Below are 56,326 nucleotides of genomic sequence, written 5' to 3'. Positions count from 1 at the left end.
GGGACGCCGAGGCCTATCTGGGCGAGGACGTCACCGACGCCGTGATCACCGTGCCCGCCTACTTCGACGACTCCCAGCGGCAGGCCACCAAGGAGGCCGGGGAGATCGCGGGGCTGAAGGTCCTGCGGATCATCAACGAACCGACGGCCGCGGCCCTCGCGTACGGGCTCGACCGTGGCGAGGAGCAGACGGTCCTGGTCTTCGACCTCGGCGGCGGCACCTTCGACGTCTCCCTGCTGGAGATCGGCGACGGCGTCATCGAGGTCAAGGCCACCAACGGCGACACCCAGCTGGGCGGCGACGACTGGGACCAGAGGATCGTCGACCACCTCGTCAAACGCTTCAAGGGTCAGTACGGCATCGACCTGGGCAAGGACAAGATGGCGCTGCAACGGCTGCGCGAGGCCGCCGAGAAGGCCAAGATCGAGCTGTCGAGCTCCACCGAGACGACCATCAACCTGCCCTACATCACCGCCTCCGCCGAGGGTCCGCTGCACCTCGAGGAGAAGCTGACACGCGCTCAGTTCCAGGAACTCACCGCCGACCTGCTGGACCGCTGCAGGACCCCCTTCCACCAGGCGGTCAAGGACGCGGGTGTGAAGCTCTCCGCGATCGACCACGTCATCCTCGTCGGCGGTTCGACGCGGATGCCCGCCGTCACCGACCTGGTCAGGGAACTCACCGGCAAGGACCCGCACAAGGGCGTGAACCCGGACGAGGTCGTGGCCGTAGGCGCGGCCCTGCAGGCCGGTGTCATCCGCGGCGACGTCAAGGACGTGCTGCTGCTCGACGTCACCCCGCTGTCCCTCGGCATCGAGACCAAGGGCGGCATCATGACCAAGCTCATCGAACGCAACACGACCATTCCCACGCGGCGCTCGGAGATCTTCACCACCGCCGAGGACAACCAGCCCTCGGTCGGCATCCAGGTCTACCAGGGCGAGCGGGAGATCGCCGCGTACAACAAGAAGCTCGGTGTCTTCGACCTGACCGGGCTGCCGCCCGCGCCGCGCGGGGTGCCGCAGATCGAGGTGGCCTTCGACATCGACGCGAACGGGATCATGCACGTCTCCGCGAAGGACCTGGCGACGGGCCGCGAACAGAAGATGACCGTCACCGGAGGCTCCGCGCTTCCCAAGGACGACATCGACCGGATGATGCGGGAGGCGGAGCAGTACGCCGAGGAGGACCGCAAACGGCGGGAGGCCGCCGAGACCCGGAACCAGGCGGAGCAACTCGTCTACCAGACCGAGAAGTTCCTACGGGAGAACGACGAACGGATTCCGGCCGACACCAAGAGCGAGGTGACGGCCGCGGTCACCGAGCTGAAGGGGCTGCTGGAGGGCCAGGCCGACACGGTGGCGCTGCGCGCCGGCGTGGAGAAGCTCGCCGCCGTCAGCCAGAGGATGGGGCAGGCGATGTACGCCCAGGCCCAGCAGTCGTCGGCGGAGGGCGCCCCCGGCCCCGGGCAGGCAGAGGGCGACGAGGAGAGCGTGGTGGACGCGGAGATCGTCGACGACGACAAGGACTCCAAGGGCGGGGCGGCCTGACGTGGCCGCGCCAGGGCCGGGTCAGGGCTTGAGGGCCACCCCCGCGTACACCGGCACGATGCCCTCCGCCTGGGCGGCCACGTCCTCCGGCTCCGGGCGCCACCCGGAGACCGGGATCACCCCGGGACCCAGCAGCTCCAGACCGTCGAAGAAGCGCGAGAACTCGGCGAGCGAGCGGGGGAAGAAGGGCGTGCCGCTCTGCCGGAACAGACCGGCGGCCTTCTCGATCGCCTCGGGGTTCAGATCGGGCGTGACCTGGGAGAGAACCAGGTAGCTCCCCGGGGTGAGCGCGTCGACGTACCGCTTCAGCAGCCCGTACACGTCATCGCCGGAACCGTCGTCGCCGAGGTAGTGGGTGAGCGCGACCAGCGACAGCGCGACCGGCTGCCCGAAGTCCAGGGACTCCCCGGCCAGGTCGAGTATGGCGTCCGGGTCGCGGACGTCCGCGTGGATGTAGTCCGTGGTGCCCTCCTCGGTGCCGTACAGCAGCGCCTCGGCGTGCCGCAGCACGATCGGGTCGTTGTCGGCGTACACCACCCGCGCCTGAGGGGCGACCCCCTGAGCGACCTGGTGGAGGTTGGGCTCGGTGGGGATGCCCGTGCCGATGTCGAGGAACTGGCGCACACCCGCCTCCGCCAGCGTCCGCGTCGCCCGCTGCATGAACCGGCGGTTGGCCCGCGCCCCGCGCCGCACGGTCCCGTCCACGGCGAGAATCTTCCGGCCCAGCTCCTCGTCCACCGGGTAGTTGTCCTTGCCGCCCAGCCACCAGTCGTAGACCCGTGCGGGATGGGGCCGGCTGGTGTCGATGCGGGTGGATCCTGCTTCATGTCCGGTGGTCATGCGGGTGCTCCTGAAGGGCCTGAAGGGATGGACGTGGTAAAGGGGTGCGCCGGAACGGCGTGGTCGGGTAGGTCGGGTCAGAAGGTGTCGCGGTACTCACGCAGGATCGTCCTGGTGCGTTGGGCGGAGGCCGCCTGCGCCGTCATGTGGTCCAGGACCTCCAGATGCATGGCCACCTCGGTGCGCGAGTCGAGGTAGAGGGCACCGGTCAGATACTCGCTGTAGACCATGTCGGGCAGCTCCGGCTCCGCGAATCGGAACAGCACGAATGGCGTGTACGTCCCCGGGTGCGGACCGGAGGCGAACTCGGCGACCTGCAAGGTGATCCGCGGGTTCTCGCTGACCTCCAGCAGCCGGTCGATCTGCTCGCGCATCACCACGGAGCGGATGCTGACGGGGCGCCGCAGCACCGTCTCGTCCATGATCACCCAGAGGTGGGGCGGGTCCTCCCGGGTGAGTAGCTTCTGCCGGGCCAGCCGCAGCGCCACGTGCCGCTCGGTGTCCTGGGGGCTGACCTGACCGACGGTCCCGGCCTTCAGGACGGCACGCGCGTACTCCTCGGTCTGCAGCAGTCCGGGCACGAAGTGCGGCTCGTACGACCGGATGATGCGGGCGGCGCCCTCCAGGCTGACGTGCAGGCTGAACCAGTCGGGCAGCACGTCGTGGTAGCGCTGCCACCAGCCGGGCCGGTTGGCCTCCTCGGCCAGCCGGACAAATGCGGCGATCTCCTCGTCCGGCACGCCGAACGTCGTGAGCAGCACCTGCACGTACGGGATCTTCAGCGCGACCTCGGCGGTCTCCATGCGCCGCACGGTCGCCGGAGCGACGCGCAGCACCCGCGCCGCCTCCTCGCGCTTCAGTCCGGCGGCCTCCCGCAACTCCTGCAGCCGCCGCCCGAGCACCACCTGCCCCACGGTGGGCGCAGCCCGCCGCTCACTCACGCCACGCCTCCCCTGAGCGCCCAAGTATGCGAGCAGTGTGGCATGTTCGAGCAGAAGTCTCATGGGGACGGCGGGTGCGCATGCTTTTGATGGTCAGGGATGGTCAGCCGGCAGACCTCGACGAACGGCAAGCAGTACTCCACCGTGAAAGTCCCGACGACGCACCGCCGCAAGTCGACGAGCCGTCAGGAACCAAATGACTGAAGATATTTGATTGTCGCGGGATCCGCCGGCAGGAAGGTCTCGATGGCCAGTTCCGCGACCGTCACATCCATCGGCGTGTTGAAGGTGGAGATGGACGAGATGAACGACAGCACCCGGCCGTCGTGCTCGATCTGCATCGGAAGCGCGAAGTGGGGTGCGGAGTCCGCCGGTTCGGACTCCGTCCGGTCCGGGACCGGATACGCCGCCACCTCCTCGTACAGCACACGCAGGGCTTCCGAGCGCTGCAGAGCGATCTGACGGTCCATCTGCGCCAGCAGGTGGTCGCGCCACTCGCGAAGGTTGCGGATGCGCGGCGCCAGGCCCTCGGGATGCAGCGTGAGGCGCATCGCGTTCAGGGGCGGGGCGAGCAGCCGGTCCGCGACGCCCTCCAGGAGCATCGCGATGCCCCGGTTCGCCGCCACCACGTCATACGTCGCGTCGACCACCAGCGCCGGATACGGCTCATAGCCCTGGATCAGCCGCTCCACGCCCGCGCGCAGCGCGTCCATCGACGGGTCGTCCAGCGGAGTCTCCGGGTAGTGCGGGGCGTAACCGGCGGCCAGGAGAAGGGAGTTGCGCTCACGCACCGGTACATCCAGGTGTTCCGCGAGCCGCAGCACCATCTCCTCGCTCGGCCGCGACCGGCCCGTCTCGACGAAGCTGATGTGCCGCGCCGACGAACCCGCCCGCAGCGCCAACTCCAGCTGACTGACCCGCCGCCGCTCCCGCCAGCCGCGCAGCAGCGGGCCGATGCCCTGATCGGCAGGGGCCGGTGACGAGGCAGCTGGGCCGGACGCGACAATGGTCATAAGAGGACCGTAGTCGAGGAGTGGTGCATGTACGACCGGCTGAACCCGTCCTGGGAGGCCACGGCGATCTACCGGGCCCGGGTGCGCGGCTGTCTCCTCGGGGGCGCCATCGGTGACGCCCTCGGGTATCCGATCGAGTTCGCCTCGCTGGACGGCATACGGGCCAAGCACGGAGCCCAGGGCATCACCGGACTCGTGATCGACGGCCAGAACGTCGTGGGCCGTGTCACCGACGACACCCAGATGACCCTGTTCACCGTGGAGGGGCTCCGGCAGGCGCATGAGCGCGAGCGGCACAAGGGCATCGGAGGCGCCTGGTCCCGGTTGGTCCGGGACGCCTACGGCCGCTGGCTCGACACCCAGCGTCTGCCCGGCCCGCCCGCGAACGCCCACGGCCTCGCCGCCCAGCCCTGGCTGTACGCGCGCCGCGCCCCCGGCAACGCCTGCCTCTCCGGCCTCGCCCAGGACTTCGTCCCCGATCCGATGGCCGAGCTGGGCCGCCCCGGCCCGGTCAACTCCAACTCCAAGGGGTGCGGCGCGGTGATGCGCTCGGCACCCTTCGGCCTGACCCGGGTGCCCGCGGACACCGCGTTCGCCATGGCCGCGCGCTCCGCCCAGACGACCCACGGCCACCCCACCGGCTACTACGCCGCGGGCGCCTTCGCCGCGATCGTCGCGTATCTCGTCGAGGGCGACTCGCTGGAGGGTGCCGTGCTGCGCGCCCTGCGCCTGCTCGCCCGGCACCCAGGGCACGAGGAGACCACGGCCGCGCTGCGCCGCGCTCTGGACCTGGCGGCCGAGGGCTCGCCGACCCCGGAGAAGGTCGAGACGCTCGGCGCGGGATGGATCGCCGAGGAGGCGCTGGCCATCGCCGTGTACTGCGCGCTGGCCCAGCCGGAGATACGGCACGCGCTGCTCCTGTCCGTCAACCACTCCGGCGACAGCGACTCCACGGGTGCCATCTGCGGAAACCTCCTCGGCGCCCAGCACGGCGACCACCGGCTGCCGCACGAGTGGCTGGAACGCGTCGAGGCGCGCGCCGAGATCACCGTCGTGGCGGACGACCTCGCCGCCGAGTGCGTACGACGCTGAGGGCACGGCCGCGCGTACGGCGCCGTGTGGAGGGGATGTGACAGGGTGGGGCGAACCCCCTCGGTTGTACGGAAGGAGCCAGGTCATGCCCGTCGAACCGCTGTCGCAGAAGGAGATCGAGGACCGGCTGGCGGAGCTGCCCGGCTGGTCGCTGGAGGGCGACCGGATCGCCCGCTCCTACCGGCTCGGCTCGCACTTCGCGGCCACCGCGATGGTCGTGCACATCGCCCAGGTCCAGGAGGAGCTCGACCACCACTCCGACCTCACCCTCGGCTACAACACCGTGTCCCTCACCGTGAACACGCACAGCGTGGGAGGCGCGGTCACCGAGCTCGACTTCAAGCTCGCGCAACGGGTGGAGGAGCTGGCGCCCGTGCACGGCGCGCACTGAGCGGATGCCGCCCATGCTCGACTACGACAGGGAGGCCGAGGAGTACGACGCCACGCGCGGGGGCGAGCCCCGGGCCGCGGCGGCGGCCGAGGCCGTGCTCGAACTGATACCCGAAGGCGCCGGCCGGCTGCTCGACGTGGCCTGCGGCACCGGGACAGTGACCCGGCGGATCGCGGCCGGGCGGCCGGGGCTGCGGGTGACGGGCATGGACCTGGCACAGGGTATGGCGCGCCGGGCCGCCGCCCGGCTGCCCGGCGCCGTGGTCCTCGCCGACAGCCGCCGACTGCCGTTCGGCGACCGGACGTTCGACGCGGTCACGAGCGTGTGGCTGCTCCATCTCGTCGACGGCCCCGGGGACGTACGCGCGGTGATGTCCGAGTGTGCCCGCGTGCTGCGGCCGGGCGGGGTGTACATCACCACCGTCGACAAGGCCGCCGCCCATGACGTGGGCAGCGACATCGACGCCGTCCTCGCCTCGCGCCCGCGCCGGCCCGCCCGTGACGGAGCGGAGGAGGTCGCGGCGCACGCCGCAGCGTGCGGTCTGAACCGGGCCGGACAGACCCGCTTCCCGGGCGTCGGCCAGGGCCGCAGCCCCCGCAGTGCGGCCGCGGACCTGCGGCGCGGCTGGTTCACCACGCTGACGCCCGGCGCCGCGATCGGCGAGCGGATCGCCGCGGGGCTCGAGGCACTGCCGGACCAGGACCGGCCGCGCCCCGATCCGGTGTTCACGTTGCAGGCCTTTCGCAAGGGCTGAGTTCAGGCCGTCGTCGGGCGGCTGAACTCCATGATCCAGTTGGTCACCCAGGTCTCCCCGCCGTCCGTCGAGAACGCCTGTTCCCAGCGGGCCGCGCGCTTGGAGACCCGCGACCACATGAACCGAACCCGCACGTCCTTGCCGTCGTGCGTGTCGTCGCCGTAGAACTCGCCCCGGTCACCCTCGAACCGGCCGACCACCGGCGGGAACAGCTTCCCGCTGCGGCTGGACGACCAGTTCAGCGACCACTGCTCGGTCTCCCGGTCGAACAGCCGCAGGGTCAGGCCCTTCGAGCCCGGATGGGGCATGTCGATCTCGTCGATGTTCGCGGCGCCGTCGAAGAGCGGCCAACAGCGGTGCGTGGCCGGGAACTCCTCCCAGTCGCTGTCCGGGTCGAGGAAGTCGGTGCGGCGGCGGTTGAGGACGTCCCACTCGCCGTGGAAGAAGTCGAAGTCGTGCGGGCTGCTCATGTGCGGTCTCCAGTGGTTCCTTCGGGCAGGGTGTCGGCAAGGTAGGCCTCGATGTCGGGGACTTCGGGTGTGAGCATGTGCCGCACCCAGGCGTCCCGTTCGTGCCGCATCGGCGTCAGCTCCCAGACGCAGCCGATCCATGGCCGGTCGGGGAGGACGAAGTGTCCCGGATCGCGGTCCGGGCAGCCGAGCACCGGCTGGCCCGCCGCGGCGTTGCGGTAGTGCAGGACGTTGTCCCACACCCAGCTGTACGCGTTCAGATAGGCGCCGTCGTCGTTCCCCCGGTGCAGCACGACGAAGGTCGCCGGCGGTGTGCCGTCCGGCTCCGGCAGCAACTCGGGCAGGATCGCGTACGCCGCCTTCTCGACGCCGGGCGCGATGCCCGCCGGGTCCGCCGTGACGTGGTAGCGCTTGATCCTCCGTCCCGCCACCTCGATGGGCGGCGGCACGGTGAGGAGTTTCTCCCTGTAGGCCATGACGCGACGCTAGGCCCGGTCCCCTGACATCCTGTGTCAGTGGGTGGGGGAGCGATGCTGCTGGTAGGAAGGTCGACCTGGGGTGACTGCCCTGGCGAGTTAGTCTGAGTTGGCTTTAGTTGGCTTGAGTTGGCCTCCGTGAGCAAGATGCCTCGGGATCGAAGCTGTCTGGTCCTCGGATGGGAGGGTCCGGGTGCTCGTTCCCGGCTATGCCGAGATGGACGCCAAGGACCAGGAGCGGGTTCAGGCTCTTATGCGGTCCCGGCGTCGGCTGAAGCGGGGCTGAAGGAAAGGGATTTCGGGCTCAACTACCCGCAGCCTGTTCATAGTTGGGGATGCGCGATGACGCACTGTCCGCAAGGTATTGGCTGAAAGTAGCGGCCGGTGTCTCATGGGTTCTGCCGCCTGGGGGTGGAAGTGTCCGAAGGGTCCGCGCTGACTGTTGATGTACGGGGGGCCATGGCGCGGCGGCAGTGGGGGCGATATGCCAGACCAGCAAAGGTCGGCGCGATACCGCTTGGCGCGGCTGGGACAGATCCCGGAGGGCCGACTCGTTCACGTGGAGGCCCACGCGGACGGGCGGAAGATCATCCTCCTTCACCCGCAGCATGCTCGCGCGCGGCTCTGCGCCGAGTTCAACCTTCTAACGCGCCATCATGTCGGTAGCGGATTGTGGCAGGCAGGGCGGACCCCGGACGGTCGGCTGCCCCCTGCCCCAGGACTCCGGTTCGCCGAATCCCGTTGGGAAATCGTTCCTGCACACGAAATGCCACGCGGACGCGTCCTCTTCCCCCTAGGTCCTCGTCGCCACGTACAGCCGGATCGAGCAGGGACACGCCTCACCCAAGTTGGACACCCTGATCCGCATCGCCGACGCAATCGGCGTACTCCTCCGCGACCTCGTGGGCTGACGCTGCTGGGACCCCGCCCTCCCGTCACCGGGCGGCGGACGGGCGGGGTCGTCTTGTGTTGTCAGGCCGCCCGAGCCTGGACAAGCAGCGTGCCCAAAGCGCCGGGGTCGGGGTTGGGGAGAACCTGCGCCTGGACGTCGGTGAAGCCGTGGCGCTTGAGGATGTCGGCCCACTGCTGCGCGGTGTACTGCCACCGGTGCACGGTCAGTTCCGTCTCGCGGCCTTCCAGCCACTTACCCCCCATCTTCTGCGCGCCGTACTGGCCGGCGATCGGCTCACGATGGGAGAACGCGAAGAGGCCGCCAGACGCAAGGCGCTTGGCGACGAGGGGAAAGAGGTCTTCAGGGTCGGTGAACCACACGGCCCCCCACGTCGAGTAGATGACGTCCCACCGGCGTAGGTCGTCGTCGAGGAAGCCGCAGGCTTCGGCGTGGACGAACTCCAGCCCAGGGGCGTCGGCCCAGAAGGCGCGGGCACGGGCGACCTGGACGGGCGAGAAGTCCACGGCAGTGACCTTGACACCCTGCCGGGCCAGGAAGGCCGCGTTCGCACCCTCCGCAGGCCCCAGGTCGAGCGCGGTCTTCGGCGCTCCCAGGATCTCAGCGCCCAGCCCGTTGCCGTCCACGCCGGTCCAGTCGAAGCGATCGGCTGCGGGGCGCGGCTGGGGCCCCTCGCCCCGGTGGGGCTTGTACTTGTCCCAGTATTCGGCTGCGGTCAGGGGGGCGACGCCGGACATACGAATCCTCCGGGGGAGAGACGGGTCCCAGGGGCGTCAAGCTACCCGTGTCGCTCCCGCGCCGTGAGGGAAAGCCAAAAATTGGCACATATGCGAATAAAAAGGAGCCCGGGGCCGCCGTGCGGCGGTCCCGGGCATAGGCGGCCCTCACGGGCCTACGGGGTCAGTGGCAATTGGAGCCGGGCGCGCACGGCCCGCACTTGGCGAAGTCGGCCTCCCATAACTTCCAGTCCACCTCGAACCCGTTGTCGGCGATGATGTGGGCGGTGCGTTCCACGGAGCCGTCGTACTTGAACGCGATCTCCGGGATGTGCTCGAGGAACTTCCCGTCGAAGTGCTCGGCGCAGAACTCGCGGTAGTTGCGGGTGTCGAGGATGAACACGTGGACGGCGATGTCGACGATCCGCCCGCAGCACATCTCCAGGCCCTGGCCCCACTTCTCCATGGCGGTGATGAGGTAGCAGACGGCCGCGTGGAACAGGCGCGTGGCCATCACCTCGTCGAACGGGTAGTCGCGCATGAGCAGCTGGATTTCGCGGTCCCACACCTCGGGCTTGACGTAGGTCCGGGGGTCGCGGGTGACCGTGTAGGTCTCCCGATCGCGGTCGATCGTGGGTGTTGCCATGGTGCCCTCCGATTCTGTCGGATTGCGTGGCGCTACCTGCCCGGCCGCCGGTTGGTGGCCGGGGGTCCCACACCGCCCCGGGGGATCAGGCCGCCCAGGGGGTGCGGGAGTCTTGGCCGCGGCGACCGATGACCCGCCCGCCCCCTGGCACTTGGGGTACGAGGGCGGACGGGCGTTTAACGGTCCCCGTGCGGGAGCCCGTCCGCCCCCTCGTGCCTGGGGGGAGTCCGGGGACGGTCGGACGTTTGGGTGGCGGTCGTCCGCCGGGCGGGGCGGACGACCGCCGTGCCCGCCGCCGAAAGAGGACAACCGGCGGCGAGCCTGCGGCTACCCGAGGCGGGGAGCGCGAAGTGGCCGCAGAACCCCGCTACCGGCGAGATCTGGGGACGGGCCGGTAGCGAGGAGCAGGAGCTCACGAGGATGTGGCCGCCTGGTAGGCGCACCACAGTTCCTCTGCCGTCGTGCACTGCGTGCTGTCCACGGCGCAGGTGGCGCACCCGTGGCCGTGATCTATGTACGCCCGGTACGCCCTCTGGGTCTTGGTGAACTGGCTGTTGCTGGCGATCCGCTGGAAGCGGGCCGGGCCGCTGCCCTCGTCGCGAGGCTGCCACTGAACGCCGCTCACTGCTGCCCCTCGTGCCGCGGGTGCCGCCGGATTTCCATCTCGCAGGTCGTGGCCCGCCGATGGTTCTTCGCCTTCTCCGCTTGTGCGCGCTGCCGGTCGAGGGCTTCGCACACGTCGCAGCCGGGCGTCGGCGCGGGCGGACGCGTGGGGTCGGGCAGGTGCACGGGTCCGCTCATCGTCTTGTTGGTCATGACCAGCGCACCGCCACCCAGGCCCGCCGCAACTGGCGCCCGTTCTTGCAGGGGTTGACGTCGTGCGCGCAGGCGGGGCAGTCGTCGTAGTGGGCGAGGAGTGCCTTGTACGCCACGTAGGAGGGTTTTGCCGCGAAGGCTTTCGCGGCCTTGGCGAGCGCGTGGCGATCCGTTGGGTGAGCGGTGATGCTCATGTCGGCCGCCCCTCTCCGGTGCAGGACAGGGAGGCGTCCTCGATGGCCGCTTGGAGGGCACGCGCATCGGTGAGCCAGTTACCGTCCCCGGGACAGACTCGCCAGTGTGGGCCCGGCGCCTCTGTGTAGCGTGCAGGAGGGATCGTCAGCGTGCCGCCTTCGCCGATCGCTTCGGTATTTTCGACGTTCCAGTTCGCCGCGGTGCCGCGAGGGATGAAGTAGTAGACGGCCTTGTTCGGGTACTCCAGTGCGGCGCCGCACCGGGTGCCCAGGATGGTCATCGCGTCGAGGCCGAGCCGGCACGGTACGCGGACCGCGTCCCAGGCCTGGCCCGCGTCTTGCAGGGTGCACCCTGCCGCGGTCGGTAAGCGTGTGGTCGGCACGATGAGGCTCCTCGGCACCAGAAGCGATCAGGTGCGTTCAAGGGTGGCCCTCTTGTGTGCCGGATCCGAGGACTTCGAGAGGTCTTTCCACTGCCCAGAATGGGACTTTCGTTGGGCCTCTGGGGTGACAGGTAGCCAGCGTGGGGACTTCCAGCGACACTTGCCACAGTGCTCGACATGGAGGTGCAGCAGTGGCACGGCCCGCAGGGAATACCCGCCTCAAGTCCGCCCGGTTGGCGGCTGGTTACGCCTCGCAGCAGGACCTCGCCGACACACTCGGCGTCGGCGTCCGGCAGGTACGCAGGTGGGAGTCCGCAACCCCTCCCTGGCCTCAGCCCGAGGTAGGACAGGCTCTCACCCGAGTCCTCGGACAGGACCTGGAATCACTCGGATTCACCCCACCCCACGGCAGCGACATGGGGCACGGCCGGCGCACAGTCCTCGCTGCCACAGCGGCCGCCGTCGGGCTGGCGGTGGTGCCGACACAGGCCGTAGCAATGCAGCCTGCGACGGTCGCGGCCGACTTCGAGGCCGTCACTCGGGCGCACCGGCACCTGTACTGGTCCGTCGCCCCCGCAACCCTGCACCCGGCCGCCCTCGCCCACGCCACGCTCGGGTGCGCTTTACTGCCGGAGACCGCCGGCCAGACGAAGCTGAAAGTGGCCGCGGCCCTCGCGGAGGCGTGGCTGCTCGCCGGGCGCATCGAGTTCTTCGACCTGTGCGACGCCGCCCGCGCACAGCAGACTCTGCTCCGGGCACTACAGGCCGCAGGCGAAGCCGACAACCCGCTCCTCGGATCGGCGATTCTGGCGCACACCGCTTTCATCCCCGCATGGGCAGGCGACCGCGACGCCGCCGTAGAACGGATGGTCGCCGCCCGCACCTACGCCCGCCGAGGCCCCGCATCCGCCGAGATGCTCGCATGGCTCGACGCGGTCGAAGCCGAATGCGAAACCCGTAGCGGCAACACCCGCACGGCCCTGCACTTGATCGGCCACGCAGAGAGCATCCTCAGCACTGGCGGCGAGCAACCCTCGCCAGAGTGGCTCGACTGGTTCTCCCCGGTCCGACTCGCCGCCTTCAAGGGCAACACCCAACTCAAGGCCGGCCACCTGCCCCAGGCCCGCGAGACGCTGCTCGGCGTCCTCGATGCCCTTGACCCCAGCGAGGAGAAGCAGACCACCGTCGTCCTCGGCGACCTCGCCGCCGTCGAAGCCGCGGCCGGGCAGCCCGAAGAAGCCTGCCGCCACGCGCTGCGCGCCCTCGACCAGCTGGAGCGCACCTGGTACGCGATGGGCATGGACCGGGTACGGGAGGTGCGGCGCGCCCTGGCGCCGCACCAGCACGAGCGGTGTGTGCGTGAACTGGACGACCGCCTGTACGGCTGGTCAACGACGGTCAGCGCCCTGAGCCGTTGAAGTTCGCGATCATCCCGGACAGTTCGAGGAGGCTCTCGACCCTGAAGGTCGGGAGCTTCTCCGCTTCCTCGGTCCGCCACTGGATCGTCGCCCACGGGCCACGGTGCACCAAGGCGGTGTGCATGCCCGCAGCGGTGGCTGGCCGGAGGTCGTTGTCGACTCGGTCGCCGACGTAGAGGATCTCCTCGTTCGTGAAGGGGGTGACCTCGGCGACGCGCACGAAGAACTCGGGGTCCGGCTTGCTCGCGCCCCAGTCGTCTGAGGTGCCGATCAGATCGACGTCGTCCGTGAACAGCTCCCGGAGAAGCTTCCCGGCACGGATCGTCTGGTTGCCCGCGATGCCCAGCCAGAGCCCGTCAGCCCGCAGCTGAGCGAGCGTGGGGCGCACGTCGTCGTACAGGTCCTCTTCACCGAACGTCTCGGGCTGCCCGGCGGCAGCGCGCTTCTCCCGCTCCTCGTACAGGTCGAAGCCGGGTTGGAACTCTTGGAATACCTGGCGGTAGTCGCGGTCCTGGGCGATGACCGCGCCGAACATTGCGTGGAAGGTGTGGCGGGGTACGCCGAGCCAGTCGGCCCACGTACCGTACTCCCGGGTTTCGTCTACCAGGCACTCACCGACGTCGAATACCACTGCGCGAATCATGGCGGCAGCGTAGCCGGGCAAGCAAGGGGGCCCCATCTGCCGGGGCGGCAGGAAGGGGATTGTCAGTGTCGGCCCGTAGCTAGTCGCATGTCCCCCGAACCGAACCGCCCTGGTTCCGTGCGGTCTGCCGACGAGGTGAACCCCGAGATCAGGGACCTCCTCGTGCGCACCGGCGGCTGGTTGTCCGCGGACGACCGCGCCGTGTACGAGCAGCTCGTCGCCGAGTGGGCGGAGGCTGTGCGCGCCGAGGTCGCCAAGGCGGCATGACGAAGCCCCACCCGATCCCGGTGGGGCTTTCGAATACCCGCGGTCGCGGGGAGCAGGTCACTCTGTTCTGCTTATGTGGTCCATCCCCGGGCAGTCGGGGCAGTTCGCCAGGCCGCGACGGCGAATCCACTATGGCACGAGTCGCCGGCGGGCGCCGCCGCTTCCCCGCTTTCAATTTTGGGTACCCAATATTCGGCTTCCAGTGCTACATTTTGGGTACCCAAAACCCGAGGGGGAATCATGAGCAACGCCACGCCCGGCCGCCCCGCCATCGGCCCCAAGGTCCCGATCAACTTCTCGACCGGCCTCCTGAGCGACATCGACCAGGCCGCCGACCTCGCCCGCACGAGCCGGGCCGCCTGGGTCCGCCGCGCCGTCACCCGCGCCCTCCCCGAGGACTTCCAAGGCCCTATCACACCTGACCAGCTCGGCCCCTACCTGCGTGGCTCCTCGATGGGTGAAGACCTCGACAACCCCGACCGTGACGTCCACGTCGACAACGACACCGCCCTCCGCCTCCTGCGAGCAGTCGACGACGGCGCCCTCACCTTCGGTGCCATCACCACCGAGTCCGCGTCCGTCGAGACCGAGAGGTCACGCCGCAACCTGAGCTTCATCACACGCCCCTTCATCGCCCACGGCGAGGAGATCACGGTCTACCAGGTCAGCTACACCACCTTCAGTGCGCGGCAACCGGGCGAGCCCGAGGGCGTGTACCACCGGCAGCGCACCCTCTACCTCGACCACGACGCGGCCAAGGTCTTCTACGAGGACATGCACGACAGCTACATGAAGTGAGGCAGGGGCGCGCAAGAAGGGGTCAGGCGAGGTTCAGCCGAGGCCGAGGCTGCTCAGCGGCGTGGTCCAGTCGCCCGCGATCGTGCCGCCGGTGTTGGAATTGACGTCGAAACGGGGGAAGTTGCGGCCAGATGGGTGATATTGCACGGCTAGGCAGTTCACTATGGGGGCCAGTTGCCAGCCAGACAGCCGACCGTCGTTGCCGACCTCGGCAGTCAGCCGGGTACCGGGCAGGTTGCTCACGGGCACGCCGACGACCTGGGTGATCTCGGCGGTCGCGTAGCGGTCGGGCTCGCCACGCTCCTCGGGCGGGACGTCCGCAACGATCTCGGCCTGGTCGCCGAACAGCAGCAGGACTCGGACGGTGACGCGCTCAGTGGTCATGGAGTCGTCCTCGCGTGAGGGGTCAGCGCTTGATGCGACCTCGTACAGCGAGTGCGGCCAGGGCGAGAAGGGTCGGTTCCAGCAGGCGGGCAGCCATCTCGATGTAGGTGCCGGCGGTGGTCAGATCTTGTCCGCTGGAGCGGAACACCGCTGAGTTGAGAGTGACGTTCAGGGCCTTCTCGAAGCGCTGGCTGGTGAACCTGTTCCCGGTGGGGTTCTGCGGGTCGTTCGAGAGAAGGTGCTGTTCAGTGACCTACCGATCCTTGGCCTTCGATGACATCCTGTGTCAGTGAAGTCCAGCCGACTGGTGTCCATCCTGCTCCTTCTGCAGACCCGCGGCCGGATGACCGCCGCGCAGCTCGCCGAGGAGCTGGAGGTCTCCGTACGCACGGTCTACCGGGACGTCGAGGCGCTGCACGCGGCGGGCGTCCCGCTGTACGGCGACGCCGGGCACGCCGGTGGCTACCGGCTCCTCGACGGCTACCGCACGCGCCTCACCGGCCTGACTGCGGGGGAGGCCGAGGCCCTGTTCCTGTCCGGCGCTCCTGGGCCCGCTGCCGAACTCGGCCTCGGTTCGGTCCTCGCCGCCGCCCAGCTCAAGGTCCGCGCCGCGCTCCCGGCCGAACTGCGCGCCCACGCCGACCGCATCAGCGGCCGCTTCCACCTGGACGCCCCCGGCTGGTACGCGGACGCCGACGAGGCCCCGTACCTGCCCGCCGTCGCGGACGCGGTCTGGAACAGCCGTGTGCTGCACGTCCTCTACCGACGCTGGCGCGAACCCACCGACGTGGAGCGCCGTCTGGAGCCGTACGGACTCGTGCTGAAGGCGGGCCGCTGGTACGTCGTCGCCGGCCCCGGACCGCGCACCTTCCGCGTCGACCAGATCCTTGAACTGGCGGCCTCCGATGAGGAGTTCACCCGCCCCGAGGCCTTCGACCTGGGCATGTACTGGGACGCGTACCAGCGGGACTTCCATGAGCGGCTGCACCGCGCAGAGGCCCTCGTCCGTCTCGCTCCCGGCACCCGTCTGACCGGCGCCGCGGCAGCCGCGGTGGAAGCCGACGGCCGAACGGACAACCACGGTTGGACGGTGGCCACCGTCCCCATCGAGTCCGTCGACCGCGCCCACGACGAGTTCCTGCGCCTGGGCGCGGCGATCGAGGTCCTTCAGCCGCAGGAACTGCGCGCACGCATCGCCGCGACCGTGACCGCACTCGCGCGCACCTACGCGTAGAGAGCGCTTGCCGAAACACCGCAACTCCCGCTGCCCCAGCGGCAACTGAGGGAACGGATACCCGTCTACACCTGGACATCGAGAACATGACCAAGAGCGCCCGACGCACCGTCGAGGAGCCGGGGAAGAACGTCAAGCAGAAGGCCGGTCTGAACCGCTCCATCAGCCAGGAGGCATGGGGCCGGACCGTGACGATGCTGACGTACAAGGCCGCCAGGTACGGCGGCTCCCTGCACAAGTTCCCGCTCCCGGCACCTCCCAGCGCTGCTCGGCCTGCGGCTTCACCACACCGGGCAGCCGGGAGAGCCAGGCCGTGTTCGTGTGCAAGAACCCGGACTGCGGCTGGTCGGGCAACGCCGACCACAACGCCGCCCGGAACGTCTTGCACCTGTAATCACCACCCTGCTGCACGACACGCAGTACCGCACGGCTCTGGCCTGGCAGAATACGGCCTATAACCAGCCGCCCCACCCGACCTTCTTCATCGGGGACGGGATGGCGACGGCACCGAGGCCGGCGGTGTACACGCCGTAGGCGAAGAAAGGGCGCGTGCCCGGCAGGCACGCGCCCTCCGGATCAGCTCACCGAGCAGCTCTGATCGCCCAGTTCGAAGGCCGTGGGCTTTGTGTTCGAGCCCGACCAGCTCCCCGTGAACCCGAAGCCCACGGACGAGCCCGCCGCCACGTCGGCGTTCCAGCTCAGGTTCTTCGTCGTGACCGTGGCGCCGGACTGCGTGGAGTCGGCGTTCCACAGTTGGGTGATCTTCTGCCCGTCCGCGAAGGACCAGCCGAGCGACCAGCCGCTCCAGGCGGTCGAGCCGGTGTTGGTGAGCTGTACGTCGGCCTGGAAGCCGCCCGACCACTGGTTCGTGATCCTGTACGTGACGCTGCAGGCACCCGACGGCGGCGGGGGCGGATCGGTGCCGCCTCCGCCGCTGCCGCCGCCTCCGCTCGTGTCGGAGGTGTCGCCGTAGATCACCCCGCGCCCGTTCGTGGACACGTACACCCGCCCGTACACCCGCGGATCACCCGTGATCGCCGCGCCGGTCCAGCCCCACTGGTGCGCGTCGTCGTTGATGCGTGTCCAGCTCGCGCCCTTGTCCGTCGAGCGGAAGATCCCGCGCACACCACCGATCTTCGCGCTGGTGTAGAGCGTCTGGTACGAGGCTCCTGTCGCCGCCTTGCCGAAGCCGATGGTGTCGGCCTGCTGGACGTTCGACAGCTTGGTGAAGCCGGCGCCGCCGTCCGTCGAGTGCCACAGCCCGTATGCGCCGTCGCTCGCGCCGCCCGCCAGCCAGATGTCGCCCTTCGTGCCGGGCAGTGCCTTGAAGCGCACGCTGTCCCCGCTCGGCAGCCCGGCCGCAGACGACGCGGTGAAGGTGGCTCCGCCGTCCGAACTGACATAGAACTTCCCGGACTTGAAGCCGTAGAAGGTCTTCGGGTCGACGCGGTCCGACTCCACGACCGCGCCCGCCGGGATACCGCTCGAAGCCGACCAGGACGAGCCGTAGCCCGTGGTGTACTGCACCCCGGTGCCCGCCGGGCTCCACACGAAGCGGCTGCCGTCGGACGCCGCCGCCACCGTCCCGCCGCCGCTCACACCCGAAGGGTCACTCCCGGCGAACCAGTTGGCGCCGTTGTCGGTCGAGAACGCGATGTGCGGGCCCGAGTCCAGATTGCCCACCCGGACCACCGTGTTGGGGTTGGTCTCGGAGAAGTCGAGGCTGGTGGTCGTGGTGAAAGTGGGGGAGGTGTACATCAGTGACGGGACCTTCGTCAGGTCCGTGTGCCGGAAGCCGCCGATGTCACCGAGCGCGCTGAAGAGCTGGGCCCCGCCGGACGGGGGCGAGGCGAGATCGTCGACCGCGGTCTCCTCCAGGCCCTGCACCATGGGCTTGACGGTGAACTGGCCCCCGCTGTCCCACTTCGTCAGGTTCTCGGTGCCGTAGACCGTCGCGCCCGTCCCGTACATCATGCGGTCGGAGTTGAACGGGTCGATCTCCAGCGACTCGGTCATCCAGCCGAGTTTCGGGGTCTGCTCGGGCGGCGACGGATTCGCGCCGAAGGTCAGCCACGGCGAGGAAGAGACGTCGATCGTGTAGCGGTTCGAGCGATTGGGATACGACGTGTAGTCCCAGGCCCTGGTCCAGGTGGCGCCGCTGTCCATGGAGCGGAAGATCTGGGTGTCCGGCCACCAGGAGCTGTACGCCGTCGCCATCACCGTTCCCGGGTGCTGCCGGTCGACGGTCAGTCCGCTGAAACCGTAGTAGGTGTCGGCCTCCGCGACCGGGCTGATGTCCGTCCAGGTGCCGGTCCTTGTCGCGTACCGCCACAGCCGGCCCTTGCCGCCGTCGTAGGGGCCGCCCTTGTCGCTGTAGGCCAGGTAGAGGTAGCCGTTCGTGGCGTCGAGCACGCCCTTGTGGGCGAGATAGCCGGTGGGCTGGCCGGGCAGCCGGGACCAGGTCGCGCCCCCGTCCGTGGAGCGGTAGACCGCGTTGTCCTTGTCGGCGACCCCGACGTAGATGGTCTTCGTCGCGCTGCCGGATGCACCCGTCGACTCGGCGAAGGTGACCCAGACGATGCCCTGGTTGTCGCTCGCGTACCCGCTCGTGTCGCTCGGATCCTGCGCGTAGTTGCCGGCGTCGGGGAAGTTCGTGACCTGCGACCAGGTCACGCCCGAGTCCGTCGACCGCCACAGACCCTTGCCGCTGGGCGCGCCCAGATACAGGATGCTGTCCTTGTTCGGGTCGATCGCGAGCCGCTCGCCCATGCCGCGCCCCGGCATGTTCCCGCCCAGCTTGAACGGCAGATCCGTCTTCTGCCAGCTTGCGCCGCGGTCGGAGGACCTGAGCACGGCCCCGTTGCCCGGGTCCCAGCTGTTGGTGTACGTGCCCACGGCCGCGTACACCTTGTCCGGGTCGGCGGAGTCCGAGGCGAGGCTGACGACACCCGTGTGCCCCCAGTCGTCCCAGCCGACCGAGTCCAGCAGCGGCGTCCAGGTCTTCGTCGACTCCTGCCGGCGGTACGCGCCGCCGATGTCGGTGCGGGCATAGACGAGGTTCTTCTCGGAGCGGTTGAAGACGATGCCGGGGACGAAGCCGCCGCCGTCGATGCGGACGTTCTTCCAGGTGTAGGTGTCGGAGGCGCGCGTCGCCTTGGGGGTGTTCGCGGCCAGGGCGGAGGGAACGCCCGCCAGTAGTCCGGCCGTCAGCGCGAGCACGGCCGTGAGGATACGGCTCTTGCGGGGGATTCTTCGCACGGTGGGGTCCTCTCCGGGAGGGGATGGAAAGGCGTGAGGACCGGGCGGCCCCCAGGGCGCGTGGGGACCGCCCGGTCAGGGCCCTGTCACCCCACGACAGGGCCGTGCACGCGGAGCGTCAGCGGGGTCCTATTCGACGAGCTCCGCGTACGAACCCATGGCGAGGGCGATGTCCGCCTGGGCCCAGAACCGGTGGTACGTGAAGGAGGGCGCGGCGCCGCCCGCCAGATAGGCCTCGATCTTCGACCAGGCAGGGTCGTTCTTGTAGAAGGACCTCAGCGAGGCGAAGGTGGACGAGGAGTTGATCGCGTCGCCGTTCGGCATCCTGCCGCTCCAGCCGCTCGGCACATACACGCTGTCACCGAAGCGGTTGTAGTCGGCGCGCGTCTCGGGGACGGCTATGCCGAGGCCGTCCTGGTAGTTGTTCCACATGCCGTCGAGCAGCGCCTTGGCTGTCGACTTCGCCGTGGCGTCCCCGGACTTGGCGCCGTAGTACGTCAGTGTCTTGGCGTACGCGGCCGCCACACCCACGTCGTCGGTGTAGTCGGCGACGGTGACGTGGAGTCCGCTGTTGGAACCGGGGTTCGACGCGTTCCAGGTGTCGGGCTGTCCCGACCACTGGAGCGTGGACGGGATCCGGTAGGTGCCGTCCGGGTTGATCGTGGTCTTGGACAGCGCCCATTTCACCCATTTGTCGAGGAGCGCCTTTGCCGTGGCGTTCCCCGTCTGCTGGTAGTACTCCGCGACCCGTTCCATCGACCACGCCTGGAAGCCGAACCACTGGTTGGACGGCGGGTCGTGGTAGACGGGCTCCCAGTCGTAGTACATCCCGTAGAAGGTCGGGGTACCGGACGGCGGGGAGGCGTATCTGCCCTGCCAGCTGTTGGTCGCACCGCCCGCGATGGCGCCTTCGGACGACTGCAGCCACTGGTAGAACTCCAGTTGCCGCTGGAGCGACTTGGCCCAGTCGGTCGCGCCCGTCGCCGACTTGGGCTTGAGATCGGCGTACGAGCTGAGCGCGTACGCGGCCAGCGGGTTCTGATAGCCGCCGTGGACATGGCTGGAGCCGATGCGCCAGGCCCAGCCCGCGGAGGGGTCCAGTGCGCCGCCCCACGCGTAGTACCAGGACAGCAGGTAGTGCGAGGCGTCCTTGCCGGTGCCGGCCGCGCAAGTGGACGCACCCACGCAGTTGCCGATCTTCTTGAAGTACTTGTCGTACATCGCATAGCGCAGGTAGTCGCCCATCTTCGCGGCCTTGCCGACGGTCGCGGAGACGTCACCGCCCTTGCCCTGCTGCTTGGCCCACACGTCGGCCCAGTACGCGGCCTGCACGGCGCGCGCGTCGGCGTCCGGTGCGTCGGTGAACTTCCACTGCCTGGCGTACGACGAGTCGCCGGTGAACAGGTCCAGATAGCCGTTCGTGCCGCCGTACTTGAAGGAGTCGCAGGTCGGCTGCGGCACGGTCTCCCAGACCGACTCCTGCGGCCCGCGCTGGAAGGTGTTGATGTACGACGGTCCGGTCGCCGTCGGGCCCGCCTCGCACTTGCCGGGCTCGTTGCCGTAGCCGTAGACGTTGTCGACGTCCTGCAGCCAGTGCATGCCGTACACGTCGTCGGTGCCGTAGGCGCTCTTCAGCTCGGCCGCGATCGGGTCGGAGCCGACCGGGACCGAGGTGTCGAGCTTCGCCGGGTACTGGTTCGGGGTGTCCAGCTCGGGCGCGTACGTCGCGGGTTTCGAGGCGTTGTAGAAGGAGTTGGCCGGCTGGTCGGCGTGGGTCGGGATCATGTACTTCTCCACCAGATCCCAGGCGCCGTTGAACTTGGACCAGTCGCCCGTCACCTTGCCGTACATGGCCTGCAGCCACAGCAGATAGCTGTAGGCCTCGGACGTGGTCTCATGGCCCTGGTCGGGTGCCTCGACGATCAGTGTCTCGACCGAGTGGTAGGGAATGCCCTCGGGGGAGAAATAGCCGTTCGCCGGGTTGGTGATCTTCCCGTAGAGGTCCAGGAAGCGGGCGTCGTACGTCTTCGAGGCCGCCAGCTCCGTCACCGTGACCGTGGCCTTGGTGTAGCCGGTCGCGGACGCGGTGAAGGTGGCGGAACCCATGCCGGACGAGTCGGCCGTGATCGTCACTGTCTGGGCCGTGTTCCAGTTGGACGGCGTGAAGGTGAGCGACGAGCCGCCGGTGACGGACAGGCCCGTGTTGCCGTCCGTACGGGTGACGGAGACCGTCACATTGGCGCTCGGCTGCGACGACAGCGTCACCCCGAAGGTGCCCGTCTTGCCCTGCTGGACGCCGAGCTGGGTCGGCGAGGCCACCACGGCGGGACCCGAGGCGACCGTGATGCCGACCGGCGTGGACTCCGCGGACGCGCCCAGGCTGTCGTACGCCTTGGCCACCAGGGAATGACTGCCCACGGTCAAGCTGGAGACCGAGAGCGAGTACGGCGCGCTCGTGTCGGTGCCGAGCAGGGTCGTGTCGTCGTAGAACTCGACCTTGCTGATCGTCGCGTTGTCGGCGGCGGCCGCGGTGGCGGCGAGCGGGACCGCGTCGCCCTGGCTGTAGACCGCGCCGGCGGCCGGGCTGGTGAGGACCGTGACCGGCGGCTGATGGGCGCCCGCGCAGGTCGTACCGTTGACCGCGAAGCTCGTGGGCGCGGTGTTCGTGCCGCTGTAGGTGAACTGCGCGCCGGTGTTCACGGCGGCCCCCGCGGCGATCGTGCCGTTCCAGGAGGCGTTCTTCACGGTGATCGACCTGCCGGACTGGGACCAGGTGCCGCTCCAGCCGTTGGTGAGCGTCTGGTTGCCCGTGTAGTCGTACGTCAGGGTCCAGCCGTTGACGGCGTCGGTGCCCCGGTTGGTGATCGTGAGGTCCGCGGTGAAGCCGGAGCCCCAGTCGTTCGTCCTGTAGTCCACGCTGCACTGAAGTGCGGCCGCGTGGACGGGAGTTGCGCTGTTCGCCAACACGGTCAGGGGGAGCGCGAGGGCCGCCACCACGGCGGTCCAGAGCCGCCGTGCGGTGCGGCGTCTGTGTCTGCGTCCGGGTGCCATGTGCTGGTTCCTCCTTGCGGCTCGGAGCGGTGGGGGGAGGAGCAACAAGCCTTGAACCAGTGGGAGCGCTCCCATATTGGGGAGGAGGGTAAGAGGGGTCAAGATGTTTGAATTGTCGAAAAGATTCGATGTGAACCGCTGAAGGAAAGTCAGCGACTCCCCTGTCCTTCGCCGTTACTCGGCGCTAGCTTCATTGACACCAGTGGGAGCGATTCCATCAGTCGGCGCGTCCGCCACGACGCGCCCGAACTGCAAGGAGTCGCTCATGCGACACCCCCCTCGTTCAGCACTTTTACTCGTGGCCGGCGCGGTAGCCCTCGTGGGGACCGTGGTCGCGCCGGTCGTCACGGCGTCGGGCGCCGCGCCCGTGTGCACGGTGGAGTACTCCGTCACCAGCCAGTGGGACACCGGCTTCCAGGGCGCGGTGAAGATAACCAACAACAGTGCGGCCCTGAGCAGTTGGAGCCTGACCTTCGACTTCGCGGGCAGCCAGAAGGTCACCCAGGGCTGGAGTGCCAAGTGGTCCCAGTCCGGGACGACGGTGACCGCTGCCAACGAGAGCTGGAACGGCTCGCTGGGCACCGGCGCGAGCGTCAGCGCCGGGTTCCTCGGCTCGTGGTCGGGGAGCAACGCGGCGCCGGCGTCGTTCAAGCTCAACGGGACGACGTGCAACGTGGACTCCGAGCCGACGCCGCCCCCCACCGAGCCGCCCTCGAACGGCACGGCGCCGGCCCTGCACGTCTCCGGGAACAAACTCGTGGACGCCGACGGCAGGACGCGCAGGCTGCTCGGCGTCAACCGGTCCGGCGGCGAGTTCATGTGCGTCCAGGGCTACGGCATCTTCGACGGCCCGGTCGACGACGCCGCCATCAAGGCGATCGCCGACTGGAAGGCGAACGCGATCCGTATTCCACTGAACGAGGAGTGCTGGCTGGGCCTTTCCAACATCAAACCGGAGTACGCCGGAGCCAACTACATCAACGCCGTCAAGGCCCTGGTGGCCAGGGTCGAGGCACACGGCATGACCCCGATCCTCGATCTGCACTGGACCTACGGCCAGTACACCGGCAACTCCGCCGGCTGTTCCGACGTGCACGCCACCTGCCAGAAGCCGATGCCGGACGCGCAGTACACCCCCTCGTTCTGGGCGTCGGTCGCAAGCACCTTCAAGGACGACCAGGCGGTCGCCTTCGACCTGTTCAACGAGCCCTACCCGGACCGTGCAACCTCCACGACCACCCAGGCCTGGCAGTGCTGGCGGGACGGCGGCAACTGCCCCGGCATCGGCTACCAGGTCGCCGGGATGCAGAACCTGGTCGACGCCGTACGCGGGACCGGCGCCAAGAACGTGATCCTGGCGGGCGGCCTCGCGTACTCGAACGACCTGAGCCAGTGGCTGACGTACCGGCCGAGTGACCCGACCGGCAATCTCGTCGCCGCGTACCACGTCTACAACTTCAACACCTGTGCGAGCGAAAGCTGCTGGAACTCCACGCTCGCCCCGGTGGCGGCCCAAGTGCCGCTGGTGGCCGGGGAGATCGGCGAGAACACCTGCTCGCACGGATTCGTCGACCAGGTCATGAAGTGGTTCGACGACCGGGGCCTGTCCTATCTGGGCTGGGCCTGGAACACCTGGGACTGCTCCTCCGGCCCCTCCCTGATCTCCAACTACGACGGAACCCCCACGTCGTACGGCATCGGCCTGCACGACCATCTGCGCGCCCTCAACGGATAGTCCACGACCAGAAAGGGAACCCGCACTCATGAGTCGTACCAGAACATCGTTACTGGCCTCCCTGGCGCTCGTCGCAGGCGCGACCGGCACCGCGGTCGTCTCCGCCCCCGCGCACGCCGCCGTCCCCTGCACCGTCGACTACAAGGTGCAGAACCAGTGGGACACCGGCTTCACCGCCGCTGTCACCGTCACCAACAGCGGTGCAGCCAAGAGCAGTTGGTCGGTGAAGTGGTCGTACGCCGGTAACCAGAAGGTCACCAACTACTGGAACACGAAGCTCACCCAGAGCGGCACCGCCGTCACCGCGAACAACGAGACCTACAACGGCTCGCTGGCGACGGGCGGTTCGGTCAGCTTCGGGTTCAACGCCTCGTACAGCGGCACGAACGCGATCCCGACGACCTTCACGCTCGACGGCGTCACCTGCAACGTCGACGACGGCGGCGGCAGCGGCGGTGGGGGAGGCGGTGGCGGCGGTGGCACCGGCAGCCGTGTCGACAACCCGTACGTCGGCGCCAAGGTGTATGTGAACCCGGAGTGGTCCGCGAAGGCTGCCGCCGAGCCCGGCGGCAGCCGGGTCTCCAACCAGCCCACCGGTGTCTGGCTCGACCGTATCGCCGCCATCAACGGCGTGAACGGCGGCATGGGCCTGCGCGACCACCTGAACGCCGCCCTGACACAGAAGGGCAGCGGCGAAGAGGTCGTCCAGCTCGTCATCTACGACCTCCCGGGACGCGACTGCTCGGCCCTGGCCTCCAACGGCGAACTGGGCCCGACGGAGATCGACAAGTACAAGACGCAGTTCATCGACCCGATCGCGGCCGTCCTCGCCGACCCCAAGTACGCCTCGCTGCGGATCGTGACGACCATCGAGATCGACTCGCTGCCCAACCTCGTCGCCAACACCGGCAGCCGCGCCACCGCCACCCCCGAGTGCGACACCATGCTCGCCAACGGCAACTACGTGAAGGGTGTCGGCTACGCGCTCGCCAAGCTCGGCGCCATCCCCAACGTCTACAACTACCTCGACGCCGGTCACCACGGCTGGCTCGGCTGGGACGACAACTTCGGCGCCGCCGCGAACCTGTTCAAGCAGGCGGCCACCAGCGAGGGCGCGACAGTCGACGACGTCCAGGGCTTCATCACCAACACGGCCAACTACAGCGCCCTGAAGGAGGAAAACTTCACCATCAACGACACGGTGAACGGCACCTCCGTCCGGCAGTCGAAGTGGATCGACTGGAACCGTTACGTCGATGAGCTCTCCTTCGCACAGGCGTTCCGCAACCAGCTGGTCTCGGTCGGCTTCAACTCCGGGATCGGCATGCTGATCGACACCTCGCGCAACGGCTGGGGCGGCTCGGCACGGCCCACCGGCCCGGGCGCCAGGACGGACGTGGACACCTACGTCAACGGCGGGCGCTACGACCGACGGATCCAGGTCGGCAACTGGTGCAACCAGGCCGGTGCCGGACTGGGTGAACGCCCACAGGCCTCCCCGGCGGCCGGGATCGACGCGTACGTGTGGATGAAGCCGCCGGGTGAGTCCGACGGCTCCAGCAGTGCGATCCCGAACGACGAGGGCAAGGGCTTCGACCGCATGTGCGACCCGACGTACACGGGCAACCCGCGCAACAACAACAACATGTCGGGCGCCCTGCCCAACGCACCGCTGTCGGGGCACTGGTTCTCGGCGCAGTTCCAGCAGCTGATGCAGAACGCGTATCCGCCGCTGCCGTGACGCGTACGTGAGCCGGTGATCCGCCGGGGTCAGCCCTCCTGGGCCAGACCCCGGCGGATCGCGAACTCCACCGCCGAGTAGTCACCGTCCGGCCGCTCCAGCTCGTACGGCACCGCCGGGTACAGCGGCGGCTGCGCCATGAAGCGGGGCCGGGTGCCGTGATGGGGCTGGGCGGCATGCACCAGGAAGGGGTGGCACAGGTAGACGTCGCCGGGGCCGCCGGTGGCGTACGCGAGAGGGCGGTGGGCGGAGGCATCCACCAGCTGCGGGGCGATTTCCAGCATCGACACGCCCTCCTCGCCGTACGGCTCCAGAAGCGGTGGCACGTCGAGGTGGGAGCCGACCCGTATACGCGTGGGGGCGTCGTTGTCCGTGACCTCGGTGAACAGGAACAGCATCAGCAGGGCGCGGCCCTTCGAGCGCAGGTTGGCGTAGTACCAGCGGGTCTCCACGCCCTCCGGCAGATAGCTCCCCTCGATGTGCCACCCCGCGTCGTCCGGCCCCTCCTGGTGCGGGAACCGCAGCGGAAAGCTGCCCAGGGAGTACCGCGGAGCCCAGCGGTTCGCGCCGACCAGCTGGTCGAACGCATCATGCAGGACCGGGGAGTTGACCGCGGCGGCGAACGGTCCCTGGGCCATGTCACCGACCCACACCACCGGGTCCTTCCAGGTGCTGGAATCCTCCGGGTCGTACCCCGTCTCCTGCCACAGCAGCCGTGCGCAGTCCTCGGCGACGCGCGGTGGAAAGGCGCCCTCGATCTTCACGAACCCGTCCTCGAGGAAGCGCTCCACCAACTCGTCGTCCATGCGCTCATCTTCGGCGACCGGCTGACCGTGCTGCACCTCATTTTTTGCCGCCTCGGCAACAGAACTGGCCCCGTCGCGGTGCGTGGGCGCAGGCTTGCGGCACCGAGAAGAGAGGCTGATCACCATGGCGCATGACCACCACGATCACCAGGGGCACCGCGACCACCAGGGGCACCGCGACCACCAGGGACACCATGACCACCAGGGACACCACGACCACAAGGGGCACCATGCCCACGACGACATCGACTGGGCCGCGATGGCCCCCAAGCTGGAGGCCCAGGCGGAGCTGTTCACGCCTCTGTACGAGCGGGTCATGGCCTGGCTGGGGCAGGAGGTGACCGAGCCCGGCCTGATCGTCGACACGGGCAGTGGGCCGGGTGTTGTCTCCTGTCTGTTCGCCGAGGCCTTCCCGGGCGCGCGGGTCGTCGCCGTGGACGGCTCCGAGCCGCTGCTGGAGCGGGCCCGCGCCCGGGCCGCACGTCTCGGATTCGCCGACCGTTTCGGCACGGTCGCCGGGGAACTCCCAGGAGCCCTCGGTGAATTGGACTATCCGGCCGACCTGCTGTGGGCGAGCAACAGCCTGCACCACCTCGGTGACCAGCGGGCCGCTCTCGCCGCGTTCGCCGGGCGGCTGGCGCCGGGCGGCACCCTGGCCCTGCTGGAGGGCGGCCTGCCCGCACGGTTCCTGCCCCGCGAGATCGGGATCGGGCGCCCGGGCCTGCAGGCACGGATCGACGCGGTGGAGGCGGAGTGGTTCGCGCGGATGCGGGCCGAGCTGCCGGGCTCCGTCGCCGAGGCCGAGGACTGGCCGGCGCTGCTGACCGCGGCGGGCCTGAAGCACACCGGCACGCGCAGTTTCCTGCTGGACCTGCCCGCACCGGTCACGGACCGGGCGCGCGCCTACGTCGTCAACTCCCTGACCTGGCTCCGCGACGCGCTCGCGGACGGCCTCGACCCCGAGGACCGTGCCACCCTCGACCGGCTCCTCGACCCAGAGGACGAGGCGAGCGTGCACCGCCGGAAGGACGTGTTCGTGCTGAAGGCGCACACCGTGTACACGGCCGTCCGACCCGTCTGATGCGGGACCTCGCGGTCCTTGACTTCGAGAGTGCTCCAAGTGATGGACTCCGCGGTGTTCACCGAAACGCAGGGGGTAACCATGACCGACTCTCCGGTCGCACTCATCACCGGCGGCGGCAGTGGAATCGGCGCCGCCGTCGCGCGCCAGTTGCTCGACTCCGGGCACCGGGTGGCCGTCACCGGGCGGGGTGAGCGGCGTTTGCGCGACTTCGCCCGCGAACTCGGCGACCCCGAGGGCCTGTTGACACTCGCGGGGAGCGCGGCCGAGTACGACCAGGTGCAAGCCGCCGTCGACACCACACTGAAGGAGTTCGGGCGGCTCGACACCGTCGTCGCCAACGCCGGGTTCGCCACCCATGACACCGTTGCCGAGGGTGATCCGGCCGGATGGACCGAGATGGTGCTGACCAACGTGCTCGGTCCCGCACTGCTCATCAGGGCTTCCATCGACGCCCTCAAGGAGACCAGGGGCCGGATCGTGCTGCTCGGCAGTGTCGCCGGGTTCGTGCACGGGCCCGGCAACATCTACGGGGCGACCAAGTGGGCCGTCACCGGGCTCGCAGAGAACACCCGCCGCCAGGTCACCGAGTGGGGTGTGGGCGTGACCCTGATCGCGCCCGGTCGTGTGGAGACCCCGTTCTGGGACAGCTACGGCAGCCTCCCGCCCGGCCATCTCCTCACCGCCGACCAGCTCGCCGACTCCGTCGTCTGGGCGATCCGGCAGCCGGCGGGCGTCGACGTCAACACCGTGGTCGTACGGCCGATCGGGCAGCCCAACTGACGTACGCCTGGTGCCCGGTACCGCGCGACGCCGGCGCGGTACCGGGCGCTCCTCCCTCCCCGCTCAGTTGCTCTGGATGAACTGCTTGGCCAGCGACTGACCGAGCGACACCGCCGCGCTGTGGCTCTCGATCGGCGACACCTGCGAGTTCTTGAACAGGATGTACGTCACGCCCGAGTCCGCTCCGCCGGTCGCCGGGTCGGGGTCGATGCCGAGCGCCTTCGCGGTGGCGTAGGAGGCCTCGCCGATGATCTTCGTCGGTCCCGTGTCGCCCACGACCGCGTACTCGACCTTGTTGTTGTAGATGACGGCGACCACGCCGCCGCCCTTGATGCCCGAGCTGGAGTACTTCCAGATGCTGCTGGCGCTGGGCACGACCACGTACGGGAGCGAGTCGGCGCGCAGCGGCTTGCCGTTGGACTGGTGGAACGCGGTGTCGTCCTGGAACCACGGGTCGGTGTCGCCGTTGCACTTGCTGGTGACCTGGCCGTCGCAGTCGACGTCCATGTCGGCCTTCCAGAACACCGCGCCGTTCTTGCCGCACACGGGGATGGTGGCCGAGGTCTCGTCGTCGGTCTTGTACTTGCCGTTCGATATCTGCGAACAGGACGTCACCTTGGCGAGCAGGTCGGCCGCGCTGACCGAGCCCTCCTGGGCGGACCTGGGAGTGGCCGCTCCCGAGGCGTTCGCGGGGAGCGCCGCGGTGGCGAGGAGTGCGGCGCCGGTGGCCGCGGCGAGGGTCAGTGTTCGAGTACGCACTGTGGGGAGACCCTTCTGTTAGGAAAGTTTCCTTACCGAGTGGCGTACAAGGTGGACCCGCTTGCATGACCACGTCAACCCCCTGAGGGCAGGGTGAATTGAGCGGTCTCCTGGTCCGGACCAGGAACCGGCAGCTCACCGTGGGCGCAGGGGCGACGGGAAGCCGGAGTGTGCCGGGGAACTTTGACCGAACTGTGGTGCGCGAGCGGCGCCGGACACGACGACGGCCCGGCCGCACGGAAGGCGGCCGGGCCGTCGGCCCCGGCTGGGGCCAGTCCTTCGGATCAGGTTGGCCGATGGGGACGGTGCCTTGCGGCCCACCCGAGCGGGGTCATGGGGGTCGCCAGCTGATCCGAAGGCAGGCCCTGGTGGCCGGGCCGGTCGAAGCGGAACGGGGCCAGGGACTCGGGGCGCCGGCCGGTGAGGACGTACTGCGCCAGCCCTTTCCCGGTGACCGGGCCCAGCGTGACCCCGAGCATGCCGTGACCCGTGGCCGCGAAGGCGTTGTCGTGGCCGGGGACACGGTCGATCACAGGAAGCCCGTCCGGGAGAAACGGCCGCCCTCCGACCCAGGGATCGCGGATCAGGGCGACGAGGTCGTCCGGATCGTCGAACCAGCGGCCCAGATAGTGCCTGCTCGCCAGGGCGACGGCGACGATACGGCGCCAGTCGAGGCGGTTGTTGTTGCCGCTCAGTTCCATCGTCCCGCCGATCCGCGTGGTGCCGCCGATCGGTGAGGCGACGGCCCTGCGTTCGCCGAAGTACAGCGTGTGCCGGGGCGCCGGATCCAGGTCCACCGAGAAGCTGTAGCCCTTGCCCGCCTGCAGGGGCAGGGGATGTCCCAGCGAGGCCAGCAGATGCGAGGAGCGCATGCCGGCCGCGATGACGACGGCCGAGCAGGGAATCTCGCCCTGGGCGGTGCGCAGCGCGGTGACGCGTCCCCCGGCGGTCCGGAACCCGGTGGCCTCCGCCTGCTCATGGACCTTGACCCCCAGGGCGGCGAGCGCCTCTCCGAGCCCGCGGGCAAATGCCTCCGGGTCGACCACGCCCTCGCCCTCGACGAGATAGGCCGCGCGCACCGAGGGCGACAGCGCGTCGTCCAGCAGATGGGCCTCGGTGCCCGTGACGGCGTCATCGGGCAGGGGGTAGCGGCCGTCCGCCATCTCCCGCTGGATCTCCAGATGATGACGGGCCGCAGCCGGTGACAGAAAGGCGTGCACCATCCCGGGCCGCGTCAGCGTCGTGGTCACCCCGGCCTCGCGCAGACCGTCGAAGAGGTCGAAGGTGTCGCGGTTCAGCTCGGCGATCGCCGCATAGCCGCGCCGGAAGACGGCCGGTGTGCTGCTGCGCCAGAACCGCCACAGCCACCGTACGAACGCCGGATCCGGGAGGGGCCGCAGATACAGCGGCGAATCGGGCCGCCCCAGCGACCGCAGGGCGTAGCGCACCACGCCCGGGGCGGGAACGGGCGTGGAATGACTCAGACAGACCCATCCGGCGTTGCCCCGGGACACCCCCGAGCCCAGCGCCCGCCGTTCGACGACCTCGACGGGCAGGCCCGCCGCGGCCAGGTAGTACGCCGTGCACAGCCCCACCACCCCGCCGCCGACGACCACCGCGGGGGCGTCGCCGACCGGGCCGGCCGTGCCTGCCGCACGGGTCATGACATCGACCCGTGCGAGGCGAGGAACTCCCTGGTGCGGGCCTGTGCCGGGTTCTCGAGGACGTCCCGTGGCCCGCCCTCCTCCACGATCCGGCCGCGGTCGACGAAGACGACGTGGTCGGAGACCTCGCGGGCGAAGGGCAGTTCGTGGGTCACCAGCAGCATCGTCATCCCGTCCGCCGCGAGTTCCCGCATCACGCTCAGCACCTCCCGCGTGGCCTCCGGGTCCAGGGAGGAGGTGGGTTCGTCGAAGAGCAGTACCTCCGGCTTGAGGGCGAGCGCCCGTGCGATGGCGACGCGTTGCTGTTCACCGCCGGAGAGCCGGTCGGGCTGGGCGAGACCGCGATGGGCCACTCCGACCCGGCGCAGCAGCGCGACCGCCCGCTCCAGCGCCTCCTGCTCCGGGATGCCCGCCTTGCGCTGGGCGAGGACGACGTTCTCCACCGCCGTCAGGTGCGGGAAGAGATTGAACCGCTGGAAGACCATGCCGACGGTGCGGCGCAGCCGGGGCAGGTCGCGGCAGACCATGCGGCCGCCGGTGTGCACCACTTCCCCGGCCACCTCGATCGTGCCCGCGTCCGGGCGTTCCAGCAGGTTCACGCAGCGCATCAGGGTGGTCTTCCCACCGCCGCTCTGACCGATGACGCTGACGATACGGCCCCGGCCGACCTCCATATGGACGTCGTCGAGCACGAGCCGGCCGTCGAAGGACTTGCTGAGCCCCTCGATCCGTACGACCGCTTCACCGGCGTCCGGCGCGGTGGCCTTCGCCGCGGCAGCCTTGGTGGCCTTCGCCGCGGAATGCGCGGTGTTCTTCGCCATGGAACCCTCGGTGTTCTTCGCCGTGGAATCCGCGGCGGTGACGGGCTCGGTCATACCGTCGCCTCCTTCCGGTCGGTCGTCCGCCCCAGGTCGGCGGCGAGCAGTTCACGGGCGGCCCGCACCCTCCGGCGCCGCCACGGGGAAAGGGGGACGCCCGCCCGTACCCTTCGCTCCAGCAGCAGGAGGAGCTGGGAGAGCGGATAGCACAGGGCGAAGTAGATCGCGGAGATGACCAGATAGACCTCCAGCGCCCGGAAGGTGGCCGAGGTGATCAGCCGCCCCTCGGACATCAGCTCGGCGGCGGAGATCGTGACCAGCAGCGAGGTGGACTTGAGCAGGTCGACCAGCATGGTGTTGGTGCCGGGCAGGGCCAGCCGGACGGCCTGCGGCAGCACGATGTGGCCGAAGATGCCCGCCCTGCCCAGACCCAGCGCCTCTCCCGCTTCCGTCTGCCCCACATGGACCCCGCTGATCGCGGAGCGGAAGATCTCGGACAGATAGGCGGCGTAGAAGACGACCAGGCTGAGGCAGCCGGCGGTGAACACGTCCAGCCGGATCCCGGCCGAGGCCAGACCGAAGTAGGTCAGGAAGATGATGGCCAGCAGCGGGACGTTCTTGAATACCTCGGTGTAGACGGCGGCGACGGCGCGCAGCGGCCACGCCCTGCTCAGCCTGAGCAGCGCCACCGCCAGGCCGAGCACCACCGCGCCCGCGAACCCGGCCGCCGTGTAGGAGACAGTGCGGCCGAGCGCGTCGAGCAGGTCGGACCGGTAGTCGGACCAGGACGTCCTCGCTGGTCGCCGACTGCCGCCGGGTCACGGACGTCATCGCCGCTCAGGACGGTCTGACCGCCCGCGCGGGGATCGGCGAACCGGCCGCCTCCGTCGGCGGTCTGCACGACTCCTATCAGGACGCGTGCGACGCGCTGCGGCTGGCCGCCAGGCCGGCGGGCGGGTCGAGCGTGTACCTGATCACCGAACTGCGGGCCCACCAGGTCCTCGCGGAGGCGGGCCGGCCCGCCCGCAACCGTCTGCTCGAACGCACCGCAGCCGACCTGCGTGTCCAGCCGGACTGGCCGGTGCTCCGCGACACGATCATCGCCTGGTGCGAGAGCGGCTTCAACCTCGTACGAGCGTCCGCGGCGCTGCACATCCACCGCAACACCGTCGTCTACCGGATGAACAAGATCGAGCAGATCACCGGCCGCCCGCTGCGCGAGCACCGCACCACCCTGGCCCTGTATCTGGCCTGTCTGGCGGACCAGTTGGGCGGGGGACCGGCCACGGGCGGAGGCTGACCCGAACTGCCGGCCCGCCGCGCCGCGGCCGTGTCAGCCGATCTCGAACGTCGCCGGGTCCGGGCCGATGCGGCGGTCCTCGTTCAGCGCGCTGATCGCCGCCATGTCCTCGACGTCCAGCGAGAAGTCGAAGACCTGGATGTTCTCCTTGATCCGGGACGGGGTCACGGACTTCGGGATCACGATGTTGCCGAGCTGGAGGTGCCAGCGCAGCACGATCTGGGCCGGTGTGCGATTGTGCTTCTGGGCGATGGCGATGATCGCAGGGACCTCCAGGAGGCCCTTGCCCGAGCCGAGCGGCGACCACGCCTCGGTGTGGATGCCCTGCTCCGCGTGGTACTCGCGCGCCGCGTGCTGCTGCAGATGGGGGTGCAGCTCGATCTGGTTGACGGCCGGTATGACGGACGTCTGCGCGATCAGGCGCTCCAGGTGCTCCAGAAGGAAGTTCGAGACTCCGATCGCCTTGGCCCGGCCGTCCGCGTGGATCTTCTCGAAGGCCTTGTACGTCTCGACGAACTTGTCCCGGGACGGCAGCGGCCAGTGGATCAGATACAGATCCACGTACTCCAGGCCGAGCTTCTCCAGCGACACGTCGAAGGCGCGCAGCGTGCTGTCGTACCCCTGGTCGCTGTTCCAGAGCTTGGTGGTGATGAAGAGGTCCTCGCGGGGGAGGGCGGAGGCGGCGACCGCCTTGCCGACACCCTCTTCGTTGCCGTAGATCGCCGCTGTGTCGATGCTGCGATACCCGGCCTCCAGTGCGGTGGCGACGGCGCGCTCCGCCTCGTCATCCGGCACCTGCCAGACGCCGAAGCCCAGCTGGGGCATCTCGACGCCGTTGTTCAGGATGATCGGGGGGACCTTGCTGCTCACGAGCTCTCGATCCTTCATTCAGTCGTCCAGTGGTACCCCCATCGTCAACGATCACGACCCGTGATGCATTCCTGACCGGCTCTTTCCCTTCGGAATCTCGACAGGAACCACAGATTGGCCGGAAATGGATCCGACCTTATCGGTCCAGACCATTGACCGGGTCGCGTCATCCCGCAACTCTGTATCGCAGCGCCGAACGCATCAATGAACTCGGTGCATGCATGTGAACATGCCACCTGCCTGGCTCTCTATGGAGCCCTTTCACCCCCCACCCATCAGGAAAGCAGGTACGCACACATGAACGAGACGGTGCGAGAGACACACCACCCGGAACCGAGTATTCGGGAAACATCGGAGGAAAGTGTCTGGGAGGCCCCCGCATATGTGGTCGTCGAGACCGCTCTGGAGGTCACCGCCTACGCACTCGGCGACCGTTAGCCGACCGCTGGTCGCACGATGACCGCCACACCCGTACGCGACGACAGTGTCGCAGCCCCCTGGGGAACCGCCGAGTTCACCGAGCGGCTGCGCACCCTCGCGGAGGAGCGCTACCACCACCGGCACCCCTTCAACATCCGTATGCATCAAGGCCGGTTGACGCCCGGGGAGCTGCGCCGCTGGGTCGCCAACCGGTTCCACTACCAGCGGCACATCCCCGTCAAGGACGCCCTGATCCTCGCCAAGTTCGACGATCCCTCGCTGCGCCGGGCCTGGCTGCGCCGCATCCGCGACCACGACGGCACCGCCGGCGGAGAGGGAGGCATCGAACGCTGGCTGCGGCTCGGCGAGGCAACGGGCCTGGACCGCGCCGACCTGTGGGACGCCTCCCGGGTGCTGCCCGGGGTGCGGCTCGCGGTCGAGGGCTATGTCAACTTCTGCCGGCTGCGTCCGGCGCTCGACGCGGTCGCCGCATCGCTGACCGAGCTGTCGGCACCGGATCTGATGCGCACCCGCATCGCCGCCTTCGAACGCCACTACCCGTGGATCGATGCGGACGGGCTCGCCTACTTCCGCACCCGTGTCGGGCAGGGCGGCCGCGACGGCGAGGAGGCCCTCGCCCTCGTGCTGACCTGGGCCCGCACCCGTGCGGAGCAGGAGCGGGCGCTCGGCGCGCTCGCATTCAAGTGCGACGTGCTGTGGGCGCTCCTCGACGCGGTGGACCGCCCCCCACCGGGCACGCCATGACCTGGCGCCCCGCACTCCACCACTCGGTGATGCTCCGTCACGACCGCGTCCGGGGCGGCGATCTGCTGCTCGTGCCCGAACGCGTCGTCGTACTGCGCGGCAGTGCCGGCGCCGTCCTGCGGCTGTGCGACGGCAGCCGCGAGATCGACGAGATCGTCTCCGCGCTCGGCGAACGGTACCCGGGCGCGCCGGTCGCCGACGAAGTACCGCAATTCCTCTCGGCGTTGCGAAAGAAGGGCTGGCTCCTATGACCGTCCCCCCGCCCTGGGCACTGCTGGCCGAACTCACCCACGGCTGTCCGCTCCACTGCGCGTACTGCTCCAACCCCGTCGAACTGATCAGTCGGTCAGCAGAACTCACCGCCGGGCAATGGGCCGACGTCTTCCGCCAGGCCGCTGACCTGGGCGTCGTCCAGACCCATCTGTCGGGCGGCGAGCCGCTGCTGCGACGCGATCTCGCCTCGATCGTCGAGGCCGCCGCCGGGACGGGCCTCTACACCCAGCTCGTCACCAGCGGTGTCGGACTCCACGACCGGCGTCTGAACGAACTGGCCGCCGCCGGGCTGCGCAGTGTCCAGCTCTCCGTCCAGCACGCCGTCCCGACCGCCTCCGACCACATCGCGGGCGCCCGCTCGTTCACGGCCAAGGAGCGCGCCGCCCGGCTGATCCGCACGGCCGGGCTGCCGTTCGGCCTGAACATCGTGCTGCACCGCGCCAACATCGACGCCCTGGACGAGCTGATCGACCTCGGCCGTGACTGGGGTGCGGACCGTGTCGAGCTCGCCAACACCCAGTTCTACGGCTGGGCGCTGCGCAACCGCGGCGCCCTGCTGCCCACCCGCGAGCAGGTCGAGCGCGCCCGCCGCACACTGGCCCACCGACGCGAACAGCTCGCCGGGAAAGTCGAGTTGGTCTGGGTCGCCCCCGACCACCTCGACGGCACGGCGAAACCGTGCATGGGCGGCTGGGGCGCGGTCTCGCTCACGGTCGCCCCCGACGGCACGGTCCTGCCCTGCCCGGCCGCCGCCTCGCTCCCGGGCCTCGACGCACCCAACGTCCGGCAGCAGCCCCTGGCCCGGATCTGGCGGACGTCCAAGACCTTCAACGCCTACCGGGGCGAGACCTGGATGCGCGACCCGTGCCGCACCTGCGCCCTGCGGACCGTCGACCACGGCGGCTGCCGCTGCCAGGCGTACGCCCTCACCGGCGATGCGGCCCGCACCGACCCGGCCTGCCGCCATGCCCCCGACCACCACCTCGTACGCGACCTCGTCGACCGGGCCGCCGAGCCGCGCGGCGCGCTCGCCTACGCCTACCGCGCCTACCGAGAGGAAGGAACATGAGACGACCCCTGCGGGCCGCGCTGACGGCGGGCGCGCTCGCCACGGCCACGCTGACCGGGGCGGCCGCGACCGTGCCGGCCGCCGCTGCCGTACCGACGCCCGCAACCAGACCTGCCGCCGCCCCCGACTGGTCGGTCGCCGTCGTCGACTCGACCATGGCCCGCTACACGCCGAGCACGATCGGCGGCTGGTCCTACCCGGTCGGCCTCTACCTCTACGGTCAGTACCTCACCTACCGGCGCACGCACGACGCCCGCTTGCTCTCGTACATCAAGAGCTATGTCGACCGCTTCGTGAAGCGCGACGGCTCGATCGACCAGAGCTTCAACAGCCTCGACAGCATGCAGGCCGGCCGGCTGCTGGTCATCCTGCACCACGAGACCGGCCAGGACCGCTACCGCAAGGCGGCCCGGAAGATCCGCGACCGGCTGAACACCTACCCCAGGACCTCCGACGGCGGCTTCTGGCACGCCGACACGAGCAGCCGCGCACACCAACTCTGGTCGGACGGCGTCTACATGGTGAACCCGTTCCTCGTCGAATACGGCAAGGAATTCGGGGACGCGACGTACACGAACGACGAGGCGGCAGAGCAGTTGTCCGTGTACGGCAGCCATCTGCAGGTCGCGAACGGTCTGCTGAGGCACGCCTACGACGAGTCGAGGACGGCGAGCTGGGCGGATCGGGGGACCGGCCTCGCGCCCGAGCACTGGTGCCGGGCGGTCGGCTGGTACGCGATGGCCGTCACCGACGTGCTGGACGCCATCCCTGCCAACCATCCGCGCAGGCCCCAGCTCCTGTCCATCTTCCGGAAGCTGGCGGCCGGCCTCGAGAAGTACCAGGACCCGGCGACCGGCCGCTGGTTCCAGGTGATCGACAAGGGCGACCGCGCCGACAACTGGACCGAGACCTCCTGCTCCAGCATGTTCACCTACGCCCTCTCGCGAGGCGTCCAGCAGGGCTGTCTCGACCCGCACTACGCACAGGTCGCGCAGCGCGGCTACGAGGGCGTCCTCGCGAAACTCTCCGTCGGCCCCGACGGGCGCACCAACCTCGCCGACATCTCCGTAGGCACCAACGTCGGGGACTACGCGTACTACGTCGCTCGCACCCGGGCCACCAACGACTTCCACGGCCTGGGCGCCTTTTTGATCATGAACGAGCAGCTCCGCACGGTCCACGTATCCGGACGTCACTCCCCTTCGAGACGAGGTGAACAGTCATGAGCCCCACCAGAAGAACCCTGCTCGGCGCGGCTCTCGGCGGCTCGGCCGCCGCGGCCGTCGGCCTTCCGGCGACTGCCGCACGGGCCGCATCCTGGCAGCAGAAGTGGTCCCCGTCGGCGAGCGGCGACGGCCTCGGCGCCTTCGAGACCGTCGAGGACGACCGCGCGAACTCGCACCCGGCGGGACACCCGCACATCTTCGCCACCGGCAACAACTGGCGCTTCAACATGCACATGGTCGACCGCGACACATCGACCGACCGGCAGCGTCAGGAGGTCACCGGGCTGCGCACGGGCAGCAGCAGCTACCTCAAGTGGACCGAGGGCCAAACCTGGCGGGTCACCTACTCCATGTACATCCCCGGCTCGCTCAAGGCGACCACGACCTTCACGCACATCATGCAGCTGAAGCAGCCGGGCAACGGCACCTCGCCGATCGTCGTGCAGTCGCTGCGGCGCGTGAACCGCGTACAGACCATCGAGCTGAGGCTGGCGATCGACGACATCCTGGTCGGCCGCACGGACCTCGAGCCGCTGCACAACAACTGGACCGACGTCGACTTCCAGATCAAGGTCGGCAACGGCACGGCGGGCTCGGTCCGGTGGACCCTCAAGAGCGGCTCGACGACGGTCATCGACAAGTCGAGGACGGGTGTCGACACCTTCCTCGCCGACCGTGTGCGGCCCAAGTGGGGCATCTACCGCTCCCTGGGCGACACCTCCGGATCCCTGCAGGACACCTATCTCCTGCTCACCAATCTGCGCGGCTACCAGCTCGTGTGAGGAACCGTCATATGCGACCCCCCACCGTTCCCGTGAGACGGGCTGCGGCGATCGTGATCGCCGTGCTCGCCGTCGTCCTCGGACTGTCCCATCCCTCGGCTCTCGCGGCCTCGCGGCCCACGCCCCGCGTCACCGTCTACGACATACGTGACTACGGGGCCAAGGGTGACGGCTCCGCCAACGACACCCCCGCCATCAACAAGGCCATCACGGCGGCGAACACGGCGGGCGGCGGGACCGTCCGCTTCCCGGCCGGCAAGTACAAGTCCAAGAACACCATCCACATGAAGAGCAACGTGACGCTCCAGGTCGACACGGGCGCCACGATCCAGGGCTCCGGTGCGGACACCTACGACCCGCCCGAGAGCAACCCGTACGACGCCTACCAGGACTACGGGCACAGCCACTTCCACAACGCGATGATCTACGGCGACCGGCTGACGAACATCGGCTTCGTCGGCGGCGGTGTCATAGACGGCATGGGCAACCTGATCACCGGCAATCCCAAGTCCGGCGAGGCCGACAAGATCATTTCGCTGACGCGCTGCGACGGACTGCGCATCGGCGACGGCCTCACGCTGCGCCGCGGCGGCCACTTCGCCGCGATCGTCAACGGCTGCAGGAACGTCACCTCCGACCACCTCACCATCGACACCGCGAGCGACCGCGACGGCTGGAACGTCATCAGCACGACCAACGTCACGATCACCAACGCGAACATCAGGGCCAATGACGACGCGCTCGTCTTCAAGAGCGATTACGCGCTCGGCGCCAAGCTCCCCAACGGCCATGTGCGGGTGAGCGACTCGACCCTCTCGGCGGTCTGCTGCAACGCCCTGATGTTCGGCTCCGAGACCTGCGGTGACTTCTCCGACTACCAGTTCGAGAAGATCCGTATCGAGGGCGCGAACAAGTCCGGACTCGGCATGGTTTCCATGGACGGCTCGAAGATCTCCGACGTCCACTACCGCGACATCACCATGAGGGACGTCCACTCGCCGATCATGGAGAAGATCGGCACCCGCAGGCGATGCGGCAACAGTCCGGGCGTCGGGGCGATCAGCGACGTCACCTACGACAACATCACGGCCACCGGCAACAGCCCCTCCTTCAGCCCGACCCTGTGGGGCGAGAGCGGCCACCGCATCAGCGGCGTCAGCTTCACCGACGTCAACATCACCGTGCCCGGGGGCAACGGCACGATGTCCACCGGCGTTCCCGGTAACAAGGCCACCGACTACAACCCGAACAGCATCGGCACCCGGCCGGCGTACGGCTGGTACCTGCACAACGCGGACAACGTCACGTTCACGGACAGCTCGGTGAAGTTCACCGCCGACGACGGCCGTCCGGCCATGATCGCGAACGCGGCGAGCGGTATCCGGCTCACCCGTTTCACGGCCCAGCGCGGCAGCAACGCCCCGCACGACATCGGGTTCCAGGACGTCACCGGCTACTGCCTGGCGGACAGCCACAACAGCTCCGGCGGTGCGCTGCGGGTGGCCGGCACCGGGTCCACGGAGAACTGCGGTACGGCGCCGGTGAGGCCACTGGATCTCGAGAACCCCCGCCAGGACTTCCTGCGCGGCTCCGTCGGCGGGCTGTTCCTGCACTGGGGACTGCGCACCGCTCCCGCCCACACCAGCTGCACCGCCTGGGAGAACGACGTCACCAGCGGCGGCTGGAGCCCCGGCTACTGGGTGAACGAGGCCCGGAAGCTGCACACCCAGTACCTGGTCCTCGCCACCTTTCACAGCCGTCTCGGCTACGCCCGCCCCTGGCCCTCGAAGATCCCGGGCAGCTGCTCCACCAAGCGGGACTTCCTCGGCGAGCTGATCAGCGCCGCCAAGGCCAAGGGCATGAAGGTCATCCTCTATATGACCGACGACCCCCAGTGGCACAACGAGGGCGGCCATGAGTGGCTCGACTCGGCCGCGTACTCCGCGTACGAGGGCAAGACCGTCGACCTGTCCACCCGCGACGGCTTCGGCCGGTTCAGCTACGACAACTTCTTCGAGGTCATGGACCGCTATCCGGACCTCGGCGGCTTCTGGATCGACAACGACAACGCGTACTGGGAGAGCCACAACCTCTATGCGCAGATCTACCAGAAGCGCCCGAACTACACGCTCAGCAACAACAACGAAGACACGCCGATCATGGACATGATCAGCAATGAGCAGAAGGCCGGAATGACACCCGCGTACGACTACCCGCAGGCCGTCTACACGGCCCAACCCCGGCTGACGGAAGCGGACTTCAAGCTCCCGACGAGCGGCGCCTGGTGGTACGACGGTTCCAACCCCTCCGTCGACAAGGCGCTCACCCTCGGCCGGCTCATCACCAACGCGGGCTCGTCCGTAAAGGCTCTGATGGCCGAGACCGCCCAGGTCAACGGGAAGTTCCCGGCCAACCAGGCCGCCTTCAACACCTTCGCCGACTCCTATCTCGACCCGATCTGGGAGTCCCTGCACGGCACCGAGGGCGGCGGCTACATGTACGGCGGCCTCAAGCCCGGCTTCTGGAACGACGGTGCGCACGGGGTGACGACGATCAGCAGGACGGACCCCGACCTCCAGTACGTCCACGTCCTGACGCCGCCGTCCACGACCACCCTGCGCATCCGCGACAACGGCTACCGGATCGCGTCCGTCACCAACCTCCGTTCGGGCGCGGCGGTTTCGTGGTCGCAGTCCGGCGGGGTGCTCACCCTGAACGGCCTCGGCGGCTGGGACCCGTACGACACCGTCTTCAAGGTCACCACGGCCGGACGGCAGGGGATCCTCTCCGGCGTCACCGTGAGCGCGAGCGCCTCGGCGAGCGGTCACGCGGCCCCGTCCGCAGGGGACGGCAGCTACCTCACCTACTGGGACAACAACAAGACCCTGCCGGTCAGCCTCACCTTCGACCTCGGGTCGGCGAAGAAGGTGCAGTACATCGGGCTCAACCAGCGCGAGGACTCCGTCGCCTACGCCCGCTCCGACACCGAGCAGTCCGCCCGTATCAAGGACTACAAGGTGTTCCTGAGCAACGACGGGTCGACCTGGGGGAGCGCCGTGAAGACCGGCCAGTTGCCGAGCCGCCGCGGCGTCCAGGGCATCGACCTCATCGCCGCCGACGCCCGATATGTACGCCTGGAGGTCGACACCACCTGGGCCGCGTCGACCGACACCACCCGATACAAGCGGCTGCGCATCGACGAGGCCTGGATCGGCACGTCGTACGCAACCCCGGCAGCGGCCGTGACGACGTACTCGGACAACGGCCAATCGCTCCGCCCCGCCATGGGCTGGAGCAGCTGGAGCTTTGTGCGCAGATGGCCCACCGAGGCGAAGATCAAGGCACAGGCGGACGCGCTGGTGGCGAGTGGGCTCAAGGACCACGGGTTCGTGTACGTCAACCTCGACGACTTCTGGCAGAAGTGCGACTCGGGCGGATTCGTCGTCGACTCATACGGCCGCTGGGCCGTCGACACCGCCAAGTTCCCGTCCGGCATCAAGGCGCTGGCCGACTACATCCACGCCAGGGGACTGAAGTTCGGCTTCTACGTCACCCCGGGGATCGCCAAGAACGCGGTCACCAGGAACACCCCCGTCGAGGGGACCTCGTACCACGCCAAGGACATCGCGGACACCTCGAAGACCGAGAAGAACTACAACTGCAAGAACATGTACGCCATCGACTACGGCAAACCGGGCGCGCAGGAGTTCGTCGACTCCTGGGCGAAGCAGTTCGCTTCCTGGGGCGTCGACTACCTGAAGATCGACGGCGTGGGCAGCACGGACATCCCCGATGTGCAGGCCTGGAACAAGGCGCTGAGCGCCAGTGGTCGGCCCGTCACCTTCGCGCTCTCCAACAACCTGCCCATCGCGAACGCCTCCACCTGGCGGCAGTTGGCGAACAGCTGGCGCACCCAGGGCGACGTCGAGTGCTACTGCGGACCGGGCGCCAATGGCAGCGGCTATCCGCTCACCGACTGGTCGCATGTCTCCGCCCGCTTCAACTCGGCGGCCTCCTGGCAGCCGTACGCCGGTCCGGGCGGATGGAACGACCTGGACTCGCTGGAGATCGGCAACGGCGACCGGGCCGGCCTGACCGCCGACCAGCGGCGCTCGCACTTCACCCTGTGGGCGATGGCGGCGGCGCCCCTGCTCCTCGGCACGGACCTCACCAGCCTCGACCCCGTCGACAAGGCGATGCTGACCAACGACCGGCTCATCGGCGTCGACCAGGACGGCGCCGCCGCCAAGCGGATCGTGAACAGTGGCGTCAAGCAGGTCTGGAGCAAGAAGGAGAGCGACGGTCAGTACGTCGTCGCGCTCTTCAACACCGGCACGTCCGGCACCGCCACGGTCGGCGTCGACTGGTCGCAGGTCGGCTTCTCCGGCTCGGGTGACGTCACCGACCTGTGGTCCGGCTCCCACAAGGGCGTGATCGCGGGCTCGTACAGTGCGAGGCTGCGGCCGGGAGAGACATGGCTGATCCGGGTGAAGCCGATGAGCTCGCTGAAGGCGGCCGCCGCCTCCCCGGGGATGGCCGTGGCCCCGTACGAGTACCTCGGCTGGGGCAACCCGCAGAACCCCACGTCGGTGATGTCGGCGACCGGCGTCAAGTGGTTCACGCTCGCCTTCATCCTCTCCGACGGCTCCTGCAACCCGAAGTGGGACGGCACGCGCCCGCTGACCGGCGGCAACGACCAGGCCAAGATCAATGCGATCCGGGCGGCCGGCGGTGATGTGATGGTCTCCGTGGGCGGCTGGAGCGGCGCCAAGCTCGGGGAGAAGTGCTCCAGCGCTCCGGCGCTGGCAGCGGCGTACCAGAAGGTGATCAGCGCGTACGGACTCAAGGCCCTCGACATCGACATCGAGAACACCGAGTGGTCGAACGCGACCGTCCGGCAACGGGTGATCGACGCGTTGAAGATCGTCAAGGCTGACAACGCGGGCCTGAAGACCGTCATCACCTTCGGCACGACGACCGACGGCCCCGACTCCACCGGAGTCGACATGATCAAGCGCGGCGCCGCCTCCGGCCTGGCGAACGACGTCTGGTGCATCATGCCGTTCGACTTCGGCGGCGGCACGACGAACATGGGCGCGCTCACCACGCAGGCCATGGAGGGGCTGAAGGCACGGGTCAAGTCCGCCTACGGATACAGCGATTCGGCGGCCTACGCCCATATCGGGCTGTCGTCGATGAACGGCAGGACCGACGACTCGGGTGAACGGGTCCGCGTGGCGGACTTCAAGACCATGCTCGCCTACGCCCAGCAGCACCACATCGCGCGCCTGACCTACTGGTCCGTCAACCGCGACCGGGCCTGCGCATCCGGCTCCGACGGTGACGCCTGCAGCGGCGTGACGCAGCAGCCGTACGACTACCTCAAGGTCTTCGCCCGGTACACGGGCTGAGGGGACGACCATGAAACCGAAAAGAGCTCTGCCGTGGTGCCTCTCCCTGGCCCTCGCGCTGCCACTCGTGGGACTGGGTCACACCAGCGCCTACGCGGCGACCGACTACCAGGCCGAGGACGCCACCATCTCCCAGGGCACGGTGGCCACCAACCACACCGGCTACACGGGCACCGGCTTCGTCGACTACACCAACGTCAAGGGTTCCTATATCGAGTTCACCGTGAGCGCGGCCTCGGCGGGCACATCGTCGGTCGCCCTCCGGTACGCCAACGGGACCTCCACCGACCGGCCCATGGACATCTCCGTGGGCGGAACGGTCGTGGCGTCCGGCGTCTCCTTCCCGGCGACGGCGGACTGGAACACCTGGGCGACCAGGACCGTGAACGTGCCACTGTCCGCGGGCACCAACAAGATCCGTGCGACCGCCACCACGGCCAACGGCGGACCCAACCTCGACCGGATCAGCGTGGGCACCGCCGCCGACACCCAGGCCCCGACCCGCCCGGGACAGCCGAGCTGCTCGGCGGTCACCGAGGACGGGCTGACCCTGTCCTGGGGCGCCTCGACGGACAACGTCGGCGTGGCGGCGTACGACATCTACGAGCACGGCAACAAGCTGAGCGAGGCCGCGGGCAGCGCCACCTCCAAGGCACTCACCGGGCTGAGCCCCAACACCACCTACAACCTGACCGTCATCGCCCGCGACGCGGCCGGCAACACCTCACAGGCCGGCCCCGTCGTCGACTGCACGACCAAGCCAAGCTCCGACACCACCCCGCCCACCGAGCCGGGCACGCTCGGCGCCACCAACGTCACCGCGAACAGCGTGGACCTGAGCTGGGGCGCCTCCACCGACGACCGGGCGGTCGCCGGCTACGACGTCCGCAGTGACACCACCGTCTACAAGTCCGTCACCGGTACGTCGACCACACTGACCGGGCTCGCCTGCAACAGCCCGTACACGCTGAACGTGGTGGCGCGGGACGCGGCGGGCAATGTGTCCGAACAGAGCAACACCGTCAGTTTCACGACCAAGGCGTGCGCCGGTGACGGCGGGGTGCCGTCGTCGATCACCACGCTCTCCACCGGCTGGACCATCCCGTGGGGCACCTACTGGATGCCGGACGGGCAGTCGGCCCTGGTCACCGAACGGGACGACTTCCGGGTCTGGAAGGTGACGAAGGACGGCACGAAGACCCAGGTCGGCACCGTGCCCAATGCCGTCACGACCAACGGAGAGGGCGGTCTGCTGGGCGTTGCCGTCGACCCCAAGTGGGAGACCGACCACTACGTGTACTTCATGCACACCGCGTCCGAGGGCAACCGGGTGGTGCGCATGACGTACAACGGCAGCGCGCTGAGCAACTACACGGTTCTGCTCCAGGGCATCAAGAAGAACCGCTACCACAACGGGGGGCGGCTCGCCTTCGGCCCCGACGGTTATCTGTACGTGTCGACCGGCGAGGCCCAGACCCCCGAACTCGCCCAGGACAAGAACTCGCTGAACGGCAAGATCCTGCGCATGACGACGGACGGCAAGCCGGCCCCCGGAAACCCGTTCGGCAACTACGTCTACAGCTACGGGCACCGCAACCCGCAGGGCCTTGCCTTCGACCGCAGCGGCCGCCTGTGGGAGGCGGAGTTCGGCAACAGTTCCAAGGACGAGCTGAACCTCATCAAGCCCGGCGCCAACTACGGCTGGCCGACCTGTGAGGGCAGTTGCAACGTCGCCGGGATGACCAACCCCAAGGCCACCTGGAACGTCTCCGAGGCCTCTCCGAGCGGAATCGCCATCGTCCGCAACGTCGTCTACATGGCCTCGCTGCGAGGCGAGAGACTGTGGCGGATCCCGATCAACGGCGACAACGAGAGCGTGGGCACGCCGACCGCGTACTACGTCGGCACTTACGGCCGGCTGCGCACGGTCACCAAGGTGCCGGGGGCCGACCAGCTGTGGCTGTCCACGACGAACTGTGACAACAACGGAGGTGCGGCGGACGGATCCGACAAGATCTTCCGTGTGACGATCAACTAGCCGCCCGTGCGGGGGCGCTGTGCCGGACTCACGCCCGGTACAGCGCCTCCACTTCGTTCGCGTACGCGTTCTCGATCGCCTTGCGCTTCAGCTTCAGCGACGGAGTGAGCAGGCCGTGCTCCTCGGTGAACTGGTGGGCGAGGATGCGGAAGGTGCGGATCGACTCGGCCTGCGAGACCAGGGTGTTCGCGGCGACCACCGCGCGGCGCACCTCCGTCTCCAGATCGGGGTCGCGCACCAGCTCGGCCGGGGCCAACTGCGGCTTGCCGCGCATCTGCAGCCAGTGCTCCACGGCCTCGGAGTCGAGGGTGACCAGCGCGGCCACGTACGGGCGGTCGTTGCCGACGACAATGCACTGCGCGACCAGCGGATGGTCCCGGACCCGCTCCTCCAGCAGCCCCGGCGAGACGCTCTTGCCGCCGGAGGTCACCAGGATCTCCTTCTTGCGGCCCGTGATGGTGAGGTAGCCGTCCTCGTCGAGGGAGCCCAGGTCGCCGGTGGCGAGCCAGCCGTCGTGCAGGGCCTCGTCGGTGGCCTTGGGGTTGTTGAGGTAGCCCTGGAAGACGTTCCTGCCGTGCAGCCAGATCTCGCCGTCGTCCGCGATGTGCACCGTCGTGCCGGGGATCGCCTGGCCGACCGTGCCGTACCGCGTGCGCTCGGGCGGGTTCGCGGTCGCGGCCGCCGTGGACTCCGTCAGCCCGTACCCCTCGTAGATCTGTACGCCGGCGCCCGCGAAGAACAGTCCGAGCCGCCGGTCCATCGCCGAGCCGCCGGACATCGCGTGCCGCACCCGGCCGCCCATGGCCGCGCGGATCTTGGCATACACGACCTTGTCGAAGAACTGGTGCTGCATGCGCAGGCTCGCGGACGGGCCGGGGCCGATGCCCCACGCCTTCGCCTCGATCGCGTCCGCGTACTTGACGGCGACCTCCACCGCCTTCTCGAAGGGACCGGAACGGCCCTCCTTCTCGGCCTTGCGGCGCGCGGCATTGAACACCTTCTCGAAGATGTATGGCACAGCAAGGAAGAACGTCGGCCTGAACGCGGCCAGATCGGGCAGCAGCGCCGCCGCGTTCAACTGGGGCTGGTGGCCGAACTTGACCCGGCCGCGGATGGCCGCGACCTGCACCATACGCCCGAAGACATGGGCCAGCGGCAGAAAGAGCAGGGTGGCCGCCTCGTCGCCCTTCTTGGAGTGGAAGACCGGTTCCCAGCGCTCGATGACCGTCTCGGCCTCGTACATGAAGTTGCCGTGCGAGAGGACACAGCCCTTGGGACGGCCGGTGGTGCCCGAGGTGTAGATGATCGTCGCGATCGAGTCCGGGGTGACGGCCTGCCGGTGCCGGTGCACCACATCGTCCTCGATGTGCGCGCCCGCGTCGTACAGATACTGGACCGCGCCCACGTCGAGCTGCCAGAGCCGGTGCAGCTGCGGCAGCCGGTCGATGACCGTGGCGATCGTCATCGCGTGGTCCTCGTGCTCCACCATCGCGGCCGACACCTGTGCGTCGTGCAGCATCCAGAAGACCTGCTCGGCCGACGAGGTGGGGTAGACGGGCACCACCTGGGCGCCGATCGTCCACAACGCATAGTCGAAGAGCGTCCACTCGTATCGTGTACGGCACATGATGGCGACCCGGTCCCCGAACCGGATCCCTTCCGCCAGCAGACCCTTGGCGAGTGCCAGGACCTCGTCGCGGAACTCGGCGGCGGTCACATCACGCCACCGGTCCTCCTCGTCCTTGCGGCCGAGGGCGACACGGAGCGGATCTTCCTGGGCATACTCGAAGACGACATCGGCCAGGCCGCCCACCGGCGGCGCCGACGCCAACGGAGGGTTGGTGAACTCGCGCAATCCCCGCTCCTAGTGGCGCTCCGCACAGCGCCGTGAAAGCTACCCCACCGCACGGCCGGGCGGGAGAGGGGCGGAACGCCCGGGATCCGTCGCAAAATACACAGGTCAGCCGGAGGAAATGCCCGCACAAGGGGAAGGGGCGGACAGAATTCCTTACGGCCGAGTAGGTTCGGGGCCCGTAATCTCCACGGAATCTGTACGACGCGATTACGGAGCCCCACGCCCTACTGGAGAGTAACACCGGGGGCGGCGGCCAGGTGAGTGCGCCACCGTCCCCGCCGCTCAGCCCTGTCGCGCAGCCGTCTCCTTCAGCGCCCCGGGCGCCGGTTGTGTCACTGCGGGCCGCGGCGACCGCACCAGGACCAGCACCACCGCCCCCGCGAGCATCCCCGCGACCCCCGCGACCACCAGCGCCGTGTCGAGGCCCGAGGCGAAGGCCGTGCGCAGCGCGTGCTCGGAGAACGAGCCGCGCAGCGCCCCGGCGCCGCCACCCGCAAGGGTGTGGGCCGCGTCCTGCGGCAGCGTGTCCCGCATCCGGGACGTCACTACGGTGCCGAAGACGGCGACCCCGAGCGCATACCCCAGTTGCCGGACCGTATTCACCGCGCCGCCCGCCATGCCCGCCCGCTCCGGCGGCACCGAGGCCAGCGCCGCCCCGGCGACGGTGGGGCTGACGAACCCGGTGCCGACCCCCACCAGGACCAGCCCCGGCACCAGGGCGGTCCAGCCGGAGCCCGCGTCCAGCACGGCCTGGCAGAAGGAACCCGAGCCGATCAGCAGCAGCCCGCCGCCGATGGTCAGCCGGGCCGGCACCCCGTGCAGCAGCCGGCCGACCAGGACCGCGACCACCATGGCGGCGACCGTCAGCGGCAAGAGTGTGAGCCCGCCGCGCACCGGGCTCATCCCCAGCAGCGTCTGCATCCAGATCGAAAGGTAGGGCGTCACACCGAACGCCACCCCGTTGAAGGCCAGCGCCCCCGCCATCACACCCACGAACGCGGGCTTGCGCAGCAGCGACGGATCCAGCAGCGGATGCGCCGCCCGGCGCTCCACCAGCACGAAGCACACCAGCGCCAGCGCCGCGAGCGCGAAGGCGCCCAGCGTCACCGACGAGGTCCAGCCGTCCTCCCCGGCACGCACCACCGCGTACGTCGTACCGCCCGCGAACCCCGCGAACATCACCGTGCCCGCCCAGTCGATCCTCATTCCGCGCGGCCCCCGCGACTCCGGCACCGCGCGCAGCGTCAACCACACCGAGAGCACGCTCACCGGCAGGTTCACAAAGAAGATCCACCGCCATCCGGGCCCCTCGGTGAGCACCCCGCCGAGCACCGGCCCGACCGCTGCCGCGCCGCCGCTCACCGCGCCCCACACACCGAGCGCCGCCGACCGCTGACGGCCCTGATAGACGGAGCCGAGCAGCGGGAGCGTCGTCGCGAACATCGCGGCCGCGCCCACCCCTTGCAGCGCGCGGGCGGCCACCAGCGTCCCGGGCCCGGATGCGAGCCCGCACAGAAGTGACGCGGCAGCGAACAGCACCACGCCCACGACATGCACCCGGCGCCGCCCGAGAATGTCGGCGGCGGCACCAATCCCCAGCAGCAGCGCGGCCAGCGCGAGCGCGTATCCGTCGACCACCCACTGCAGATCGCTCAGCGACGCGTGCAGCGCTCGTGCCATGTCGGGCAGCGCGACGACCACGATCGTCACGTCCAGCAACAACATGAACGTGCCCAGGCACACCGCCGTGAGCGGCCCCCATGTACGCATGCTTCAACTCCCCTGTGCGATGGATGCGTATACCTCCGTACGATGGGCAGTCGACGGCCGATCACAGCGGAAACCGCTGCCCGATCGCCGGAATCCGACAAGGAAGGGTGCGATGCAGAAGGAATCCCACACCTTCGATCAGCTCGATCTGCAGTTGCTGTCGGCGCTGGGGGCCGACGGCCGGGCCTCCTTCAGCCGGATCGGGGCGGTGCTGGGTGTCTCCGACCAGACCGTCGCGCGCCGCTACCGCAAGCTGTGCGCCGAGGGCGGGCTGCGGGTCGTCGGGATGCGCGACGCCTACCGGCTGGGCCAGGACCAGTGGATGCTGCGGGTGCGCTGTGCCCCGGACGCGGCACTGATCATCGCGGACGCGCTCGCCAAGCGTCCCGACACGTCCTGGGTCGGGCTCGTCTCCGGCGGCACCGAGGTCCTCTGTCTGACCCGGCCACGCAGCCCCGGCGACCACGACGACCTGCTGCTCGGCAAGCTGCCGCGCACCCCGAGCGTGGTGGAGATCCGCGCCCACCAGCTGCTCCACCGGTTCTACGGCGGGGTGAACGGCTGGGTGGAGAAGCTCGGCGCGCTCACGGACGACCAGATCGCCGCCCTCCGCCCCGAGCCGGTGCCCGGTGCGGGACCCGCCCGTATCGACCCGGAGGACGAGCCTCTGCTGACCGTGCTGGAACGGGACGGACGCGCCACCCATCCCGAACTCCAGCGGGCAACCGGCCGCTCCGAGTCGGCCGTCAAGCGCCGCCTGACCACGCTGCTCGCCTCCGGAGCCGTGTACATCGACACGGAGTTCAACCCCGAGCTTCTCGGCCACCCCGTGGCCGCCGTCCTGTGGATCACCGCCGCGCCCGCCGCCCTGCACTCCGTCGGCGAAGCCCTCGCCACCCACTACCGGATCGCCCATGTCTCCGCGGCGGCGGGCCCCTCGAACATCGTCGCCACCGCCCTGGCCAGGAACACGGCGGATCTCTACGCCTATCTGAGCGGTCCCCTCGGCCATCTGGAGGGCGTCCAGCACGTGGAGACGACACCGTTCCTGCGCCGGGTCAAACAGCTCACATACCAGCGCCCGCCGCGCTGAAGGGCGCAGCGGGACCGGCGCCGGGCACCTGACGCCGGTGCAGTCGGTCCCCGCCCGCCAGGATCGCCGACGCCAGTGCCTGGGCCGCGTTCTGCGCCGGGCCCCGGCGGTCTCCATGGACCAGGACGAAGTCGATCTCGCCCAGTTCCGGAAGGCCCGCCCGCTCCGGGATGCGCACCAGGCCCGGCGGGACCAGGCTGCGGGAGTGGGCCATCACACCGAGACCGGCACGGGCCGCCGCGATCAGGCCGTTGAGGCTGCCGCTCGTGCATGCGATGCGCCAGGCGCGGCCCTGGTTCTCCAGGGCCTCCAGGGCACGGGCGCGGGTGATGCCCGGCGGTGGATAGACGATCAGCGGAACCGGCCGGTCCGGGTCCAGACGCAGCCTCTCCGCACCGATCCACACCAGTTTGTCGTGCCACACCAGTGCGCCGCGCGGGTCCTGGGGGCGGCGTTTGGCCAGCACCAGGTCGAGCCGGCCCGCCGCGAGCTGTTCGTGCAACGTCCCCGACAGTTCGACCGTGAGCTCCAGATCCACCTCGGGATGGTCGTACCGGAAGCCCTCCAGGATCTCCGGCAGCCGGGTCAGCACGAAGTCCTCCGAGGCGCCGAACCGCAGCCGGCCCCGCAGCCGTGTCCCGGTGAAGAACGCCGTCGCCTGCTCGTGCACCGCCAGAATCCGCCGTGCGAAGCCGAGCATCGCCTCGCCGTCCTCCGTCAGCTCCACGGAGTGGGTGTCCCGGGAGAACAGCTGCCGTCCGGTCGCGTCCTCCAGGCGCCGTACGTGCTGGCTCACCGTGGACTGGCGCAGCCCCAACCGCCGGGCGGCCTGGGTGAAGCTCAGCGTCTGGGCAACCGCCAGGAACGTACGCAGCTGGGACGGGTCGTACACGCACGCCAGGTTATCGCGAAATGTGATGACAGTCAGAGCGGTATGCCGGATTCCCGATCACTCGGCCGGAGAGGACGATGGAGAGGGCACGACCGTGTCTGGCACCGGACGTACAGCGAAGTAGTGGAGCACAGTGAAACGCCTGCAATGGCCGCGTTGGATGCCCATCGAGCCCTACATCCTCCTGCTGCTGGGGACCGTGGGGCTCGCGGCCCTCTTCCCGGCGCGGGGCACGGCCGCGGACGTCGCCTCGGGTGCCTCCACGGCAGCGATCGCGTTCCTGTTCTTCCTGTACGGAGCGCGGCTGTCCACCCGGGAGGCCCTGGCGGGGCTCAGGCACTGGCGGCTCCATGCCACCGTGCTGGCCTGCACATTCGTGGTCTTCCCGCTGCTGGGTCTGGCCGCCCGCGGCCTGGTGCCGGTGCTGTTGACGCACAACCTCTACACCGGGCTCCTCTTCCTCACGCTCGTCCCGTCCACCATCCAGTCCTCGATCGCGTTCACCTCGATCGCGCGCGGCAACGTGCCCGCCGCGATCTGCGCCGGCTCCTTCTCCTCCCTCGCCGGAATCGTGATCACCCCGCTGCTCGCGGCGGCGCTGCTCGGCAACAGCGGCGGCGGGTTCTCCGCGGACTCGCTCGTCAAGCTCGTGCAGCAGCTGCTGGTCCCGTTCCTTGCGGGACAGGTGCTCAGGCACTGGATCGGAGGCTTCATCACCCGGCACAAGAAGGTGCTCGGCCTCGTCGACCGCGGTTCGATCCTGCTGGTCGTCTACACCGCGTTCAGCGAGGGAATGGTGCAGGGCATCTGGCACCAGGTGAGCCCGCTGAGGCTGGGCGGACTCCTCGTCGTCGAGGCGGCGCTGCTCGCCGTGATGCTCGCCCTGACCTGGTACGGCGGCCGGGCGCTGGGCTTCGACCGGGGGGACCGGATCGCGATCCAGTTCGCCGGGTCGAAGAAGTCCCTCGCCTCCGGACTGCCCATGGCGTCCGTTCTGTTCGGTGCGCACGCCTCGCTGGCGGTGCTCCCGCTGATGCTCTTCCACCAGATGCAGCTCATGGTCTGCGCGGTGATCGCCAAGCGCCGCTCCCACGACCCGGAGCTCTCGGAGGTCAGCCCCGGGACAGCCGCAGTGTCACGAACCGCGGTCGGTACAGGGACACGTTCCGGCTGAGGTTCGCCTGCGCCGAGACACCCGTCGCATCCAACCAGTTGACGTCGTAGCTCAGCACGAGCCGGCCGCCGCCGCTCAGCGCCGGGTGCGCCTGCGGGTTGTACGCGGCCACCTGGCCCTGCGGCAGCGGCGGGCTGAAGCCCCTCGTCGGACCGTGCCAAGGGCCTGTGGGTGCGCACGCCCAGTAGGAGGTGACCGTGGTCAGCCCCCGGGTGCCGGCGGCCATGGTGAACAGGACGTACGTTCCCGAGTCCCGTACGACCGTGAACGCGCTGCCGACACCCGTGCCGCGCCCGTCGCCCAGCACGGCCCCGGGCGTTCCGCGTGCCGTCCACGCCGAGCCGTCCCAGTACTCCCAGGCCGACGGCCGGTCGAGCCGTCCGAGCGGCACCCGGGCCACGTACGCCTGCGAGGCGGGACGGGAGGCGGCCTGGGCGTCGTCGCCGCCGAAGACGTACGTCCAGTCGCCGTCGGTCACCGCCGTCGTACCGAACAGCACACGCCGCGAGGCGTCAGGGACCTGCTCCTGACCCAGGATCCGCACGATGCCCTCGACGCGCAGGTCCGGCAGGGAGAGCGTGGCGACCTCCGTCGCGGTGGGGACGCCGTAGATCCAGGGGTACGCGCCGGTCGTACGGGTCCACAGCAGGACCCGTACGACCTGCTCGGACGAGCCGGGGGAGCGGGGCTCGACCCGGGCAGCCACCGGCCAGCGCCACTGGTTCGGCGCCGGGTCCGGGAACAGCGGCGCGGGCAGCGTGCTCTCCAGGCGGCCCGAACGGGACATCACCACCGCGGAGTTGCGTACCAGCGGCGCCGAGGGGTCCCGCCAGGCGTACGACTCGCCCGCCGGGTTGGGCGGGCCGTGCACCTGGCCGAGATACGTGTCCGAGAACAGCCACAGCACGCGCCCGTCCGGCACCCGCACGGAGTGGGTGCCGTCGCCGCCGGTCCAGTCGTCGGTGCGGGTGGGGTCGTCGCCGTACCGAGTGAACTCGGTGTTCAGGGCGGTGTCACCCGTCCAGGACGTGACGGTGCGCTCACCGCACGTGCCGCCGCCCTCCCGTTCGTGGTGGGGGAGGGCGGTGAGCAGCAAAGCCGCGCAGACCAGGGCCAGGACCAGGCCCAGCCCGGTCCCGGCCTGCCGTCGTGCTCGTGCGTCGTCGGGCACGCCCGGGACGTTAGTGGCTGGGGCGCACCCGGTCCATGGGCAGTCACCGCGGGGGGCGGGGCCGGGTTTGGTGCCGAGCCCGTCCTGCGGCACACCGGGGCGTCCGGGTCGGCCGCCGGCACCTGGAGCGTGCAGCCGTCCGGACAGGCCGGTGCCGGGTCGCCCTTGGGGCCCTCGGGGCCGGGATCGCCGCGCTCGCCGGGATCGCCCGCCACACCCTGGACGCCCTGCGGTCCCGCCGGTCCCGCCGGTCCCGTCCATGCCATCCCTGCGTCCCTGCCGTCGGTGCCCGGCGGTCCCGGCGGTCCCGACGGGCCCGTTTCGCCGGGCGTCCCGCGTTCCCCGGCGGCGCCGTTCTTGCCTCCGCCCCCGTCGCTCCCCTGTCGCCCTTCGCGCCCGGCGCGCCGGCGGGTACCGTCACCCGGGCCGGCAGGTCGTCCACCGCCTCGGCGGGGTCCGGGGCCGCCGGGGTGCCGCCACTGGCCTTGACCTGGGCACGCAGGGCACGGTCGGCGTCCTCAATGACCTGCAGGACGCGGGCCTCGTCGTGCGCGAGCCGGACCCCAGGGACCGCCGCAAGAACGCGGTGTCGCTCACGGTGGAGGGCGGGCGGCTGCTGAAGCGCTGCGAGAAGGCGGCCCGCGAGGCGAACGACGCCCTCTTCGCCCCGCTCTCGGCGGCCGAGCGCGACCGGTTCATGAACCTGTTGATCCGGATTTCCGGTACGGAGGGCTGACTACGGTTAACGTTCCGTCATGACCGGACCTCTCGCGCTCGATCCAGCGCGCACCGCCCTCGTGCTCGTCGACCTGATGGACCGCATCGTGGCCCTGCCTCTGGAGCCCCGCAAGGGCACCGAGGCCCTCGTCGCGGCCGAGCGGTTGGCGGACGCATTCCGCTCGGTCGGCGCGCCCGTCGTCCTCATCCGCGTCGAACGCCCTGGCATCGCCGAACAGCCGCCCGGCAGCGGACTGGTGGCCGGTCTCCTCAAGGACGGCGATCTGGAGGTCGTGAAGCGGACCATCGGCGGCTTCCAGGGCACGGGCCTCGACGAGCGCCTGCGCGAACGAGGCATCATCACCCTGGTGTTCGGCGGCATCGCCACCAACCTGGGCGTCGAGTCCACCGCCCGCGCCGCCGCCGACCTCGGCTACAACCTCGTCTTCGTCGAGGACGCCATGGCCGCCTTCACCGCCCCCGAGCACGAGGCGTCGGTGAAGCTCGACTTCCCGCGGCTGGGATCGGTCGTGGCCGCATCCGACGTGCACTTCACGACCGGCTGACCGGCGTCAGACCAGCGTCCCGCCGCCGTCCACGACCACCACCGATCCGGTGCTGTAGCCGCCGCGCATCAGATACAGGTACGCCTCCGCGACGTCCGCCGACTCGCCCACCCGGCCGACGGGGAGCGAGGCGGCGGAGGACTCGAACAGCCCGTCCCGCTCGACCTCCGGCAGGTCCCGCCACAGCTCGGTGCGGACCACGCCGGGGGAGACCACATTGACACGGAGCGGGGCGAGCTCCAGGGCCAGCGCCCGGGTGAGCGACTCCATTGCGCCGCACAGGCTCGCCGCGACGGTGGCGCCCCGCATCGGCCGGCGCCCCCCGGTCCCGGTGGTCAGCACCACGGAACCGCCCTTCCGGATCGAGGGCGCGCCGTGCTTGACGGCCGTGTACGCACCCCACAGCCGGGTGTCCAGAAAGCGCCGTGCCCGTGTCAGGTCCGACTCCGCGAGACTCTCCAGCAGCAGCGATTCACCCGCCGTGTAGACCAGGTGGTCGAACTCGCCGATCCTCCCGAAGAAGCCGCGCACCGCGTCCTCGTCTGTCGCGTCGAGCACATGGCCCTCGGCGCCTCGCGGCAGCCGCGTCAACGCGGCGTCCACGCTCTCCTGCCGGCGTGAGGCGACCACCACCTCCGCCCCCTCCCGTGCGGCCGCCTCCGCGACCGCGAGTCCGATGCCCGACGTACCGCCGATGACGACGATCCGCTGTCCTTGCAGGCTCATGCCGGTGCCCCTTTCGCGCTTGTGCGCTTCTCACGTTGGTGCGACGTGATCCAGCCTGCGGTCCCCGCCGCCCCGGCGTCCAAGACCTCTTTTGGCGGCGGCGATACCCTGAAGGCATCGCCACCCGAACGAAGGAAGGGCCGGCCATGGACCTCGACCTGCGGAAGGTCCGCTACTTCACGGCGGTCGCGGAACAGCTGCACTTCGGGCGCGCGGCCGAGAGCCTGCATATCGCGCAGCCCGTGCTGAGCCGTCAGATCCGGGCCCTGGAGAAGGACCTGGACGCCACGCTCTTCGAACGGGACAGCCATGGAGTGACGTTGACCGCGGCGGGACGCCAGCTCCTCGACGACGCGCGCAACCTGCTCGCCGCCGCGGACGCCACCCGCCGCCGGGTGCGCCGGGCCGCGCGCGGCCCGCGCCGCCTCGTCGTCGGGTTCCGGGCGGGGGGGGGGGTGGCCCCGGGCCCGCGGGGCGTAGGCGCCCGCCCCCCCGAAGTGGTGGGGGGACGCCCGCGGGGGGGGGGGGGCCGCCAGCGGGGGGTGATGCAGGGCGGGGCGGGCGACCGAGCCAACG

52 protein-coding genes and 5 pseudogenes (1 of these 57 cut by a window edge) are annotated in these 56,326 nt (G+C 69.6%); 30 read left to right on the top strand and 27 right to left on the bottom strand.

Going from position 1 to position 56,326, the window contains the following annotated elements; all coding sequences use genetic code 11:
• On the top strand, positions 1-1,550 hold the 3' portion of the coding sequence (gene dnaK, locus ABT186_RS11080) for a molecular chaperone DnaK (RefSeq protein ID WP_351924608.1). It extends 316 nt beyond the left edge of the window; the window shows 1,550 of its 1,866 coding nt (coding positions 317-1,866); the start codon falls outside the window, past its left edge; its stop codon occupies positions 1,548-1,550.
• 21 nt (positions 1,551-1,571) lie between these two features.
• Here dnaK and ABT186_RS11075 read toward each other — a convergent pair whose 3' ends face one another.
• The 3 genes from ABT186_RS11075 to ABT186_RS11065 form a co-directional block, all read right to left on the bottom strand.
• Positions 1,572-2,390, bottom strand: a complete 819-nt coding sequence (locus ABT186_RS11075; RefSeq protein ID WP_351924606.1) for an SAM-dependent methyltransferase — start codon at positions 2,388-2,390, stop codon at positions 1,572-1,574.
• Positions 2,391-2,467: 77 nt separating this feature from the next.
• Positions 2,468-3,331 (bottom strand): Sco1979 family transcriptional regulator, encoded by an 864-nt coding sequence (locus ABT186_RS11070; RefSeq protein WP_351225873.1) that lies wholly within the window; start codon positions 3,329-3,331, stop codon positions 2,468-2,470.
• 185 nt (positions 3,332-3,516) lie between these two features.
• A complete protein-coding gene (locus ABT186_RS11065; RefSeq protein ID WP_351225875.1) occupies positions 3,517-4,344 on the bottom strand; it encodes a helix-turn-helix domain-containing protein in 828 nt (275 codons plus the stop codon).
• A gap of 27 nt (positions 4,345-4,371) precedes the next feature.
• Here ABT186_RS11065 and ABT186_RS11060 point away from each other — a divergent pair, with 27 nt between their 5' ends.
• The 3 genes from ABT186_RS11060 to ABT186_RS11050 all read left to right on the top strand — a co-directional run bounded on the left by ABT186_RS11060 (position 4,372) and on the right by ABT186_RS11050 (position 6,581).
• The gene (locus ABT186_RS11060; protein ID WP_351924604.1) at positions 4,372-5,436 is read left to right on the top strand and encodes an ADP-ribosylglycohydrolase family protein; all 1,065 of its coding nucleotides are present in this window, start codon (positions 4,372-4,374) and stop codon (positions 5,434-5,436) included.
• Between the two features lie 85 nt (positions 5,437-5,521).
• Positions 5,522-5,827: a 4a-hydroxytetrahydrobiopterin dehydratase gene (locus tag ABT186_RS11055; protein WP_351225879.1), complete on the top strand. Its 306-nt coding sequence runs from the start codon at positions 5,522-5,524 to the stop codon at positions 5,825-5,827.
• Between the two features lie 13 nt (positions 5,828-5,840).
• Positions 5,841-6,581, top strand: a complete 741-nt coding sequence (locus tag ABT186_RS11050) for a class I SAM-dependent methyltransferase (protein ID WP_351225881.1) — start codon at positions 5,841-5,843, stop codon at positions 6,579-6,581.
• A 2-nt stretch (positions 6,582-6,583) separates the two neighbouring features.
• Here ABT186_RS11050 and ABT186_RS11045 read toward each other — a convergent pair whose 3' ends face one another.
• Together ABT186_RS11045 and ABT186_RS11040 are read right to left on the bottom strand one after the other, a co-directional pair.
• Positions 6,584-7,051 carry a hypothetical protein gene (locus ABT186_RS11045; protein ID WP_351225883.1) on the bottom strand — a complete coding sequence of 156 codons (468 nt, stop codon included), beginning with the start codon at positions 7,049-7,051 and terminating at the stop codon, positions 6,584-6,586.
• Positions 7,048-7,527, bottom strand: coding sequence for a hypothetical protein (locus tag ABT186_RS11040; RefSeq protein WP_351924602.1), 480 nt, complete (start codon positions 7,525-7,527; stop codon positions 7,048-7,050). The genes ABT186_RS11045 and ABT186_RS11040 overlap by 4 nt, the downstream gene beginning before the upstream one ends.
• Before the next feature lie 818 nt (positions 7,528-8,345).
• Between ABT186_RS11040 and ABT186_RS11035 the strand changes: the two are divergent.
• Positions 8,346-8,438 (top strand): annotated as a pseudogene (locus ABT186_RS11035) (helix-turn-helix domain-containing protein); the annotation flags it as partial.
• Positions 8,439-8,499: 61 nt separating this feature from the next.
• Here the strand turns inward: ABT186_RS11035 and ABT186_RS11030 are convergent.
• The 6 genes from ABT186_RS11030 to ABT186_RS11005 form a co-directional block, all read right to left on the bottom strand.
• On the bottom strand, positions 8,500-9,174 hold the full coding sequence (locus ABT186_RS11030) for a class I SAM-dependent methyltransferase (RefSeq protein ID WP_351924600.1): 675 nt from the start codon (positions 9,172-9,174) through the stop codon (positions 8,500-8,502).
• 163 nt (positions 9,175-9,337) lie between these two features.
• Complete coding sequence (locus ABT186_RS11025; RefSeq protein ID WP_351924598.1) at positions 9,338-9,799, bottom strand: glycine-rich domain-containing protein; 462 nt, start codon at positions 9,797-9,799, stop codon at positions 9,338-9,340.
• Between the two features lie 412 nt (positions 9,800-10,211).
• Complete coding sequence (locus tag ABT186_RS11020) at positions 10,212-10,424, bottom strand: hypothetical protein (protein WP_351924597.1); 213 nt, start codon at positions 10,422-10,424, stop codon at positions 10,212-10,214.
• Positions 10,421-10,615, bottom strand: a complete 195-nt coding sequence (locus ABT186_RS11015) for a hypothetical protein (protein ID WP_351924595.1) — start codon at positions 10,613-10,615, stop codon at positions 10,421-10,423. Before ABT186_RS11015 ends, ABT186_RS11020 begins: the two co-directional genes overlap by 4 nt.
• Entirely contained in the window at positions 10,612-10,809 is a 198-nt protein-coding gene (locus ABT186_RS11010) for a hypothetical protein (protein ID WP_351924593.1), read from the bottom strand. The genes ABT186_RS11015 and ABT186_RS11010 overlap by 4 nt, the downstream gene beginning before the upstream one ends.
• Complete coding sequence (locus ABT186_RS11005) at positions 10,806-11,192, bottom strand: hypothetical protein (protein ID WP_351924591.1); 387 nt, start codon at positions 11,190-11,192, stop codon at positions 10,806-10,808. The genes ABT186_RS11010 and ABT186_RS11005 overlap by 4 nt, the downstream gene beginning before the upstream one ends.
• Positions 11,193-11,383: 191 nt before the next feature.
• Between ABT186_RS11005 and ABT186_RS11000 the strand changes: the two genes are divergently transcribed.
• Positions 11,384-12,610, top strand: a complete 1,227-nt coding sequence (locus tag ABT186_RS11000) for a helix-turn-helix domain-containing protein (protein WP_351924589.1) — start codon at positions 11,384-11,386, stop codon at positions 12,608-12,610.
• Here ABT186_RS11000 and ABT186_RS10995 read toward each other — a convergent pair.
• A complete protein-coding gene (locus ABT186_RS10995) occupies positions 12,591-13,253 on the bottom strand; it encodes an HAD family hydrolase (protein ID WP_351924587.1) in 663 nt (220 codons plus the stop codon). The two genes, ABT186_RS11000 and ABT186_RS10995, sit on opposite strands and share 20 nt — an antisense overlap.
• 117 nt (positions 13,254-13,370) lie before the next feature.
• Between ABT186_RS10995 and ABT186_RS10990 the strand changes: the two genes are divergently transcribed.
• On the top strand, positions 13,371-13,520 hold the full coding sequence (locus ABT186_RS10990) for a hypothetical protein (RefSeq protein ID WP_502973175.1): 150 nt from the start codon (positions 13,371-13,373) through the stop codon (positions 13,518-13,520).
• A gap of 240 nt (positions 13,521-13,760) precedes the next feature.
• Complete coding sequence (locus ABT186_RS10985; RefSeq protein ID WP_351924583.1) at positions 13,761-14,318, top strand: hypothetical protein; 558 nt, start codon at positions 13,761-13,763, stop codon at positions 14,316-14,318.
• A 33-nt stretch (positions 14,319-14,351) separates the two neighbouring features.
• Here ABT186_RS10985 and ABT186_RS10980 read toward each other — a convergent pair whose 3' ends face one another.
• Complete coding sequence (locus ABT186_RS10980; RefSeq protein WP_351924581.1) at positions 14,352-14,702, bottom strand: hypothetical protein; 351 nt, start codon at positions 14,700-14,702, stop codon at positions 14,352-14,354.
• 22 nt (positions 14,703-14,724) lie between these two features.
• Positions 14,725-14,928: pseudogene (locus ABT186_RS10975) on the bottom strand (pentapeptide repeat-containing protein); the annotation flags it as partial.
• 63 nt (positions 14,929-14,991) lie between these two features.
• On the opposite strand from ABT186_RS10975, the gene ABT186_RS10970 reads away from it, so the two are divergent.
• The 3 genes and pseudogenes from ABT186_RS10970 to ABT186_RS10960 form a co-directional block, all read left to right on the top strand.
• Entirely contained in the window at positions 14,992-15,936 is a 945-nt protein-coding gene (locus tag ABT186_RS10970) for a helix-turn-helix transcriptional regulator (protein WP_351924579.1), read from the top strand.
• A gap of 175 nt (positions 15,937-16,111) precedes the next feature.
• Positions 16,112-16,330 carry a zinc ribbon domain-containing protein gene (locus tag ABT186_RS10965; protein ID WP_502973174.1) on the top strand — a complete coding sequence of 73 codons (219 nt, stop codon included), beginning with the start codon at positions 16,112-16,114 and terminating at the stop codon, positions 16,328-16,330.
• Positions 16,330-16,470 (top strand): annotated as a pseudogene (locus tag ABT186_RS10960) (rhamnogalacturonan lyase family protein); the annotation flags it as partial. The gene ABT186_RS10965 and the pseudogene ABT186_RS10960, both read left to right, overlap by 1 nt.
• A gap of 42 nt (positions 16,471-16,512) precedes the next feature.
• Here ABT186_RS10960 and ABT186_RS10955 read toward each other — a convergent pair.
• Together ABT186_RS10955 and ABT186_RS10950 are read right to left on the bottom strand one after the other, a co-directional pair.
• Positions 16,513-19,194 (bottom strand): cellulose binding domain-containing protein, encoded by a 2,682-nt coding sequence (locus ABT186_RS10955; protein WP_351924577.1) that lies wholly within the window; start codon positions 19,192-19,194, stop codon positions 16,513-16,515.
• A 129-nt stretch (positions 19,195-19,323) separates the two neighbouring features.
• Positions 19,324-22,245 (bottom strand): glycoside hydrolase family 48 protein, encoded by a 2,922-nt coding sequence (locus ABT186_RS10950; RefSeq protein ID WP_351924575.1) that lies wholly within the window; start codon positions 22,243-22,245, stop codon positions 19,324-19,326.
• Positions 22,246-22,510: 265 nt separating this feature from the next.
• Here ABT186_RS10950 and ABT186_RS10945 point away from each other — a divergent pair, with 265 nt between their 5' ends.
• Together ABT186_RS10945 and ABT186_RS10940 are read left to right on the top strand one after the other, a co-directional pair.
• Positions 22,511-23,980 (top strand): cellulase family glycosylhydrolase, encoded by a 1,470-nt coding sequence (locus ABT186_RS10945; protein ID WP_351924573.1) that lies wholly within the window; start codon positions 22,511-22,513, stop codon positions 23,978-23,980.
• Positions 23,981-24,008: 28 nt separating this feature from the next.
• Positions 24,009-25,721, top strand: coding sequence for a glycoside hydrolase family 6 protein (locus ABT186_RS10940; protein WP_351924571.1), 1,713 nt, complete (start codon positions 24,009-24,011; stop codon positions 25,719-25,721).
• 29 nt (positions 25,722-25,750) lie between these two features.
• Here ABT186_RS10940 and ABT186_RS10935 read toward each other — a convergent pair whose 3' ends face one another.
• Positions 25,751-26,527 (bottom strand): phytanoyl-CoA dioxygenase family protein, encoded by a 777-nt coding sequence (locus ABT186_RS10935; protein ID WP_351237637.1) that lies wholly within the window; start codon positions 26,525-26,527, stop codon positions 25,751-25,753.
• Between the two features lie 124 nt (positions 26,528-26,651).
• Here ABT186_RS10935 and ABT186_RS10930 point away from each other — a divergent pair, with 124 nt between their 5' ends.
• Both ABT186_RS10930 and ABT186_RS10925 read left to right on the top strand, forming a co-directional pair.
• Positions 26,652-27,608, top strand: coding sequence for a class I SAM-dependent methyltransferase (locus tag ABT186_RS10930; protein ID WP_351237639.1), 957 nt, complete (start codon positions 26,652-26,654; stop codon positions 27,606-27,608).
• 81 nt (positions 27,609-27,689) lie between these two features.
• A complete protein-coding gene (locus tag ABT186_RS10925) occupies positions 27,690-28,391 on the top strand; it encodes an SDR family oxidoreductase (RefSeq protein WP_351237641.1) in 702 nt (233 codons plus the stop codon).
• 63 nt (positions 28,392-28,454) lie between these two features.
• On the opposite strand, the gene ABT186_RS10920 is transcribed toward ABT186_RS10925, so the two are convergent.
• From ABT186_RS10920 to ABT186_RS10905, 4 genes are all read right to left on the bottom strand, one after another.
• Entirely contained in the window at positions 28,455-29,150 is a 696-nt protein-coding gene (locus ABT186_RS10920) for a glycoside hydrolase family 75 protein (protein ID WP_351924569.1), read from the bottom strand.
• A gap of 284 nt (positions 29,151-29,434) precedes the next feature.
• Positions 29,435-30,814 (bottom strand): NAD(P)/FAD-dependent oxidoreductase, encoded by a 1,380-nt coding sequence (locus ABT186_RS10915; protein ID WP_351924567.1) that lies wholly within the window; start codon positions 30,812-30,814, stop codon positions 29,435-29,437.
• Complete coding sequence (locus ABT186_RS10910) at positions 30,811-31,689, bottom strand: amino acid ABC transporter ATP-binding protein (RefSeq protein ID WP_351924565.1); 879 nt, start codon at positions 31,687-31,689, stop codon at positions 30,811-30,813. The genes ABT186_RS10915 and ABT186_RS10910 overlap by 4 nt, the downstream gene beginning before the upstream one ends.
• Positions 31,686-32,339, bottom strand: coding sequence for an amino acid ABC transporter permease (locus tag ABT186_RS10905; RefSeq protein ID WP_502973172.1), 654 nt, complete (start codon positions 32,337-32,339; stop codon positions 31,686-31,688). The genes ABT186_RS10910 and ABT186_RS10905 overlap by 4 nt, the downstream gene beginning before the upstream one ends.
• Before the next feature lie 89 nt (positions 32,340-32,428).
• On the opposite strand from ABT186_RS10905, the pseudogene ABT186_RS10900 reads away from it, so the two are divergent.
• Positions 32,429-32,557, top strand: a pseudogene (locus ABT186_RS10900) (sugar diacid utilization regulator); the annotation flags it as partial.
• A 39-nt stretch (positions 32,558-32,596) separates the two neighbouring features.
• On the top strand, positions 32,597-32,932 hold the full coding sequence (locus ABT186_RS10895; RefSeq protein ID WP_351228108.1) for a PucR family transcriptional regulator: 336 nt from the start codon (positions 32,597-32,599) through the stop codon (positions 32,930-32,932).
• Positions 32,933-32,965: 33 nt separating this feature from the next.
• On the opposite strand, the gene ABT186_RS10890 is transcribed toward ABT186_RS10895, so the two are convergent.
• Positions 32,966-33,802 (bottom strand): aldo/keto reductase, encoded by an 837-nt coding sequence (locus ABT186_RS10890; protein WP_351228106.1) that lies wholly within the window; start codon positions 33,800-33,802, stop codon positions 32,966-32,968.
• A 297-nt stretch (positions 33,803-34,099) separates the two neighbouring features.
• Here ABT186_RS10890 and pqqA point away from each other — a divergent pair, with 297 nt between their 5' ends.
• The 8 genes from pqqA to ABT186_RS10850 are packed head-to-tail and all read left to right on the top strand — an operon-like array spanning position 34,100 to position 45,786.
• Positions 34,100-34,240: a pyrroloquinoline quinone precursor peptide PqqA gene (pqqA, locus tag ABT186_RS10885; RefSeq protein ID WP_351228104.1), complete on the top strand. Its 141-nt coding sequence runs from the start codon at positions 34,100-34,102 to the stop codon at positions 34,238-34,240.
• Positions 34,241-34,258: 18 nt separating this feature from the next.
• Positions 34,259-34,987, top strand: coding sequence for a pyrroloquinoline-quinone synthase PqqC (gene pqqC / locus ABT186_RS10880; protein WP_351228102.1), 729 nt, complete (start codon positions 34,259-34,261; stop codon positions 34,985-34,987).
• The gene (pqqD, locus tag ABT186_RS10875; protein ID WP_351228100.1) at positions 34,984-35,238 is read left to right on the top strand and encodes a pyrroloquinoline quinone biosynthesis peptide chaperone PqqD; all 255 of its coding nucleotides are present in this window, start codon (positions 34,984-34,986) and stop codon (positions 35,236-35,238) included. The genes pqqC and pqqD overlap by 4 nt, the downstream gene beginning before the upstream one ends.
• The gene (gene pqqE / locus ABT186_RS10870; RefSeq protein WP_351924563.1) at positions 35,235-36,329 is read left to right on the top strand and encodes a pyrroloquinoline quinone biosynthesis protein PqqE; all 1,095 of its coding nucleotides are present in this window, start codon (positions 35,235-35,237) and stop codon (positions 36,327-36,329) included. The genes pqqD and pqqE overlap by 4 nt, the downstream gene beginning before the upstream one ends.
• Complete coding sequence (locus tag ABT186_RS10865) at positions 36,326-37,555, top strand: glycoside hydrolase family 88/105 protein (RefSeq protein WP_351228096.1); 1,230 nt, start codon at positions 36,326-36,328, stop codon at positions 37,553-37,555. Before pqqE ends, ABT186_RS10865 begins: the two co-directional genes overlap by 4 nt.
• On the top strand, positions 37,552-38,337 hold the full coding sequence (locus tag ABT186_RS10860; protein ID WP_351228094.1) for a Tat pathway signal sequence domain protein: 786 nt from the start codon (positions 37,552-37,554) through the stop codon (positions 38,335-38,337). The genes ABT186_RS10865 and ABT186_RS10860 overlap by 4 nt, the downstream gene beginning before the upstream one ends.
• A 32-nt stretch (positions 38,338-38,369) precedes the next feature.
• The gene (locus ABT186_RS10855) at positions 38,370-43,748 is read left to right on the top strand and encodes a glycosyl hydrolase family 28 protein (protein ID WP_351924561.1); all 5,379 of its coding nucleotides are present in this window, start codon (positions 38,370-38,372) and stop codon (positions 43,746-43,748) included.
• Positions 43,749-43,758: 10 nt separating this feature from the next.
• Positions 43,759-45,786 carry a PQQ-dependent sugar dehydrogenase gene (locus ABT186_RS10850; protein ID WP_351924559.1) on the top strand — a complete coding sequence of 676 codons (2,028 nt, stop codon included), beginning with the start codon at positions 43,759-43,761 and terminating at the stop codon, positions 45,784-45,786.
• A 28-nt stretch (positions 45,787-45,814) separates the two neighbouring features.
• Here the strand turns inward: ABT186_RS10850 and ABT186_RS10845 are convergent, their stop codons facing one another.
• Complete coding sequence (locus tag ABT186_RS10845) at positions 45,815-47,641, bottom strand: AMP-dependent synthetase/ligase (protein ID WP_351228088.1); 1,827 nt, start codon at positions 47,639-47,641, stop codon at positions 45,815-45,817.
• Between the two features lie 282 nt (positions 47,642-47,923).
• On the bottom strand, positions 47,924-49,411 hold the full coding sequence (locus ABT186_RS10840) for an MFS transporter (RefSeq protein ID WP_351924557.1): 1,488 nt from the start codon (positions 49,409-49,411) through the stop codon (positions 47,924-47,926).
• A gap of 112 nt (positions 49,412-49,523) precedes the next feature.
• Between ABT186_RS10840 and ABT186_RS10835 the strand changes: the two genes are divergently transcribed.
• Positions 49,524-50,504 carry an Lrp/AsnC family transcriptional regulator gene (locus ABT186_RS10835; protein ID WP_351924555.1) on the top strand — a complete coding sequence of 327 codons (981 nt, stop codon included), beginning with the start codon at positions 49,524-49,526 and terminating at the stop codon, positions 50,502-50,504.
• Here ABT186_RS10835 and ABT186_RS10830 read toward each other — a convergent pair.
• Positions 50,479-51,396 (bottom strand): LysR substrate-binding domain-containing protein, encoded by a 918-nt coding sequence (locus ABT186_RS10830; RefSeq protein WP_351924553.1) that lies wholly within the window; start codon positions 51,394-51,396, stop codon positions 50,479-50,481. The two genes, ABT186_RS10835 and ABT186_RS10830, sit on opposite strands and share 26 nt — an antisense overlap.
• A 133-nt stretch (positions 51,397-51,529) precedes the next feature.
• On the opposite strand from ABT186_RS10830, the gene ABT186_RS10825 reads away from it, so the two are divergent.
• Positions 51,530-52,570 (top strand): bile acid:sodium symporter family protein, encoded by a 1,041-nt coding sequence (locus ABT186_RS10825; RefSeq protein WP_351924551.1) that lies wholly within the window; start codon positions 51,530-51,532, stop codon positions 52,568-52,570.
• Here ABT186_RS10825 and ABT186_RS10820 read toward each other — a convergent pair.
• Positions 52,509-53,741 carry a DUF5005 domain-containing protein gene (locus ABT186_RS10820; RefSeq protein ID WP_351924549.1) on the bottom strand — a complete coding sequence of 411 codons (1,233 nt, stop codon included), beginning with the start codon at positions 53,739-53,741 and terminating at the stop codon, positions 52,509-52,511. The genes ABT186_RS10825 and ABT186_RS10820 overlap by 62 nt on opposite strands.
• A gap of 505 nt (positions 53,742-54,246) precedes the next feature.
• Here ABT186_RS10820 and ABT186_RS10815 point away from each other — a divergent pair.
• Positions 54,247-54,477: pseudogene (locus ABT186_RS10815) on the top strand (MarR family winged helix-turn-helix transcriptional regulator); the annotation flags it as partial.
• A 19-nt stretch (positions 54,478-54,496) separates the two neighbouring features.
• The gene (locus ABT186_RS10810) at positions 54,497-55,024 is read left to right on the top strand and encodes an isochorismatase family protein (RefSeq protein ID WP_351228076.1); all 528 of its coding nucleotides are present in this window, start codon (positions 54,497-54,499) and stop codon (positions 55,022-55,024) included.
• 6 nt (positions 55,025-55,030) lie between these two features.
• Here the strand turns inward: ABT186_RS10810 and ABT186_RS10805 are convergent, their stop codons facing one another.
• Positions 55,031-55,750 (bottom strand): SDR family oxidoreductase, encoded by a 720-nt coding sequence (locus tag ABT186_RS10805; RefSeq protein ID WP_351924547.1) that lies wholly within the window; start codon positions 55,748-55,750, stop codon positions 55,031-55,033.
• A 146-nt stretch (positions 55,751-55,896) separates the two neighbouring features.
• Between ABT186_RS10805 and ABT186_RS10800 the strand changes: the two genes are divergently transcribed.
• A partial coding sequence (locus tag ABT186_RS10800; protein WP_351924545.1) for a LysR family transcriptional regulator occupies positions 55,897-56,326 on the top strand: 430 nt, incomplete at its 3' end.

This window comes from Streptomyces sp. NPDC001634 (genome assembly GCF_040298185.1).
Classification (GTDB): Bacteria; Actinomycetota; Actinomycetes; order Streptomycetales; family Streptomycetaceae; genus Streptomyces.
This window is presented reverse-complemented; position numbering and strand designations above follow the sequence as displayed.

Excerpts from the sequence above, each read along its gene's own strand:
- ABT186_RS11065 (WP_351225875.1), bottom strand. The coding sequence starts at position 4,344 with ATGACCATTGTCGCGTCCGGCCCAGCTGCCTCGTCACCGGCCCCTGCC.
- ABT186_RS11040 (WP_351924602.1), bottom strand. The coding sequence starts at position 7,527 with ATGGCCTACAGGGAGAAACTCCTCACCGTGCCGCCGCCCATCGAGGTG.
- ABT186_RS10835 (WP_351924555.1), top strand. The coding sequence starts at position 49,524 with ATGCAGAAGGAATCCCACACCTTCGATCAGCTCGATCTGCAGTTGCTG.
- ABT186_RS11015 (WP_351924595.1), bottom strand. The coding sequence starts at position 10,615 with ATGACCAACAAGACGATGAGCGGACCCGTGCACCTGCCCGACCCCACG.
- ABT186_RS10805 (WP_351924547.1), bottom strand. The coding sequence starts at position 55,750 with ATGAGCCTGCAAGGACAGCGGATCGTCGTCATCGGCGGTACGTCGGGC.
- ABT186_RS10810 (WP_351228076.1), top strand. The coding sequence starts at position 54,497 with ATGACCGGACCTCTCGCGCTCGATCCAGCGCGCACCGCCCTCGTGCTC.
- pqqC (WP_351228102.1), top strand. The coding sequence starts at position 34,259 with ATGACCGCCACACCCGTACGCGACGACAGTGTCGCAGCCCCCTGGGGA.
- ABT186_RS10860 (WP_351228094.1), top strand. The coding sequence starts at position 37,552 with ATGAGCCCCACCAGAAGAACCCTGCTCGGCGCGGCTCTCGGCGGCTCG.
- ABT186_RS10925 (WP_351237641.1), top strand. The coding sequence starts at position 27,690 with ATGACCGACTCTCCGGTCGCACTCATCACCGGCGGCGGCAGTGGAATC.
- ABT186_RS11055 (WP_351225879.1), top strand. The coding sequence starts at position 5,522 with ATGCCCGTCGAACCGCTGTCGCAGAAGGAGATCGAGGACCGGCTGGCG.
- ABT186_RS10910 (WP_351924565.1), bottom strand. The coding sequence starts at position 31,689 with ATGACCGAGCCCGTCACCGCCGCGGATTCCACGGCGAAGAACACCGAG.
- ABT186_RS10950 (WP_351924575.1), bottom strand. The coding sequence starts at position 22,245 with ATGGCACCCGGACGCAGACACAGACGCCGCACCGCACGGCGGCTCTGG.
- ABT186_RS10945 (WP_351924573.1), top strand. The coding sequence starts at position 22,511 with ATGCGACACCCCCCTCGTTCAGCACTTTTACTCGTGGCCGGCGCGGTA.
- ABT186_RS11060 (WP_351924604.1), top strand. The coding sequence starts at position 4,372 with ATGTACGACCGGCTGAACCCGTCCTGGGAGGCCACGGCGATCTACCGG.
- ABT186_RS10930 (WP_351237639.1), top strand. The coding sequence starts at position 26,652 with ATGGCGCATGACCACCACGATCACCAGGGGCACCGCGACCACCAGGGG.
- pqqE (WP_351924563.1), top strand. The coding sequence starts at position 35,235 with ATGACCGTCCCCCCGCCCTGGGCACTGCTGGCCGAACTCACCCACGGC.
- ABT186_RS10865 (WP_351228096.1), top strand. The coding sequence starts at position 36,326 with ATGAGACGACCCCTGCGGGCCGCGCTGACGGCGGGCGCGCTCGCCACG.
- ABT186_RS11050 (WP_351225881.1), top strand. The coding sequence starts at position 5,841 with ATGCTCGACTACGACAGGGAGGCCGAGGAGTACGACGCCACGCGCGGG.
- ABT186_RS10995 (WP_351924587.1), bottom strand. The coding sequence starts at position 13,253 with ATGATTCGCGCAGTGGTATTCGACGTCGGTGAGTGCCTGGTAGACGAA.
- ABT186_RS10915 (WP_351924567.1), bottom strand. The coding sequence starts at position 30,814 with ATGACCCGTGCGGCAGGCACGGCCGGCCCGGTCGGCGACGCCCCCGCG.
- ABT186_RS10965 (WP_502973174.1), top strand. The coding sequence starts at position 16,112 with ATGGGGCCGGACCGTGACGATGCTGACGTACAAGGCCGCCAGGTACGG.
- ABT186_RS10935 (WP_351237637.1), bottom strand. The coding sequence starts at position 26,527 with ATGGACGACGAGTTGGTGGAGCGCTTCCTCGAGGACGGGTTCGTGAAG.
- ABT186_RS11075 (WP_351924606.1), bottom strand. The coding sequence starts at position 2,390 with ATGACCACCGGACATGAAGCAGGATCCACCCGCATCGACACCAGCCGG.
- ABT186_RS10985 (WP_351924583.1), top strand. The coding sequence starts at position 13,761 with ATGAGCAACGCCACGCCCGGCCGCCCCGCCATCGGCCCCAAGGTCCCG.
- ABT186_RS10840 (WP_351924557.1), bottom strand. The coding sequence starts at position 49,411 with ATGCGTACATGGGGGCCGCTCACGGCGGTGTGCCTGGGCACGTTCATG.
- ABT186_RS10940 (WP_351924571.1), top strand. The coding sequence starts at position 24,009 with ATGAGTCGTACCAGAACATCGTTACTGGCCTCCCTGGCGCTCGTCGCA.
- ABT186_RS11030 (WP_351924600.1), bottom strand. The coding sequence starts at position 9,174 with ATGTCCGGCGTCGCCCCCCTGACCGCAGCCGAATACTGGGACAAGTAC.
- ABT186_RS11010 (WP_351924593.1), bottom strand. The coding sequence starts at position 10,809 with ATGAGCATCACCGCTCACCCAACGGATCGCCACGCGCTCGCCAAGGCC.
- ABT186_RS11025 (WP_351924598.1), bottom strand. The coding sequence starts at position 9,799 with ATGGCAACACCCACGATCGACCGCGATCGGGAGACCTACACGGTCACC.
- ABT186_RS10850 (WP_351924559.1), top strand. The coding sequence starts at position 43,759 with ATGAAACCGAAAAGAGCTCTGCCGTGGTGCCTCTCCCTGGCCCTCGCG.
- ABT186_RS10980 (WP_351924581.1), bottom strand. The coding sequence starts at position 14,702 with ATGACCACTGAGCGCGTCACCGTCCGAGTCCTGCTGCTGTTCGGCGAC.
- ABT186_RS11045 (WP_351225883.1), bottom strand. The coding sequence starts at position 7,051 with ATGAGCAGCCCGCACGACTTCGACTTCTTCCACGGCGAGTGGGACGTC.
- pqqA (WP_351228104.1), top strand. The coding sequence starts at position 34,100 with ATGAACGAGACGGTGCGAGAGACACACCACCCGGAACCGAGTATTCGG.
- pqqD (WP_351228100.1), top strand. The coding sequence starts at position 34,984 with ATGACCTGGCGCCCCGCACTCCACCACTCGGTGATGCTCCGTCACGAC.